The sequence below is a fragment of the Streptomyces sp. Ag109_O5-1 genome, from assembly GCF_003814875.1.
GTDB classification, from domain to species: domain Bacteria; phylum Actinomycetota; class Actinomycetes; order Streptomycetales; family Streptomycetaceae; genus Streptomyces; species Streptomyces sasae.
Genome location: NZ_RKQF01000001.1, coordinates 3,769,211 through 3,826,881 on the forward strand (window position 1 = coordinate 3,769,211; position 57,671 = coordinate 3,826,881).

Consider the following 57,671-nt stretch of genomic DNA (forward strand, 5'->3'; position numbering starts at 1 on the left):
CCGTGTTACCGGCCTGATGTCGGGGCGTGCGAAGTCGACCCGGTGACCCGGATCGCCAAAGGAAGTGTACGGGACCCGCGGGGTACCGGGTGACGCCACGGTCCACAACCAGGGAGTAATCCACAGGTACCGGCCATGATCCGCGTGGATGGGGGACGGTTCCGTCATGCGACGAGCGATGCGGTGGGTGTGGGCGGCGGCGGTGTTGCCGCTGGTCCTGGCGGCGACGGCGGCATGGGCGGACGATCCTCCGTCGCCACCGGTACCGGCGATCGGCCGTGCCTGGCCGGTGGGGGTACGGCCGGCGGTGCTGCGCGGCTGGGAACCGCCGGCGACGGTGTACGGCCCCGGGCACCGGGGAGTCGACGTGGCCGCGTCCGCGGGCGAGCCGGTGCGGGCGGTGGCGGCGGGCCGGGTCTCCTATGCGGGCCGGGTGGCGGGGCGGGGCGTGGTGTCAGTGGCACTGGCGGGCACGGATCTCCGTACGACGTACGAGCCGGTGACGGCGACGGTACGGAAGGGGGACGAGGTGGCGGCGGGGGAGGTGGTGGGGACGGTGGAGCCGGGGGGTGCGCATTGCGGTGGGCGGGCGTGTGTGCACTGGGGGCTGCTGCGAGGGGACGTGTATGTGAACCCGTTGCTGCTGTTGCCGCCGTGGTTGCTGAACGGGGGTCCGTCGAGACTGCTGCCGGTGCTGGGGGTGCCGCTGCCGGAGGAGTGATTACGGCCGTTCGCGCGGCTGCGGGCGGGGAAGCGAAACCCCCCGCCGACCTCAGCCCTGCACGCCCCGTAGGGCCATGGCCACGGCCGCGTCCGTGATCACCGTCGGGTCCTCCGCCGCGCCCAGTTCGATGCGGCGCACCGCCGCGTCCACGACGCCCTGCACCAGCATCGCCGCCAGCCGGGGCTGCGCATGCCCCAGCTCCCCGAGCGCTTCCACGATCATCGCGACCAGCCCGCCGTGCGCGGCCCGGATCTTCTCCCGGGCCCCCTGGTCCAGCTCGCTCGCCGAGATCGCGACCACCGCCCGGTGCCGCCGGTCCCCGACCAGGGACAGCTGCCGGCGCACATACGCCTCGACCTTGCCCTCGGCGGAATCCGCCCGCTCCATCGCCGCCTCGACCTCCGCCGCCCACACGGGGAAGTCGGCCTCGCACAGTTCCTCGACCACCGCGGCCCGGGAACGGAAGTACTCGTAGACGGACGACCTGGCCAGCCCCGTCCGCTCGGCGAGCGCCGGGAACGTCAGCGCCTCCGTCCCGCCCTCGGACAGAAGGGACCGCGCCGCGTCCAGCAGGGCGGCTCGCTGCATCGACCGGTGCTCGGCCACGGAGGCCGCTCGAATCCTTGGCACCCGTCCACTCTACGGACGTGCCGCGCCCGACGGGAGACAGCGCGACCGGGACGCGGCCCACTGCGGCCGGCCCCGGGTCCTCAGCGGCCGAAACTCGCCAGCTTCGCCCGCAGCTGCAGCACGGACTTGGTGTGGATCTGACTGACCCGGCTCTCGGTGACGCCGAGTACGTTCCCGATCTCGGCGAGGGTGAGTCCCTCGTAGTAGTAGAGGGTCACCACGGTCTTCTCCCGATCGGGCAGCGTGTTGATGGCCCGCGCGAGGAACCGCCGCAGCTCGCGGTCCTCGGCCACCTCCACGGGGTTGTCCGCGGCGGTGTCCTCCAGCGTGTCCATGACGCTGAGGCCGTCCCCGCCCTCGCCCCCGACGTGCAGCAGCTCCTCCAGCGCCACCACGTTGGCCAGCGACAACTGGCTGAACACGGCGTGGAGTTCATCGACCTCGATGCCCAGTTCGGTGGCCACCTCACCCTCGGAGGGCGTCCGCCGCAGCCGCGCCTCCAGCGTGGCGTACGCCCGCTCCACGTTGCGCGCCTTCTGCCGAACGGAGCGCGGGATCCAGTCCAGCGCCCTCAGCTCGTCGATCATCGCGCCCCGGATCCGGGTGATCGCGTACGTCTCGAACTTGATCTCCCGGTCGACGTCGAACTTCTCGATCGCGTCGATGAGCCCGAACACCCCGGAGGAGACGAAGTCGGCCTGCTCCACATTGGGCGGAAGGCCGACGCTGACCCGTCCCGCCACGTACTTGACCAGCGGTGAGTAGTGCAGGATCAGCTGTTCCCGCAGCCGGTCGTCCCCCGTCGCCTTGTACGACCGCCACAGCTCGTCGAGCGTCGAGGGAGCGGGCGGCCGCACGCTGCCACCGTCGCGGGCGGCTTGGGGGATCGCCGCCCGGTCGGACCCGGAGGTGTGCTGGGGCATTCGTCGCCTTGTGCCGTTCTGCCGTGAAGTGCCAGGAAGTGCCGTGATGTGCCGTGGAGCGAGGTGAGCGGGGCGGGGTGGGGTGGACTGGGTGAGGAGTGGGCGAAGGGAGCCGGATGGGCGAGGTGTCGGTCTGATGTCGGTTGGCGTGGTCTGCGTCGGGCTTTTGTGAGCGTAGCGTGACTACGGAGTCGCGGTGTGCGAACAACGAGGCTCCACCCCTGCGCGAACCCCCTGTACGGCGCGTCCGACCGCGCTCGGCGCGTCGCTCTGCGTGACCGGGGGGAGGTGTCAACTCCGGGAATTCCCAAGGGCGTCGGGGGTTCCCCCGGACGGCCGAACACGCTCGGTCAGCACCGACTCCGACCGTCCCGGACCGAGATCATCGCCTGGCGTGTCAACTTCCAGCCGTCGCCGTGTCGTTCGACGTAACCAAGTGCTCGGAGTTCGTACAGTCTGGCGATGGCCTCGTCCTCGGACGTCAGCGCGCCGCGCGCCACCTCTTCGGGCGAGGCCGGCCGGTTCCCGGGCAGGGCGGCCAGGACCCGCCGGGCGGCGGGCTCCAGCAGGTCCCGTGGGAGGACGGGGCCGCGTCTGGCCGGGGCCAGCTCGCCCATGTCGCCCACGAGCTCGACGACTTCCGCGGCGTCGGTGACCAGGACCGCCTCTCCGCGCAGCAGCTCGTGCACTCCGGTCGAGAGGCCGCTGGTGGCGGGGCCGGGGATGCCCATGGTGAACCGGCCGAGCCGCTGTGCCGCCCGCGCGGTGACCAGCGAGCCGCTGCGGAGGGCGGCCTCCACGACCACGGTGCCCCTGGTGAGCGCCGCGATGACGCGGTTGCGGAGCACGAACCTGCTCGGCGTCGGATGCTCCCCCGGCGGCAACTCCCCCACCACCAGGCCCTGTTCGGCGATCCTGTTGATCAACTCGGTGTGCCCGCGCGGGTAGGGCCGGTCGACCCCGCAGGCCAGCACGGCGACGGTGGCCCCGCCGGCGCCGAGCGCTCCGCGGTGGGCGGCGCCGTCAATGCCGTAGGCGCCGCCGGACACCACCACCCAGCCGTGTTCGGCGAGCCCGGCGGCGAGGGTGGCCGCCATGTGCGCCCCGTACTCCGTACAGGCCCGGGCCCCGACGACGGCGACGGCCTTGAGCGCCCACATCCGCAGACCGGGCCGCCCCCGCACCCAGAGCCCGAGGGGGCGGGCGTCGCCGAGGTCGTCGAGCTGGGCGGGCCACTCGACGGTGCCGGGAACGACGAACCGGGCCCCGGCCTCTCGCGCGATCGCGAGGTCCCGCTCGGGGTCGGCCTGCCGGGCCCTGGCCCGGAGGCCGGCCCAGCGGGTCTCACTGACTCCGGGCAGCGCGGCCACCCCGTCCTCGCTCAGCCGCCGTACCACCTCCGCGGTCCCGTACTCCCTCAGCCACCGCCCGCCCGTCTCGTCGCCGGGTTCGATGACCCTGGTGAGGAAGATCCGGGCGAGCAGGTCGCCGTCGCTCATGTCCGCATCCCTTCCAGGACGGCGCCGCGCCGGACGCCGGTGCGCAGCTCCAGGGCCAGGTTGACGTCGTTGGCGGAGGGCCGGTCGTGGCCCGCCAGGTCGGCGAGGGTCCAGGCGACCCGGAGCACCCGGTCGAGGCCACGGGCGGTGAGCAGTCCCCGGTCCAGATCCAGCTCGGCCTTGGCGAGCGCGCCGGGCCGGACGTGCCAGCGGGTGCGCAGTTCATGACCGGGCACTTCGCTGTTGGTGCGCCAGGGCAGCCCCTCGTAGCGGCGGGCGGTCCGCTCTCTGGCCGTGCGCACCCGGTCGGCCACGGCGGCGGAGGATTCGGCGCCGGTGTGGAGCCGCAGCAGTTCTTCCCTGGCGACCGGTTCGACGGCCACCCTGAGGTCCACGCGGTCCATCAGGGGGCCGGAGAGCCGGGCTCGGTACCGCTTGATCGAGGAGGGCTGGCACTCACAGATGTCACCGGGGGTGCCGTGCCGGCCGCAGGGGCAGGGGTTGGCGGCCAGGACCATGAGGAACTTCGCGGGCATCCGCAGTATCCCGGCGGCCCGGGCGACCACGACGTGCCCCGACTCCAGGGGCTGGCGCAGGGCGTCCAGGACGCTGCTGTGGAACTCGGCGGCCTCGTCCAGGAAGAGCACGCCGTGGTGGGACAGCGAGACCGCTCCGGGGCGTGGCAGGCCGGTTCCGCCGCCGACCAGGGACGCCATGGTGGCCGAGTGATGCGGGGCGCAGTAGGGCGGCCTGTCGACCAGGGGATGGCCGGGCGGCAGCATCCCGGCGACCGAGTGGACGGCGGTGACCTCCAGGGACTCCTGCCGGCTCAGTTCGGGCAGCAGCCCCGGCAGCCGTTCGGCCAGCATGGTCTTGCCGGCGCCGGGCGGGCCCTTGAAGAAGACGTGGTGCCGCCCGGCCGCCGCCACCTCCAGAGCGGCTCGGGCCACCTGTTGTCCCGCGACGTCGGCCAGGTCGGGTGCGTGCTCGCCGGTGACCATGCCGGTGCCGAGGCCCATGCCGGGCAGGGCCAGCCCCGCGATGAACGGGTCCGGGCGGATCTCGCCGGGCACGGCTTCCTCGTCGGGGACCGGTTCGTCGGTGAGGACCGCGATCAGCTGGCGCAGGCTCCGGACGCCCAGCACCGATACCCCCGGTACGAGGGAGGCCTCCGGCACCGCACTCTCCGGTACGACCACCTGCTCGTATCCGGCGTCGGCGGCGGCCAGCACCGCCGGCAGGATGCCCCGCACCGGCCGCACCCGCCCGTCCAGGCCCAGCTCGCCGATCATCACAATCTCGGCGAGCACCCGGGGGTCGATGCGCTCGGCCGCCCCGAGGACGGCCGCGGCGACAGCCAGGTCGAAGCCGCTGCCGCTCTTCGGCACCGACGCCGGACTGAGCCCCACCGTGAGCTTCTTCGACGGCCAGGCCGCCCCCGAGTTCACCACCGCCGCACGGACCCGGTCCTTGCTCTCCGTCAGGCTCTTGTCCGGCAGCCCGACCAGCGTGAACGCCGCCACCCCGGGCTCCAGGTCGGCCTGGACCTCCACCACCACGCCCTCGACGCCGACCAGCGCCACCGAGCACGTACGCGCGAAGCCCATCTCAGACCACCCCTCGCGCGTGCTCCACCACGGGTGCCCCGCGCTGCGGCAGGAGCACGCCGATCACGTCGATGCGGACGCCGCCCGGCGGTGCTCCCCCGTGTGCGTGGATCCAGTGTTCGGCGAGGCCCCGCAGGCGCTCCGCCTTCTCGGGGGTCACCCCGGCCATGGGGTGTTCGAAGGGCCCCGCCCTCCGGGTCTTGACCTCGCACACGACCAGGACGTCCCCGTCCCGCGCCACGATGTCGATCTCGCCCGACCTGCCGCAGCGCCAGTTGCGCTCCAGGATCGTCAGACCGGCCTCGGCCAGCCGCCGCGCGGCCAGCGTCTCGCCGTACCTGCCGAGTGCACTGCGTGCCCGATTGGTGTTCATGTCGGCACCACCTCCGGCGCCAACCGTCACGCACGCCCGGCCAATGAGTTGATCTTGGTGGGGTTACTCGGCGGTTGTGGACAACTCCGTCACCCGCACGAGCGACCGTCCCGAGAACCTCAGCCGCCCGGAAGCTCCAGGTCGCTCTTGTTCAACTCCTCGATGTTCACGTCCTTGAACGTGAGCACACGAACCTGCTTCACGAATCGAGCCGGTCGGTACATGTCCCAGACCCAGGCATCAGCCATGGACACCTCGAAGAACACCTCACCCTGGACCGAGTGCACCTGCATCTCGTAGTCGTTGGTGAGGTAGAAGCGCCGCTCGGTCTCGATCACGTATTTGAACAGACCGACGACATCGCGGTACTCCCGGTAGAGCTTCAGCTCCATCTCGGTCTCGTACTTTTCGAGGTCCTCGGCGCTCATGGCATGTTCCCCTTCAGCCGTGCGATCCCCACCATTGTGCGCCAGTCCCGCGCGCCCCTAGACGATTTCCGTGTCAAGGGTGACGGGCCTGACGGGGGGACCTTCGTCGAGCAGCCTACGGAACAACTCGGCGAGTCTGGTCGGATACACCGTCTCATGTGCCCGGGTCAGTTCCTGGCACGTCCACCAACGCGCTCCGGCCACACTGCGCCGCTCCAGCTCGGTCAGGCCTCTGGCCTCGGTGGACGTCTGCGTCGTACGCGCGAGGTAGTACCACTCGTCCTGGTCCCAGCGGCGGCCGGCGAACGGGAAGGAGCACATCCGCCGCCACAGCACCGGGCCGAGTTCGACGTCCGTGATGCCGGTTTCCTCCGCGAGTTCCCGCAGAGCGGCCTGCTCACGGGTCTCGTCGCCCTCCAGTCCGCCGCCGGGGGTGAACCACCAGTCGTCGGCCGGGTCGTCCGGTTCATGGCCATACAGGAGCAGGATGCGGTCGTCGGGGTCGAGCAGGACCACCCGGGCCACCTTGCGCGGCCCGCCCTCCGAGGGCGCCTCAGCGGGCACCGACGGGCTCCGCACGGCCGCCGGCGCGGGAGCGGCCCAGCAGCTTGGCGATCGGGCCGTACGCGCCGCCGGCGAGGACCAGCACACCGCCGGCCACGATCAGGGCGGTGATGATGGGCAGCGGCCCCGGCTGGGAGAGGGAGCCGAGGGTCTCGAAGCCGGTCGGGCGCTTGAGCATGCCGTTCATGGGCCAGATGACGGAGTCCACCCGGGCGATCACGGCGCTGCGTGCGACCGTGCCCTTCGCCGCGTCCGTGAGGTGGGCGGTGGAGTCCAGGGAGCCCTGGCGCTCGTCGCCGAGGAGGAAGAGCCGGCCCTTGGGGACGGTGACGGTCGGGAAGCCCTGGAGCTCGGCCTGGGTGCCCGCCGGCAGATACGGTTCGTCGATCTGCTTGCCGTTGACGGTCAGCTTGCCGTTCGTGCAGCAGGAGACCGTGTCCCCGCCGACCGCGACCACGCGCTTGACGACGTCCGAGTTGGTGACCCAGCTCTTGTCGGCGAAGACCACGACGTCACCGCGGCGCACCTCGCTGCCGTCGATGCGCTGCCCGAGGACCCGGTCCCCGACGGCGATCGTCGGTGACATCGAGCTGGTGGGCACGGTGTACGGCCGGTAGACCACCGCCGCCCAGGCGAACCCTCCGAGGAACAGCAGCAGGCCCAGCCCGACGGCCAGCCCCGACAGTATGCCTCCGAGGTCGGTGCCCGACTTCCCGTTGCCACGCTCAGCAGTTCCCACGTCCACTCCCGATCCCGAAGTCCGCGCAGGGCACCATACCGTGGCAGGAAAACGACTGGGGAGGTCTCCCCGGGATCTTCAATCCCGGGGAGACCTCCCCACAGTCACCGGTGTCCGTGCGTCCGGTCAGGCCGCGCCGCAGCTCCAGGAGCTCCAGGTGCCGGCTTCCTTGCTGGAGTACTCGCCCGAGCCCGCCCGCAGGCAGACGCCCGTGCCCTCGGCGTAGCTCTTGTCGACGGTCACCGGGGAGCCGTCGGCACCGTTGTGGTTCCAGATGACGAAGTCGTAGCCGCCACCGGACTGGTACGGAGCGACGTCGACCTCGACGACCGCGGACCAGCCGTCCGCGCACTCGTCGTACACGGTGAACGTCTCGCCGTAGGACGCGAAGTGCCCGGCGGAGGCGTGCGAACAGCCCGACTTCAGACTCGGTCCGTACGCGGTGATGTCCGTCCCTGCCAAGGCCGGCGAGTTGGCGAGCCCGACCAGCGCGACCGCGCCGACCATTGCCCCCGCGAGCCGGAACTTCTTCATGCTGCCCCCAAAATTCAACAAAACCTTTGCCGTTCGGACAAGATCGGAGAGTAGCAGTGATGATCTTGACTGGCGAACGAATATACGAATGTGATCGAGTCGTGATCGGAGACGCAAAGGGGCCCCATGAGCGGACCTTGCGGTCCGCTCATGGGGCCCCTGGGGCTGGTGTCCGGTCCGTTCAGCCGCGCTGGGAGTCGGCGGCCGCCGCGGTCCGGGCGAGCCTGCGGCGCCGCAGGACGGCGAGCGGTACGACGCTCGCGAAGGCCACCGTCTGCGGCGCGTAGGGCAGTGCCCCGGCGGCGGACGTCTGCTTGTCGAGCCCGCTCTGGTCGAAGGTGTCGGGAATCGGCAGCGTGCCCCAGCGGTTGATCGGCCAGGCCTTGACGATGGCACGGCCGACGACATCGCTGACCGGGACCATGCCGTGGTGCTCGTCGGACTGGTTGTAGCGCGAGTCACGGGAGTCCTGGCGGTGATCGCCCATGACCCAGATGTACCCCTTGGGCACCTTCACCGTGAACTGGCCGCCCTGGTCGTCGACGCTGCACGGGGTGTTGCCCTCGTACACATAAGGTTCGGTCAGCGCATGCCCGTTGACCATGAGCGGGCCGCTGCCCTTGCAGGAGACGGTGTCGCCGCCGACGCCGACGACCCGCTTGATGAGGTCCTTCTCCTCGGCGGACGGCATCAGGCCGATCCAGCTGAGGACTTCCTGCACGGCGTTGGGCTGGGGCGTCGGCTCGCCCTTCAGCCAGTCGCTCGGGTCGTGGAAGACGACGACCTCGCCGCGTTGCGGCTTGGACCCGAACCACGGGGTGAGCTTGTCGACCAGGACCCGGTCACCCACCTGGAGGGTGTTCTGCATCGATTCCGACGGGATCGAGAACGCCTGCACCAGAAACGTCTTGATCAGCAGCGCCAGCACCAGCGCGATACCGATCAGGATCGGCAGTTCCTTCCAGAAGGAGCGGGGCTTCTTCGGTGCGGACGCCGCCGAGTCGCCCCCGTCCCCGTCCGTGCCACCGCCGTGGGAGCCGGGACCGTCCACCGGGGTGTCGTCCCCGGCGGGCCCGGCGTCATTCGCGGGGGTGGAACCGCCGCCAGCGGTGGGGACATTCTCCACGGGGCGCCCGTTGTGCTCCTCGCCGTCGTGTCCCGACCGTGCGCCCACCGCTACATCCCCCACGCCAACTCCTCACTCCGTGCCGCCGCCCGCGCCATCCTCGGCGCAGGCCCACCACTCCCATAACGAGCGGGAGTTCCGCAGGGGTCGGGAGTTGGACGTATCCGTTCGGATCGTCGGAGGCAACCCTATGCGACAGCCGGGGAGCGGCGGTCGACCCCGACACAGAGTTAGAAACGCTTGCGAAGGTTTTAGGTTCATCGAGCTTGGTCCAGTGCCCGATGGGCCAGCCGATCATCATGGCCCGGCCCACCACCGAACTCACGGCCACCGTGCCGCCGTACGCGGTGTCCTGGTGGTAGCGCGAGTCGGCGGAGTTTCCCCGGTGGTCGCCCATCACCCACAGCCGGCCCTGCGGGACGGTGATGTCGAACTCCTGGGTGGAGGGAGCGTTCCCGGGATACAGGTAGTCGCCCTCGGTCAGTGCTACACCGTTGACGGTCACCCGGCCCTGCGCGTCACAGCACTTGACGTGGTCGCCGCCGACGCCGATGACCCGCTTGATGAGGTCCTTCTCGTTGGCGGAGGGCAGCAGACCGATGAAGGTGAGCCCTTCCTTGACCTGCTTGACGACGACGGGGTCGTTCGCCTTGGTGGTCTGCTCCCCGTTGAGCCAGCCGCCCGGGTCGTGGAAGACCACGACGTCCCCGCGGTGCGGCTTCCACCCGAACCACGGGGTGAACTTGTCGACCAGGACGCGGTCGCCGATCCGGATCGTCTGTTCCATGGAACCCGACGGGATCACGAAGGCCTGGACGAGGAACGTCTTCAGCACGAGGGCTATCAGGACGGCCACACCGACCAGCAGCGGTATCTCCCGCATCGCTCCGCGCCGGCGCTTGCGCTTGACCTTGCGCTGCAGCTTGCGCCGCTCCGCGCGGCTGCGGCCACCGCCCGGGCTGGAGGTGCGCCGGCCCCCGGTGGGCAGCAGGGCCGCGGCCGCGTCGGTGGCCACACCGCGCGGTTTGCCGCGGTTACCCATGGACCGCTCCCGCGGCCGGCACGCGCGCATAGGCGGCGGGACGAGTGAGGCGGGTCCAGTGTGCGTACGGCCAGACGATCCAGTCGGCCCGTCCGATCACGTCCTTGACGGGGATCATGCCGCCGCCGGGCGAGCCCAGGTGGTCCCGGGAGTCACTGGAGTCGCTGCGATGGTCCCCCAGGACGAAGAGCCTGCCGTCGGGCACGACGACGTCGAAGGGCACAGTAGAAGGGGTGTCCCCGGGATAGAGGAACGCGGTCTCGTCGACCGACCGGCCGTTCACTTCGATCCTCCCCTTCTTGTCGCAGCAGACCACATGGTCTCCTCCCACACCGACAACGCGTTTGATGTAGTCGGCGTCCCCGAAGTACCCGGTGCCGTCGAACACAACGACATCTCCCCGGCGCGGCTGGGCACCGAACCGGTACACCAACTTATTTACGAGAACCCGGTCTCCGATCCTCAATCCCTGTTCCATGGATCCGCTGGGAATCTGGAATGGCTGGGCCACGAAAGTGTTGAGGACGAGCAGAAACGCCAGGCAGGTGAAGAGGGCCAGCGTGATCCAGCCGCCCGGGAGCCAGTCGGTGATCCGCGACAGCAACGCGAAACGCGACCGACCCTCCACGGCCTCTGGTTCGGGGCGGGAGGAGCGGTCGCGCTCCGTCGGCTGTGCTTCGGTGTCCATCGGGGCCAGATGCTATCCGGCCCCGATAAGAATCCCGTCGCGCGAGATCAGCGCTCGCGCTTCTCCTTGATCTTCGCAGCCTTACCGCGCAGGTCGCGCAGGTAGTAGAGCTTGGCGCGACGCACGTCACCACGGGTGACGAGCTCGATCTTCTCGACGATCGGGGTGTGCACCGGGAAGGTGCGCTCGACGCCGACGGAGAAGGAGACCTTGCGGACCGTGAAGGTCTCGCGGACACCGCTGCCCTGGCGGCGGATCACAACGCCCTTGAACTGCTGCACACGGGAGCGGTTGCCCTCGATGACGCGGACGTGGACGTTGACGGTGTCACCCGGGCGGAAGGCCGGGACGTCGCTGCGCAGCGACGCGGAGTCGACGGTGTCGAGCAGGTGAGACATTTCGTCTGCTTTCTTCGCTGATGCCACAGGTCATCAACGGAAACTAGGTGTTCCATGAGGACTGCCGTGCGGGTCGGGGCGGGCGTCGTGTCCCCCTGCGGCAGGGGCGCACACCGGACGGGCGCACAGCAGCGGCCTATTCTTCCACGCCCTCTGGCCTGCGCCAAAATCGGCCGTGGGGCGCGCCCGCCGGGTCCGGGGCCCAGCCCAGGATGGAGAGCATCTCGCGGTCCTTCTTGTCGAACGCCTTGGGGTCGCATCGCTCGATCAGGTCGGGCCGGTGGGCGGCGGTCCGCCTCAGAGCTTCGTCGCGGCGCCAGCGGGCGATCTTGCCGTGGTGGCCGCTGAGCAGCACGTCGGGGATGTCCCGGCCGCGCCAGACGGGCGGCTTGGTGTAGACGGGGCCTTCCAGGAGGTTCGCCATCGCGCCGGGCGCGAAGGAGTCGTCCCGGTGCGACTCGGCGTTGCCGAGGACGCCGGGCAGCAGCCTGGCCACGGCCTCCGTGATCACCAGTACGGCGGCCTCGCCGCCCGCGAGCACATAGTCGCCGATGGACACCTCGTACACCGGCATCCGGGTGGCGTACTCGTCCATGACGCGCCGGTCGATGCCCTCGTAACGGGCCGGGGTGAAGATCAGCCAGGGCCGCTCGGAGAGTTCGACGGCGAGTTCCTGGGTGAAGGGGCGGCCGCTGGGGGTGGGGACGATCAGCGCGGGGGTGTGCGAGCCGGTCTCGTAGCCGTCGGCGAGCGCGGAGTCGAGGGCGTCGCCCCAGGGCTCGGTCTTCATCACCATGCCGGGCCCGCCGCCGTACGGGGTGTCGTCGACGGTGTTGTGACGGTCGTACGTCCACGCCCGCAGGTCGTGCACATGGACGTTCAGCTGTCCACGCGCGCGTGCCTTGCCGACGAGCGAGACGTTCAGCGGTTCCAGGTACTCGGGAAAGATCGTGACGACGTCGAGGCGCATTACGACTCGTCCCGGGAGGAGGCGATCTCCGCCTGGTCGTCGATCAGTCCCGGCGGGGGCGCGATGACCGCCTTCTGCTCCTCCAGGTCGATCTCGACGACGATCTCCTCGACGAAGGGGATCATCACCTCGCTGCCGTCGGGGCGCTCGACGATGAACAGGTCCTGGGACGGCAGATGCGAGATCTCGGTGATCCGGCCGACCTCGGTGCCGTCGACGGTGACCACGTCCAGGTCCATGAGCTGGTGGTCGTAGTACTCGTCCTCGCCCTCGGGCAGTTCCTCCGGGTCGATCTCGGCGATCAGGAGGGTGTTGCGGAGGGCCTCGGCGGCGGTGCGGTCCTTGACGCCCTCGAAGCGCAGGAGCAGGCGGCCGCTGTGCACGCGGCCCGTCTCGATGGTGAGCGGTCCCAGGCCGGCGGGATCGGTGGCGAGTACGGCGCCGGGCCCGAGCCTGAGCTCCGGTTCGTCGGTACGTACCTCCACGGTGACCTCGCCCTTGATGCCGTGGGCGCGGCCGATCCGTGCGACTACGAGCTGCACTGTGCTTGTTCTCCTGTCGTCTCCTGCTCATACGACTGCGGGCCGGGGACGGCCAGTGGCCCTCCCCGGCCCGAGCCGGTTGCGATAAGCGTCAGCGGACGTGGTCGACGTCGACGAGGTCGACGCGGACTCCCCTGCCGCCGATGGCACCCACGACGGTGCGCAGGGCACGCGCGGTGCGGCCGTTGCGGCCGATCACCTTGCCGAGGTCGTCGGGGTGCACCCGGACCTCCAGCACGCGCCCGCGGCGCAGGTTGCGCGAGGCGACCTGCACATCGTCGGGGTTGTCGACGATGCCCTTCACGAGGTGCTCAAGCGCCTCTTCGAGCATGCTGCTCAGGCCTCGGTCGACTCGGACTCAGCCGCGGCCTCGTCCTTCTTCTCAGCCTTCTTCTTCTGGGTGATCGCCTCACCCTTGCCCTCGTCGTCACCGCCGAGCGCCTCGAACGACGGACGCGTGGCCTTCGGCGCGGCCACGAGCAGCGGCGCCGGGGCGGGCTCGCCCTTGAACTTCTGCCAGTCGCCGGTCTTCTTCAGGATGGCGAGCACGGGCTCGGTCGGCTGGGCGCCGACGCCGAGCCAGTACGCGGCGCGCTCGGCGTCCACCTCGATGACCGACGGGTTGTAGGTCGGGTGGTACTTGCCGATCTCCTCGATCGCACGGCCGTCACGGCGGGTGCGGGAGTCGGCGACGACGATGCGGTAGTGAGGCGAACGGATCTTGCCCAGACGCTTCAGCTTGATCTTGACTGCCACGGGAGTGGATTCTCCTGGTTTTGACGTGGTTGGGCACGGCGAGACTGCCGCGTGGGGTTGCGGTACCCGAGTGCCCGATGGACGCGTCAGCCGGAGGAGAGAGGGGTCCTGTGCGGCTGTCGAGTACAGCTAGCCATTGTGCCACACCCTGCGGGTCGCTCTGTCCGGCGGTCGTGCGAGGGCACGCCGAAAGCGCACCCGGCGTGGAGGTGGTGTACGTCGGGTGCGCCGACCGGCATCACGGCGAGGCGATGGCCACGGCTGCCACGAGCAGCCGTGGGTCTACGCCGCGCCCACGATTTCCGGGATGCGGAACGGCTTGCCGCAGCCGCCGCACACGATGGGGGCCTGGGCCAGCACCGACGGGACGACCCGGACGTTGCGCCCGCAGTCGCACACCGCCTTGACGCGGACACCGCCGCCGGACGAGCCGTGGCGGGCGGCCGGGCCGCGGAAGGTGCGGGAGGTGTCGGCGGAGGTGGCCACCGTGTGTGCCTTGAGAGCGCGCTGCAGTCTCTCGATGGTCGGCCGGTAGCGGCGCTTGGCCTCGGGGTTGAGCGTGACCAGCGAGAAGCCGCTGCTGGGGTGCGGCTCGTCGGGGTGGTCCAGGCCCAGCTCCTCGGCGATCGCGAGGAATCTGCGGTTGTGGTAGCGGCCGGCCCGGGAGGTGTCGCGGACCCCTCGGGCGGCGGCGATGCCGTGGACTGCCTCATGGAGCAGCCGTTCGAAGGAGAGTTCGTGACCGCACGCGGACGACGACTCCCCGATCAGGGACTCTGGCGCGGCAAGGTCCGGCAGCTCGGGGTGGTACCGCTGAATGTCGGCCCACGCCTCTGCCAGCTCTGCGGCGAGAACAGGTGGTGTCTGTGTCGTGCTCACGTAATGACAACGAGCGGGAGTGCCGCTGTGTTCCTATTCCGGGCCATCCCAAATAATTTGCACGTACCCGTCAGTTGCCACTGATGCGTGGAGACGAGTACGGGTGCGCTGATCTGCGGAGAAGCGTCACAGCTCATACCAAGCCGGTGCGTAGTCTGACGTACGACCCGACGCGTAGCCCCGTCGCGGAGAGCGGGACGGCTGTGGTCGGCGGATGCGCAAGATACGTTTCGGTCGCTCTCGTGGCGCAGGACGCTACCCCGGTCAGCGTGCGCGACGCCCCCGACGTTACTCCGGAGCCCGTCGTCATCCGGCACCGGCCCGTCTGCGGCGGCCAGACACCGTACGGCCGCCGCGACGGCCGACCATGGCCAAAACCGCCGTTCCGTGGGTCCGATGGTAGAGCCCCAAGTTGCCGGGATGTGAAATCTCGCCACAGTCGCAGCGCACGCACAAGCCGGGACCCGCGACCCCTGGACGCCACCGCGAGCCCGGAGTTATGTGGCATAGGTGGGAAGTGCGAGCGCACGGCACGGGGGCCACGGAATCGGTCAGTGCGTATCTCTCGGCGGATTGGGGCGCTTACCTATGACACCTACGCTCGTGCGGCAGCACCGGTCCCACGCGGATTCCACCCCCCGCGTGAACCTGTGCGCACGCGCGCGTGACTGGTCCGAGATCCAGGAGCGGATGCTGGTCCCGCTCTACGAGACCGTCCACGAGCGACTCGAAGTGGGTCCCGCCACCCGGCTGCTCGGCCTGCACTGCGGCTCCGGATTAGCCCTGCTGATGGCGGCGGCCAGAGGAGCCGCGGTGACCGGCGTCGACTCCTCCCCCGAACGACTCGCCCTCGCCCGTGAGCGTCTGCTGCCCGACCCGGCCCTCGGGGCACGCGCGCGTGGCCGCGCCGCCCGGGTCGTGGAGGGCTCGCCCGGGGACGTGGCGGACGCGCAGGCACCGGCGTACAACCTGATCACCGCCTTCGACCCGATCGGCTGCCTGGCCGGCGACTCCGAAGGGCTCGCTGACCTGCTCACGGAGGCGACGCCGCTGGCGGAGCACGGGGCGGCCGTGGTGCTGGCCGGCTGGGGTCCGCCGGAGCGCTGCGCGACCTCGTCCGTGCTGCGGGTGGCCGCGAAATTGGCCGATCCTTTGCGCAGTACGGGCAGTTGGCGCCCGGCCTGTCGCGATGATCTGGAGGAGGTCGCGCAGCGGGCCGGTCTGCGGATCGACGGTTCCGGGCGGGTCTCCTGCCCGTTCGGGTACGCCGACGCAGACAGCGCGGTACGCGGGCTGCTGTCGACCGGGCTGTTCGACGCGGCGATCGCGGCGACCGACCAGGAGCAGGTCGGCAAGGAGCTGACCGAGGCGCTCCACCCGCACCAGCGCGCGGACGGCACGGTGTGGATGCCCAACGTCTTCCGCTACCTGATCGCCCGCGTGCCCTGAGGGACTCCTCCCCAGCTGTCGCTGGGGGTGCCCCCGCACAGGTGGGCTCAGCCCATGAACTTCTTGAACTCGTCCGGCAGCTCGAAGTCCTCGGTGCCCTGCTGGGGCACTCCGAAGGCGTTGCCGCCCTGAGCGGCGGCCTCGCGGCGCTGGGCGGCCTCCAGCTCCTGCTGCTTGCGCTTCATCGGGTTGCCGGAGCGCTGCTTGCCCTTGGCCTGCTTCTGCTGCTTCTTCTGCCGGCCGGGGCCGCCGCCCATCCCCGGGATCCCCGGCATGCCCGGCATACCGCCGCCCTGGGCCATGCGGGACATCATCTTGCGGGCCTCGAAGAACCGCTCGACGAGTCCCTTGACGGCGCTGACCTCGACACCGGAGCCCTTGGCGATACGGGCGCGGCGCGAGCCGTTGATGATCGTCGGGTCCTGGCGCTCGCCCGGCGTCATCGACTTGATGATCGCGGCGGTGCGGTCCACGTCCCGCTCGTCGAGGTTGTTGATCTGGTCCTTGATCTGGCCCATGCCGGGCAGCATCCCGAGGAGCTTCGAGATGGAGCCCATCTTCCTGACCTGCTCCATCTGGGACAGGAAGTCGTCCAGGGTGAAGTCCTGGCCCTTTTTCGACGCCAGCTTGGAGGCCATCTTCTGGGCCTCTTCCTGGCTGAACGTCTTCTCCGCCTGCTCGATCAGGGTGAGCAGGTCACCCATGTCGAGGATGCGGGAGGCCATCCGGTCCGGATGGAAGGCGTCGAAGTCGTCGAGCTTCTCGCCGTTCGACGCGAACATGATCGGCTTGCCGGTGACCTGGCGGATCGACAGAGCGGCGCCACCGCGGGCGTCACCGTCGAGCTTGGAGAGGACGACACCGTCGAAGCCGACGCCGTCCCGGAAGGCCTCGGCGGTGGTGACGGCGTCCTGGCCGATCATGGCGTCGACGACGAACAGGATCTCGTCGGGCGAGACGGCGTCGCGGATGTCCGCGGCCTGCTGCATCAGCTCCTGGTCGATACCGAGGCGGCCGGCGGTGTCCACGATCACGATGTCGTGGACCTTGGCCTTCGCGAACTCGATGGAGTCCTTGGCGACCTTGACCGGGTCGCCGACGCCGTTGCCCGGCTCGGGCGCGTAGACCGCGGCACCGGCGCGCTCGGCGACGACGCTGAGCTGGTTGACGGCGTTGGGGCGCTGGAGGTCGGCGGCGACAAGCAGCGGGGAGTGGCCCTGCTCCTTGAGCCAGTGGGCGAGCTTGCCCGCGAGGGTGGTCTTACCGGCACCCTGGAGACCGGCCAGCATGATCACGGTGGGCGGCTGCTTGGCGAACCGCAGCCGCCGCGTCTCGCCACCGAGGATGGTGACCAGCTCGTCGTTGACGATCTTCAGAACCTGCTGGGCCGGGTTCAGCGCCTTGGAGACCTCGGAGCCGAGCGCCCGTTCCTTGACGTTCTTGATGAACGTACGGACGACCGGAAGGGCCACGTCCGCCTCGAGGAGCGCGATACGGATCTCCCGCGCCGTGGCGTCGATGTCCGCTTCGCTCAGACGTCCCTTGCCGCGCAGATTCTTGAAGGTCGCTGAAAGGCGATCGGAGAGAGTGTCGAACACGGCGGCGTCGGTCCTCGGAGTCGGGGGCGGTGAGCGTCTTCCAGGGTATCCAACCGCGCAAGGAAGTCGTCCCCGCCTTGCACGACCAGGTGATCAGGCCCTCAGTGTCTCCTCCAGTTTGCGCGCCACGGAGGTCGCCTCCTCGGCGGGCAGCGGCGAGTGGTCGGTGGCGGTCACGTAGAAGGCGTCGACGGCGTTGGACCCGAGCGTGCTCACATGCGCGCTGCGCACCCGCACCTCGGCGTCCTCCAGCGCCCGCCCGATCCGGAACAGCAGCCCGGGTGCGTCCTGGGCCCGCACCTCGATCACCGTGGCGTGCCGGGAGGCCGCCGAGGCCACCGTCACGCGCGGTGGCGGGGCCACCCGGCCGCGCCGCCTCGGGTAGGCCGCGTCCCGTTCCGCCAGGCGTCCGGCGATGTCCAGGGAGCCGTCCAGGGCCCGGACCAGGTCCGCCCGCAGCCGGGCGGCCTGGGGCAGCGAGCCGTACTCGGCGGCCACCCGCCAGTTGAGGAGCAGGACCGTGCCGTCGTCGACGTCGTCGGGGAGCTCGACGGTGCGCAGTTCGGCGGTGCGGACGGTGAGGCGGTGCATGGCCAGGATTCCGGAGACGGCCGGGAGGACGCCCGGCTGGTCCGGTACGGCGATGAGCAGCTCCACGCCGAGCGGCTCGGGTTCGCCGGCCGGCTCGTCCTCGGTGGCCGTCGGCTCGGTCTGGGCGCGCAGGGCGAGGACCGGGCCGCCGGTACGGAAGGCCTCGATGGCCAGCCGCTCCTGTTCGGCCGTGGGGGCGGCGGGCTCGGGCTCGTCGGCGGTGTCTCCGGCGAGCACCGCGGAGACCCGCTTGACCAGGTCGGCGACGAGGGAGCCGCGCCAGGAGGACCAGGCCGCCGGGCCGGTGGCCAGCGCGTCGGCCTCGGTCAGAGCGTGCAGCAGCTCCAGGGTGCCCTGGGTGCCGACCGCCTCGGCGACCAGCCGGACCGTGGCGGGGTCCTCCAGGTCGCGCCGGGTGGCCGTCTCGATGAGGAGGAGGTGGTGTCGTACCAGGGTCGCCAGGACCGCCACGTCGGCGCGGTCGAAGCCGATCCTGGCCGCCACGTCCTTGGCGATGATCTCGCCGGCCACCGAGTGGTCGCCCGGCCAGCCCTTGCCGATGTCGTGCAGCAGGGCGGCGACCAGGAGCAGGTCGGGGCGGTGCACACGGCGGGCGAACTCGGAGGCGCGGACGGCGGTCTCGATGAGGTGGCGGTCGACGGTCCAGATGTGCACGGCGTTGCGCTGCGGCCGGCAGCGCACCCGCTCCCAGTCGGGAAGCAGCCGGGTGATCAGGCCCTCCGCCTCCAGCGCCTCCCAGACGTCGACCGTGGGGCGGCCGGAGCCGAGCAGCGTGACCAGTTGTTCGCGGGCCTCGGCGGGCCAGGGCGTGGCCAGGGGACGGGCGGTGGCGGCCATCCGCCGTACGGCGTGCAGGGAGAGCGGGAGGCCGGCCTGGGCGGCGGCGGCCGCGGCGCGCAGCGGGAGCACGGGGTCGCGTTCGGGGCGTGCGGTGCGGGCGAGCACCACCTCGCCGTCCTGCTCCACCACCCCTTCGGCCAGCGGGGAGCGCTCGGCGACCGGCTTGCCGCCGCCCAGCATGGCGCGCAGCCGCGGGCGGACGGCGCGTGAGCGCAGTACGCGGCCCACTTCGCGCCAGGTGACATCACTGGCGTACGAAATGACCCGCGCGGACTCGTAGACCTGGCGCAGCAGGGTGTCGGCGTCGAGGAGGTCCAGCTCGGCCGCGACCTGGTCCTGCTCCTGGAGCGCGAGGCGGTCGGTGGCGCGCCCTGTCGCCAGGTGCAGCGCGTCACGGACGTCGAGCAGGCGCCTGCGGGCGTCGGCGAGGCCCTCGCGCGGGGCGTCGGCCAGCCAGGAGGCGGCGACGGCGCGCAGGGCGGTGGCGTCGCGGAGGCCGCCGCGGGCCTCCTTCAGGTCGGGCTCCAGAAGGTACTGGAGCTCGCCCTGGCGCTCGGCGCGCTCGACGCACAGCTCCTGGAGCTCGGGGAGGCGTTTGGGCGCCTGGTTGCGCCAGTCGGCGAGGATCGCGGTGCGCAGTCCGGAGGTCAGGCCCAGGTCACCGGCGATATGGCGGGCGTCGAGGAGGCCGAGCTGGACCTTGAGGTCCTCACCGGCGGTCCTGCGGGCCTCGGCGGCCGTGCGCACGGAGTGGTCGAGGGCCAGGCCCAGGTCCCAGACCGGGTACCAGAGCCGGTCGGCGACGGCGGCCACCGCGCCGGAGTCGCCGCCGTCGTGCAGCAGCAGGAGGTCGAGGTCACTGCGAGGGGAGAGTTCGCCGCGGCCGTAGCCGCCTACGGCGACCAGGGAGATGCCGCCCCTGATGCCTTCGGTGGCGGCCGCGAACAGGCCGGTCAGCCATTCGTCCGTGAGTTCCGCGAGGGCGGTACGGCGCGGCGGCCCGGACCGCGCCTCCTCGGTGAGGAGGCGCAGCCGGGCCGCCGCGTAGCCGCTGGGTCCCGTGTCCTCTGTGTCGTTCCGAACATCCGTACCCGTCACCCAGCGACTCCTGCCTGTATTCAGGTGGTTCTGTTCTACAGCGCGTCCGGCCCACGCTCGCCGGTGCGGACCCGTACGGCGGTCTCGACCGGCAGCGACCAGACCTTGCCGTCACCGATCTTGCCGGTGCGGGCGGCCTTGACGATGACGTCGATCAGCTGCTCGGCGTCCTCGTCCTCGGCCAGTACCTCGATACGGATCTTGGGCACCAGGTCGACCGTGTACTCCGCACCACGGTAGACCTCGGTGTGGCCGCGCTGCCGACCGTAGCCGCTGGCCTCGGTGACCGTGAGGCCGTGGACGCCGAAGGCCTGCAGGGCCTCCTTGATCTCGTCGAGCCGGTGGGGCTTCACGACGGCGGTGATGAGCTTCATGCGTCCACCTTCTTGCTCGAACCGGCCAGGGACCCGCCGGAGACGGCGCTGACGACACCACCGCCCGCGCCGCTGAAGTCGTATGCAGTCTCGGCGTGCTCGGCCTGGTCGATGCCGGAGACCTCGTCGTCCTCGGAGACCCGCATACCGAGGGTCTTGTCGAGGAGGAAGGCGAGGACCGCCGAGACGACCAGCGAGTAGGCGAGGACGGCACCGACACCGGCGCACTGCTTCCACAGCTGGGTGAAGGAGTGGTCGCCGTAGAAGACGCCGGTCGCGGTGGACTGGCCCTTGCCGGTGGCGAAGAAGCCGATGAGCAGGGAGCCGATGATGCCGCCGACCATGTGGACGCCGACCACGTCGAGGGAGTCGTCGTAGCCGAACTTGAACTTCAGGCCGACGGCCGCGGCGCAGGCGACACCGGCGATGGCGCCGACGGCGATCGCGCCGAGCGGGGAGACCGCACCACCGGACGGGGTGATCGCGACCAGACCGGCGACCGCGCCGGAGGCGGCGCCCAGCGTGGTGAACGCGCCGTGCCGGATCTTCTCGTAGGCGAGCCAGGCGAGCATGGCGGCGGCGGTGGCGACCTGGGTGTTGACGAACATCAGCGCGCCGACGCCGTCGTCGTTGCCGAGCCACGAGCCGGCGTTGAAGCCGAACCAGCCGAACCACAGCAGACCGGCGCCGAGCATGACCAGCGGGAGGCTGTGCGGGCGCATCGGGTCCTTCTTGAAGCCGACGCGCTTGCCGATGACCAGGATGACGCCGAGGGCGCCGGCACCGGCGTTGATGTGGACCGCGGTACCACCCGCGAAGTCGATCACACCGAGCTTGTAGGCCCAGCCGTCGGCGCCCCAGACCCAGTGGGCGACCGGGACGTAGACGACCGTGAGCCACAGGGCGACGAAGAGCGCCCAGGCCGAGAACTTCACACGGTCCGCGATGGCGCCGCTTATCAGGGCCGGTGTGATGACCGCGAACATCATCTGGAAGACCATGAAGACGAACACCGGGATGGTGTAGCCGGGCCAGAGCTCCGTCAGCCCGACGTTGCTCATGCCCAGCCAGTGGGAGTCGAAGCCGATGAAGCCGTTCTTGGTGCCGAAGGCAAAGGAGAAGCCGTAGAGCACCCACAGGATGGTGACGATCCCGATGCTGATGAAGCTCATCATCAGCATGTTCAGGGTGCTCTTGACGCGGACCATGCCGCCGTAGAAGAAGGCGAGTCCCGGCGTCATGAGCAGCACCAGGGCGGAACAGATGAGCATGAAGCCCGTGTTCGCGGAGGACAGCTTGGGTGCCTCCGCTGCAAGCGTGATGGCGGCTGATGCCATCGGCGTCTCCTCGTCGGTTGGTACGGCCCCGTGCGGGTCGGAGCGTGTGAGCGGTCCGGTCAAGCGGGGGGTGGGCCGGTTATGCGCCATGAGATTGACGCAGCGCGGTTTCGGTCGTTGCCCCTCGTTGTTTCGCCGGAGTGACGAAGGCGCCCTGTGTGTTACGCGTAGATGAATTGCAAGATGTCCGACTGTGGGATCGTTATCGTGACGCAACCTTCCCGCGGGTGACTCACGGATGACTCGCGGACGAAAAAAGCCGGCCGCGGCGGCCTTCCGATGACCTGGCGTGGGGGAGCCGAGTCGGGCAGTTCGGAAGGGCCGGCCGCGGCCGGGGTCCTGGGGTTGCCGGGGTTCAGACCGCCTCGGCGGTCTCCGGCAGGTCGGCGGCGAGCTGTTCGGTGAGGTCGACGACCGCCGCGAGGCCGCCGTACTCGCGGACGGCCGAGTCGACCGTCTTTCGAATACGAGTGTTGACGCGCTCGGAGCGCACCTTCTTGGCGATGCCCATGGCCTCGGAGGCCAGAACCGTGCTCTGCTCGGGCTCGCCCCGCAGCAGGTGCACGGTGGCCATGCCGATGAGGTTGAGCGCATACGACCGCTGGTGCTCGGTGTCCTTGGCGAACAGCTCCACGGCCTTCTGCATCAGGGGCTCGGCCAGGGAGGCGTAGGCGGGGCTGCGGCCGGCGACATAGGCGAGGTCGCGGAAGGAGTGGCTGTTCTCGCCGTAGAGCTCGGCCTCGGAGAAGAAGCGGATCCAGTCCGGGTCCGGGTCGTCCCAGTCGTCGGCCTCGGCGAAGGTGTCCTCGGCCATCCGGACGGCCCGCTTGCACTTGCCGGGCTGGCCCATGTTGGCGTAGGCGCGGGCCTCCATCGCATACAGCATCGACTGGGTGCGCGGGCTGGCGCAGTCCCGGCTGCCGTACTGGGCGAGGTGGATGAGCTCCAGGGCGTCGTCGGGCCGGCCGAGGTGGATCATCTGGCGGCTCATGCTGGAGAGGACGTACGAGCCGAGCGGCTTGTCGCCGGCCTCCTTCGCCGCGTGCAGGGCCAGCACGAAGTACTTCTGGGCGGTGGGCTGGAGTCCGACGTCGTAGGACATCCAGCCGGCCAGCTCGGCCAGTTCGGCGGCGACCTTGAAGAGCTTGCGCTCGGTGGCCTCGGGCTGGGGTTCTTGGAGGAGGTCGGTGACCTCGTGCAGCTGGCCGACGACCGCCTTGCGGCGCAGGCCGCCGCCGCACTGGGCGTCCCACTGACGGAACATCACCGTCGTGGACTCCAGGAGGTCCAGCTCGGGCTTGGAGAGGCGGCCGGGCCGACGGGACTCGGCCGCCGGTTCCGGGGCCGCCTGTGGGGCGGTGGGCGAGGGCACGAGCCAGCGCTGCATGGGCTCGATGAGGGACGGGCCCGCCGACAGCACCAGCGAGGTTCCGAGGAAGCCGCGCCGCGCCAGCATCAGGTCGCTGCGCGAGAACTCGCTGAGCAGGGCCACTGCCTGCGGGCCCGTCCAGGGCAGGTCGACGCCGGTCGCCGAGGGTGACTGGCGGGCGGCCCGCAGACCGAGGTCCTCGACCGAGACGACACAGCCGAACCGCTCGGAGAACAGCTCGGAGAGGATCCTGGGGATCGGCTCGCGCGGGTTCTCCCCGTCCAGCCAGCGACGCACCCTGGACGTGTCCGTCGAGATGTGATTGGCGCCCAACTGGCGTGCCCTGCGGTTCACTTGCCGTGCCAGCTCGCCCTTCGACCAGCCGCTGCGCACGAACCACGAGTTGAGCAGCTCGTTGGGGCGCTTGTCAGCGTTCGTCCCGCTACCGCTGTTGCCGCCCACTGGAACGCCCCCATCCCTGAGACCACTTGATGCCGATGCGCCAAGCCCTATCAGAATGCCGGTAAATACGGCTGCCCGTCCGGTAGTTCTCACCCTTCGAACGGGATGCCGAGTTGCCTCCGGCATACCCACGAGTGCATGTGCCCCCAGGCCTCGTGCACTCAAAGTAATCCTACGATCACTGCTCCAGCCATTGCGATCCCGGAAACGCCACCATTCGCCACCCCTTCGAATGAACTCACGATGGCCTTGGCGCGATTCACTTGACATAGGACGGCCGGGAGTAGGCGGAACGATGCACTCGGGGGCGCATGCCCCCACATGCACCCCCCGGGGAGCTTCGGAGCGCCGCCTTGACCTTGCGGGCCGGAGGGAAGGCGGAGCCGTAGCGTCACGTTCCGTTTCCGTCCCGTTCCGCGTCGTAACCACCGGCGCGCCGGACCCGTTGGAGGGGGCATGGGCTTCACGATCGGCGGCATTCGCGAGATCCGCTCCGGCACACGCCGGCGCGGTCGTTCATCGGACTGCACCGCCGTCGCCGAGTTCACCGGCCTGTGGGGCTGGGACGTGGCGCCGGGTGCCCGGGCGGCGGCCGGTGCGTGTTCCTGCGGGCACGCCGACTGTCCCGCGCCGGGGGCGCATCCACTGGACTTCGCCCCGCAGGTGTCCGCCGGGGCCACGCTCGACGAGGTCACCAAGGCCTGGGGCGAGTTCCCGGGTGCGGCGGTGATGCTGCCCGTCGGCCGCGCCTTCGACGTCATCGAGGTCGCCGAGCCCGCCGGGCGGCGCGCCCTGGTCCGCCTGGAGCGCATGGGCCTCCCGCTCGGTCCGGTCACCGCCACCCCGGAGGGCCGCGCCCACTTCTTCGTCGCGCCCGGCGCCGCCGCCGAACTCCCCGAGCTGCTCTACCGCATGGGCTGGGACGACCCGACCTCGCTGGACCTGCGCGGCCTCGGCTCCGGTACGCACATCACCGCGCCACCGTCCGACCGGGGCGGTCTGGGCCCGGTGCGCTGGCTGCGGCCGCCGGCGCTGGACTCGGCGACGAGGCCGCCCGCGGCACGCCTGCTGCTGGGGACGCTGGCCTACGTGGCGCATCGGTCGCGGGTATAGGAGCCGTACACACCGAAGCGCCCGTCCCCGACTGCACCTCGGGAACGGGCGCTTCTCACGCCTGTGGGGAGTAAATTTACCCCTCTGCTACTCCCCGATAAGGGCGTCAACGAACGCCTCCGGCTCGAACGGCGCCAGGTCGTCCGCGCCCTCGCCGAGGCCGATGAGCTTGACCGGGACGCCCAGTTCACGCTGGACCGCGATCACGATGCCGCCCTTGGCGGTGCCGTCCAGCTTGGTGAGCACGATGCCGGTGATGTCCACGACCTCGGCGAAGACCCGGGCCTGGACCAGGCCGTTCTGCCCGGTGGTGGCGTCGAGGACGAGCAGCACCTCGTCCAGCGGGGCGTGCTTCTCGACGACCCGCTTGACCTTGCCGAGCTCGTCCATGAGGCCGGTCTTGGTGTGCAGGCGGCCCGCGGTGTCGATGAGGACGACGTCGACCCCCATCTCCTTGCCCTCCTTCACCGCGTCGAAGGCGACGGAGGCGGGGTCACCGGCCTCCGGCCCGCGCACGGTGTGGGCGCCGACCCGCTCGCCCCAGGTCTGGAGCTGGTCCGCGGCGGCGGCCCGGAAGGTGTCGGCGGCACCGAGGACGACGGTACGGCCGTCGGCGACGAGCACCCGGGCGAGCTTGCCGGTGGTGGTGGTCTTGCCGGTGCCGTTGACGCCGACGACCATCACGATGCCCGGCTTGCGGTCCTCGGGCTCGGTCTTCACGGTGCGGTCGGCTTCGGTGCCGACCAGCTTGAGCAGTTCCTCGCGCAGCAGGCCGCGCAGCTCCGCCGGGGTGCGGGTGCCGAGCACCTTGACGCGCTCGCGCAGCTGGTCGACCAGCTCGGTGGTGGGCTGCACACCGACGTCGGCGGTGAGCAGGATGTCCTCGATCTCCTCCCAGGTCTCGTCGTCGAGGTGCTCGCGCGAGAGCAGCGTGAGCAGCCCCTTGCCGAGGGCGTTCTGGGAGCGGGAGAGCCGGGCGCGCAGCCGGACCAGGCGGCCGGCGGTGGGCTCGGGGATCTCGATCTCGGGGGCGGCGGGCTCTTCTACGACGACGGGAGCCGAGCCGCCGGGAAGGTCGACCTCCTCTATCGTCCGGCGCGGTTCGTCGCGCGGCGTCTCGGCCTCGTCGCCGACGTGCGGCTCGGCCGGGGGCGCGGTGATGTCGGGCGCGGCGGGCGGCGGCGGAGGCAGCGACTTCTTGCGCCGGCTGCCGACGACCAGCCCGCCGAGCGCGCCGAGCACGACCACGGCGATGACTACAGCAAGGATGACGGTTTCCATAACGGGTCCAGTATCCATCCCTCTCTCGCGGCCGACTTTGTTCCCTCGCGAAGGAGTTTCCGGATGTTCCCCCAAATCCCGATGTCCCTTTTGGGGGGATTCATAGGACTAACGTACGATGATTGACCATGAGCACCACCGCCCACCACGATGGCCCGCTCGAACATCTCGAAGAGTCACTGGAGCGCCACGGCCTCGAAACCCGGGGCATCGAACCGGTCCCGGACTCCGAGCGCACCGCGACGACCCGCGGACTGCTCCCCACCTGGATCGCCGCCAACATCACCGTCCTGCTGGTGACCATGGGCGCGAGTCTGACGGTGTCGTTCGGGCTGAACTTCTGGCAGGCCCTGGTGGTCGCCGGCACGGCGCCGATCGTGGCGTACGGCCTGGTCGGGCTGATCGGCATCGCGGGCAAGCGCGGTGGCGCACCCGGTATGACCCTGTCCCGCGCGGTCTTCGGGCAGCGCGGCAACCTGCTTCCCGGCGCGCTGATCTGGGTCGCGCGCTGGGGCTGGGAGACGATCAACGCGGTGACCGGCGCCTATGCGCTGCTGACCGTCCTGTACATCCTCTTCGGCATCAGGCACAACACCGCGCTGACCATCGTGACCCTGCTGCTCTTCGTGATCGCCACGTTCGCGATCTCGGGCATGGGCATCAGGGCGGTACGGCGTTGCAGCCGCTGGGCGGCCTGGCTGTTCGGTGCCTTCTCCCTGCTGGTCCTCGGCCGGCTGATCATGAAGGCGGACTGGCACAGGGTGTTCGGGCAGGACGCCGGGCCCACTGCCGCGATGATCACCGGGGTCGGGCTGATCGCGGCGGGCGGGATGAGCTGGGCACCGGCCGCGCCGGACTTCACGCGGTATCTGCCGGGTACGGCGTCCTCGGCGGCGATCGTGCGCAACACGGTCGGCGGCGCGGGGGTCGTCGTACTTCCCATGGTCCTGATGGGCGCGGTGACGGCGTCGGCCATGCCCGACCTCGCCAGGGCGGCCGACCCGGTCTCCTTCCTGGGAGCGGTCCTCCCCCTCTGGCTCGCCGTGCCCTATCTCCTCATCGCCCTGGTCGGGATGCTGCTGATCAACGCGATGTCGATGTACTCGGCGGGCTTCACCGCGCAGACGCTCGGCTTCCGCATCCACCGCCACTGGGCGGTCTCGATCAACGCGGTGATCTCGCTGGCCCTCGGCGGCGTCCTGATGCTGGCCGCGGCCTCCTTCATGGGCTCCTTCATCGCCTTCCTGTCGCTGCTCGCGGTGGCGTTCTCGGCATGGGTGGGCGTCTTCGGCGTCGACATGCTCCGCCGCCGGGAGTACGACGCCCAGGCCCTCCTCGACACGACCGCGACCAGCGCCTACTGGTACCGGACGGGCTTCTCCCCCGCCGCCGTGGCGGCGTGGGCGCTCGGCCTGGCGGCCGGTCTTCTCTTCACCAGGTCCGACTGGTTCACCGGCCCGCTGGCGCAGAACACCCCGGTCGGCCGGTACGGCCTCGGCTGGCTCGCGACGATCGTCGTCTCGGGCGCGCTGTACGCGGCGCTGCCGAAGCCGGCGGTAGTGCCGACGCCGGCCGAGCGGTCCTCGGCCCTGGCTGTCTGACGCATCGTCAGCTACTGTCCCCGCACACCCGCCCGGCGAAGGTGAAGGGGAACTCCCATGCCCGTCTCGGTCGTCCGCTTCAACCTCGTCGAGCCCGGGGCCGACCCGGTCTCCCTGAGTGCCCGCTACCGGGCGGCCGTGGAGATGGCCGCGTACGCCGACGAGCACGCGATCACCACGGTCCAGACCGAGGAACACCACGGCGTCGACAACAACTGGCTGCCGTCGCCGTTCGCCTTCGCGGGCGCGGTGTTCGGGGCGACCCGGAACATCGCGGTGACCGTGTCGGCGGTGATCGGTCCGCTGCACGACCCGCTGCGGCTGGCCGAGGACATCGCGGTCCTCGACCTGCTCAGCGGGGGGCGGCTGGTGACGGTCGCCGGGATCGGCTACCGGCCGGAGGAGTACGCGCTGTTCGACGTGGAGTGGAAGCGGCGCGGGCGACTGCAGGACGAGGTGCTGGAGACGCTGCTGAAGGCGTGGACCGGGGAGGAGTTCGAGTACCGGGGCCGTACGGTACGGGTCACGCCTCGCCCCTTCACCGACCCGCATCCCCTGCTCCTGGTGGGCGGCTCCTCCAAAGCCGCCGCCCGCCGTGCCGCCCGTCTCGGTCTCCCCTTCTTCCCGAGCGCGCATCTGCCGGAACTGGAGGCGTTCTACAAGGAGAGGCTCACCGAGTACGGCACGGAGGGCTGGACGATGATGCCCACCGCGGAGACTCCGCTGCTGCACATCGCGGAGGACCCGGACCGGGCGTGGGCGCAGTACGGGCCGCACTTCCTGCACGAGGCCCGGACGTACGCGTCCTGGCAGTCCGGGGACATCCGCTCGGCGGTGCGCTCGGCGGCCACGACGGTGGAGGAGCTCCGCGCGGAGGGCGTCTACCGGATCCTCACACCCCAGGAGTGCGTGTCGGCGGGGCTGGACAACCTGGTGCTGCATCCCCTGGCCGGCGGGATGCCGGTGGCGGAGGGGTGGCGGAGTCTGCGGCTGTTCGGGGAGGCGGTGCTTCCGGCGCTGCCGGCGTAGCGGGGCGCGGTGTGCCGGCGGGTGGGTGCGGGAGGGTTCGGCACCGCCGGGTGACGCCGTCGTGGCTGATCACCGTTGCGGCGGAGTTCAGGACCGCGAGTTCTGCGGCTGGTCGAGCAGCGGGTTCTACGCCGGCAGGGACGGAACGAGGGGCGACGCGGCGCACACGAACCGCCGCCCCCGCCCGGGCAGTGACCGGGCGGGGGCGGCGGGGGTTACGAGGAGAGGGGCAGCGGGGATGTGGCCCTTCTCCTCGAGTTCGGGGACCTGCGAGGTCAGCCCATCTCCTCCAGGGCCTTGCCCTTCGTCTCCTTGACGAACTTGAGGACGAACGGGATGGAGAGGGCCGCGAAGACCGTGTAGATCACGTAGGTCGCGGAGAGGTTCCAGTCGGCCAGCGACGGGAAGCTCGCGGTGATGGCCCAGTTGGCGATCCACTGTGCGGCGGCGGCCACGCCCAGCGCGGCGGCGCGGATCTTGTTCGGGAACATCTCGCCGAGGAAGACCCAGACGACCACACCCCAGGACAGGGCGAAGAAGAGGACGAAGATGTGCGCGGCGATCAGGGCGGTCCAGCCCTGCGCGGCCGGGAGCTTGCCGTCGACCAGGTGGGAGGAGAAGGCCCAGGCCTCGAGGCCGAGGCCGATCACCATGCCGACGGAGCCGATCAGGGCCAGCGGCTTGCGGCCGATGCGGTCCACGAAGATCATCGCGATCACGGTGCCGATGATGTTGATGATCGACGTCGTGAAGGAGTAGAAGAACGAGTCCGTCGGGTCGACGCCCACCGACTGCCAGAGGGTGGAGGAGTAGTAGAACGCGACGTTGATGCCGACGAACTGCTGGAAGACCGAGAGGCCGATGCCGACCCAGACGATCGGCTTGAAGAAGAAGGAGCCGCCGAGCAGGTCCTTGAACGTGGACTTGTGCTCGCTCTTCATCGCGAGCTCGATCTCGGTGACGCGGGCGTCGAGGTCGGCGCTCTTGCCCTCGACCTCTTCGAGGATCTCGCGGGCGCGGTCGTGCTTGCCGACGGAGATCAGGAAGCGCGGGGACTCGGGGATCGCGAAGGAGAGCAGACCGTAGAGGACGGCCGGGACGACCATGACGCCGAGCATGACCTGCCAGGCCTCCAGGCCCATCAGGTGACCGCGCTGGTTGCCGCCGGCAGCGTTGAGCAGGCCCCAGTTGACCAGCTGCGAGATGGCGATGCCGATGACGATCGCGGCCTGCTGGAAGGAGCCGAGCCGGCCGCGGTAGGCCGGTGGGGCGACCTCGGCGATGTAGGCGGGGCCGATGACGGAGGCCATGCCGATGGCGAAGCCGCCGATGATCCGCCAGAGGGCGAAGTCCCAGAGGGAGAAGGGCAGTGCCGAGCCGACGGCGCTGACCGTGAACAGCAGGGCGGCGATCTGCATGACGCGGATGCGGCCGATCCGGTCGGCTATCCGGCCGGCGGTCGCGGCGCCGATGGCGCAGCCGATCAGGGCGATGGCGATGACCTGTGCGAGGGCCGCGGACCCGATGTCGTAACGGCTCCGGATCGCCTCGACGGCGCCGTTGATGACAGAGCTGTCGTAGCCGAAGAGGAACCCGCCCATCGCGGCCGCCGCCGCGATGAAGATGACATGCCCGAGATGATCGGGGTGAGCCGTCCCGGCTCCTGACTGGGGTGCCTGCGCAGTGCTGGTCACAAGAAACTCCTCGGGCCACCGGCAACGCCGCCGGGGGTGGGGGGGTGAGCCCTCTCAGGTCAAGTGGCGCACACCTTCACGCCGCTCACACCTGAAGGTAAAAGCAACGTTGCAGAGACTATGCCTTCAAGTTTCGAAGTCAATAGCGCGAGTGGTGTGACGTTGAAGGCACGGTGAGGAGGTTTGCGTTCAATAGTTGAATAGTTGAAAGGGATACGCAGGTCAGGACGCGGATCGGCTGTGAAGGACCGGTGTAGAGCGCACGCAAACTTAACGGAGCCGCTGGCTGATGACCTTCGACACACCGTCGCCCTGCATGGACACGCCGTACAGCGCGTCGGCCACCTCCATCGTGCGCTTCTGGTGCGTGATCACGATGAGCTGCGAGGACTCCTGGAGCTCCTGCATGATGCGGATCAGCCGCTGCAGGTTGGTGTCGTCCAGGGCCGCCTCGACCTCGTCCATGACGTAGAACGGGCTGGGGCGCGCCTTGAAGATCGACACCAGCATCGCGACGGCCGTCAGCGAGCGTTCGCCGCCGGACAGCAGGGAGAGCCGCTTGACCTTCTTGCCGGGCGGACGGGCCTCGACGTCCACGCCCGTGGTGAGCATGTTGTCGGGGTCGGTCAGGATCAGCCGTCCCTCACCGCCGGGGAAGAGGCGGCTGAAGACGCCCTCGAACTCCCTGGCCGTGTCCCGGAACGCCTCCGTGAAGACCTGCTCGACCCGCTCGTCGACCTCCTTCACCACCTGAAGCAGGTCGGCGCGGGTCTTCTTCAGGTCCTCCAGCTGCTCGCTGAGGAACTTGTGCCGCTCCTCGAGGGCCGCGAACTCCTCCAGCGCCAGCGGGTTGACCTTGCCCAGCTGCTGGTAGGCCCGCTCGGCCGCCTTGAGCCGGCGCTCCTGCTCGGCCCGGTGGAAGGGCTTCGGCTGGTTGCGCGGGTGCTCGGGGTCGTCCGGCAGCACCTCCCCCTCGGCGGGGAGCGAGGGCGGCACGAGCTGTTGGGGGCCGTACTCGTCGACGAGCCCCGCCGGTTCGACACCGAGCTCCTCCAGCGCCTTCGTCTCCAGCTGCTCTATGCGCAGCCGCTTCTCGGCGCCGAGTACCTCGCCCCGGTGAACTGAATCCGTGAGTTTGTCGAGTTCCGCCTTGAGGTCGCGGCCGGTGGTGCGGGCCGCGGTCAGCTCCCGCTCGCGCAGCGCCTTCGCGGCCTCCGCGGCGGCCCGCTCCTGCTCGGCGCGGCCGACGGAGACCTCGACGTGCGCGAGCAGCTGCCGCGCGCCGGAGGCGACGGCCTCGGCGACGGCGGCCTCGTGGCGCAGCCGGGCCCGCCGTTGTTCGGCACGCGCGCGTGCGTCGCGCTCCGCGCGGGCGGCGCGGTCGAGGGAGTCGGCGCGTCCGGCGAGGCCCTTGACCCGCTCCTCGTGGGTACGGACCTGGAGGCGGGCCTCCATCTCGGTCTGGCGGGCGTTGGCGCCGTCGGCGGCGAGCCGGTCCCGGGCGGAGGTGTCCGGTTCCTCCTCGACGGGCATCTCCTCGGCCACGGCCAGCCGCTCGGCGAGGATCTCGACCTCTTCCAGGGCCTTGTCGAGGGCGTCCTGTGCGCGGGCGGCGGCCGCCGTGGAACGCTCCGCCTCGCCTGCCGCGCCGCGGGCCTGCCCGGCGAGCCGGCCGAGCTGCTGCGCCACCGCCGACTTCTCCCGGTCGGCGGCCCGGCGCCGCTCCCCCAGTTCCTCGACGAGCGCGGCGCACTCCTTGCGCCGTGCCTGGGCGGTCTGCTGTTCCTCGGCCAGTTCCTCGCAGCGGACGGCCAGCTCCTCCAGTTCGGCGGCGGCTTCGTCGACCGAGGCCTGGACTTCGAGGAGGCTGGGCGCGCCGGCGGAGCCGCCGTGGGCGAAGTGGGCACCGAGGAGGTCGCCCTCGGCGGTCACCACGGTGAGGTCGGGGCGGCGGTAGACGAGGTCCTCGGCGTCTTCGAGGGTCTCGGCCACGACGATGTTCCTGAGCAGTCGTCGCACGGCGGGGATGAGATCGGCGGGGCCGCGGACCAGGTCGGCGGCGAAGGGGTGCCCGTCGGGTGCGGGTCGGTGGGGGCCGGTCGCGCCGTTCCCCGCGCCCCCATGGGGCACCGATCCGTTCCCGGCGCTGTCCACTGCCGTCGCCGGTCGTCCGTCTGCTGCGGCGCCGTCGTGGCTGGGCGCGCCGTTCCCCGCGCCCCTTTGGGGCGCTTCAGGCTGGGGCGTCTCGGTGTGCAGCGTCGGGTCGTCCGGGGCTCCGGCCAGGAGGAGGGCCGCTCGGCCTCCGTCCTGCTTGCGCAGTAGGCGGATCGCGTCTGCTGCCGCGGACGGGGTCGTCACCGCGATGGCGTCCGCCGCCGCGCCGAAGGCTGCCGCCAGGGCCACTTCGTGGCCTGGGGTCACCGTGAGCAGTTCCGCCGCCGGGCCCAGGAGGCCGGCGAGGCGGTCGCGGGCGCCCAGCAGTATGCCCGTGCCGTCCTTGCGGCGCAGGCCCAGCGCCAGCGCCTCGTGGCGGGCCTGGGTCGCGGCGCGCCTGCGTTCCGCCGCCGTGACCGCCTCGCGGGCCGCGGTCAGGGCCGTCTCCGCCTCGGCCAGCTGACGTCTGGCCTGCTCGTGCTGTTCGGCGAGTTCCTCGTCACCGGCGTCGAGGCCGTCGACCTCGGCCTTGAGCGCCTCGTACTCCTCCTGTGCGGCGACCGCCCGCTCCTGGGCCTCGTCGCGGGCGGCGGCCAGCCGGTCGATCTCTGCCTGGGCGGACGCTGCGCGCGAACGGGCCGCGTTGACCTGGCCGTTCAGCCGGGCCAGGCTCTCCCGGCGGTCGGCGATGGAGCGGGCCACGTCCTTCAGCCGCCGTTCCTCGACGGCCAGCTCGCGCTCCAGTTCGGCGCGGTGCGCGACGGTGTCGTCGAGGGCGCGCTCGGCCGCTTCCAGGGCGGCCTCCAGTTCGGCCTCCTGCTCCCGGATGCGGGCGGCCTCGCGCTCCATGTCCTCGGGGTCGCGGCCGCGCCGCTCCTCGGGGGGTACGGAGGTGGCGCTCTTCACCCGGGCGTCGGCCAGCGAGATCGTGCCGCGGACGCGTTCGGCGAGCTGGGAGAGCTCGTGCCAGGTCTGCTGGGCGCGCTGCAGGCGCGGGGTGAGCCGCCGTACCTCGTCCTCCAGGAGCGCCTCCCGCTGGAGGGCCTTCTTCAGCTCCTGCTCGGCGGCTTCCTTGCGTTCCTTGAGGGCGGCCTCGTCGGCGATCTCGGACTGGAGCGCCTGACGGAGTCGTACGAGGTCGTCGGCCAGCAGCCTCAGACGCGCATCGCGCAGGTCCGCCTGGATGACGGCGGCTCTGCGGGCGACCGCCGCCTGGCGGCCCAGGGGCTTGAGCTGGCGGCGGAGTTCGTCGGTCAGGTCCTGTACGCGGGCCAGGTTCGCCTGCATCGCGTCCAGTTTGCGGAGGGCCTTCTCCTTGCGCTTGCGGTGCTTCAGCACGCCCGCGGCCTCTTCGATGAAGGCGCGGCGGCCCATCGGGTCGGCGTGCAGGACGGAGTCGAGCTGGCCCTGGCCGACGATGACGTGCATCTCGCGGCCGATGCCGGAGTCGGAGAGCAGGTCCTGGATGTCGAGGAGGCGGCAGGTGTCGCCGTTGATCTGGTACTCGCTGCCGCCGTTGCGGAACATGATCCGCGTGATGGTGACCTCGGCGTACTCGATGGGCAGGGCGCCGTCGGAGTTGTCGATGGTCAGGGACACCTCGGCGCGGCCCAGTGGGGGACGGCCGGTGGTGCCGGCGAAGATGACGTCCTCCATCTTGCCGCCGCGCAGCGACTTGGCGCTGTGCTCGCCCATGACCCAGGTGAGCGCGTCGACGACATTGGACTTGCCCGAGCCGTTCGGACCGACGACACACGTGATCCCCGGCTCGAACCGGAGCGTGGTCGCCGAGGCGAACGACTTGAACCCGCGGAGGGTCAGGGCCTTGAGGTGCACGCCGTCGGACTCTACCTGGCGCCGCTACCCCACTCCACGAAGCCTCGCAACCCCGCGGTTTCACGCATGAACATGCAGGGCACACCAGACGTTAAAGAGGGTGAAAGGATGCGCGGGGCTACAAGCGGATCGGGGCACGGGGACAGCGGGGCTCGGGGCGAGGAAGCAAGGAAGCAAGAAAGAAGGGACGCCGGGGCGTCCCTTGCAAATCTTGACAACTTAAGCGGTTGAAAGGGCTGCCCAACCGCCGCATGTGCTGTTGTGGAGCGATGCAGCGATCAGGTGAGCGCAGGCTCCGCCTGGTTTGCGTCGATGCTCTCCATGATCCTGTCGGGAGAAGCGGCAGCCGTCAGCGCGTCGTTCTCGGCCTGAATCCGCACGAGCTCGGATTCGAGGTCCTGGACACGCTGCTGGAGCCGTCGCATCTCGGCGAGGAGTCGCGGGTCGGAGCCGCCGACGTAACCGAGAAGCGCCTTTGCCATGATGGATGGTCCTCCACACTGAGTGACCGACCGAAGCGGTGTGGGTCGTGAGGGATTCGCACCCGCGGTGCTTGACACATCCGAGTGTTGCTCCATGCCAAACAGCTAAGGTGCGCGGGGCTTTCAGCGTCTCACCAAAAAGTTTGACGGTCAACACGATCACGCCCTGTATTGGCGGGCGAACCCTGGCGCGGGCGGCCCTGGACGGGCGGCGCTGCGACTCCTGCGGGGCCCCCAGGGCGTGGCGATCATCTCTACCTGCGGAGCCTGCCACGACGAGCGGTCCTTGGCAACCACCAGGTCATTTCTGCTCGGGGCACATGCCGGTGGCAGATCACTCCGCTTCCACCTGCGCGGCTTTACAGAGCGGAGTCAGCGGATCACGAAGCCGTCGTAGCCGCCGCGGGGTGTGTCCCAGATCTCGGTGACACCCTCCACACACCCGGGCGTGTCATCGCCCTGGAGCCAGCCGAGCAGCCCTTCGCAGCCCTCCCGGGAGCCCTCCGCCACCACCTGGACGCGGCCATCGCCCAGATTGAGAGCAAAACCACTCAGCCCGCCGATCTCCAGCGCCTTGGCCCGCGTGAACCAGCGAAAACCCACACCTTGCACGTAGCCGCGGACCCAGGCGACCAGTCGCACATCCTCGCTCATGAGTGCAACCTAACCGCCCAATGTCACTCGGGGCACCTCCCCCCTCCGCGCTATGGGGTACCGTCCCCACCCAACGAATCTCATATGAAACTCACTCGATCGGGTGAGTCAGGTTGACCAGAAGGAGTCATTGGCCACATCGGCCCCTGGTCGACCGCGACCGCGAGGACGAGGGAAGAAGGCAAGGACATGGGACGCCACCGACGCTCCGCCGCCGGCCGCGCCGCCACGAGCCGCGCCACGGGGGTCACGGAGAACGACGGCTCGTACACGAACGGCCATGACCCGCAGGACTCGTACGCAGGCCTCCCCTACGGCACGGGCACGGCGGCCTACCTGCGCCAGGAGGAGTACGCCGACACCAACGCGCGCAGCTCGGCCTACCTGTTCGCGACCGAGGACGACTACGCCCGCTTCATGGACACCGCCGCCTTCCCCTCCGAGGAGTTCGCCCCGGCCGGCGACTCCCCCGCGGACGGCGGGCGCCGGCGCCGGAAGAAGGGCGGGCGGCCGATGGCCACGGGGCTGCTCGGGGTCTCGGCGGCCGTCGCCATCGGCACGGTCGCGGTGGCCACCGGTCTGGTGCCGGGCCTGGAGAACTACAAACTCGGCGGCACCACGGGCACCACGGGCGGCGAGACGGTGCAGGCCGACGGCACGCCCGGCAACACGGCCGCCGAGCAGGGCGGCACCTCCGGCAGCGCCGAGAGCCGGGACACCTCCGGTACCTCGACCAGCCGGGACTCCCATCGCGCCGGTTCGCCGACGGCGTCCGCGCCCGCCTCCGCGTCCACCTCCGCGTCGCCCGCCCCGACGAAGACGGCGACCGAGAAGCCGACGCCCAGCGCCACGCCGTCCACGAAGACGCCGACGGCCTCGCCCTCCAAGGCGGCCACCAAGGCGCCGGTGAAGACCGCCGCCCCGGCCGCCGTGTCCGAGGCGGCCGCGGCCGAGGCCGAGGTGCTGAAGCTGGTGAACGAGGAGCGGGCCAAGGTCGGCTGCAGCGCGCTGTCGGCGAACTCCTCGCTGACCGACCTGGCCGAAGGGTTCAGCGCGGACATGGCCGCTCGGAACTTCTTCGACCACACCGACCCGGACGGCAAGACGCCGTGGGACCGGGCCGCGGCCGCCGGCATATCCAACCTCGGCGGCGAGAACATAGCCCGCGGCCAGGCCACCGCCGCCGCCGTCATGGACGCCTGGATGAACAGCGAGGGCCACCGCGCCAACATCCTGAACTGCGACTTCAAGACCCTCGGGGTCGGGGTGCACTTCGGGTCGGGCGGGCCGTGGTGGACGCAGGACTTCGGGTACTGACCAAAGAGGCTGCGCTAACCGGCAGTTAGCGCACCCTGTCGGTTAGCGCCGTGCTCCCGTAGGCTTGACGCATGACCATCACCCAGGACCGCGCGGAGGAGCTGCCCCCTCCGTACGACGCCTTCGCCCGGGCCTGTCCCTCGCGCACCACCCTCGAACATGTCATGGGCCGCTGGGGCGGACTCACCCTGAGCGCGCTGCACGAGGGGTCGTTCCGGTTCAACGAGCTGCGCCGGCGTGTGGACGGCGTCAGCGAGAAGATGCTCTCCCAGACCCTCCAGGCGCTGGAGCGCGACGGCCTGGTGCACCGTGAGGCACAGCCGACCAACCCGCCCCGCGTCGACTACGAGCTCACCCCGCTCGGCCGCGAGGTCGCCGACCGCCTGCTGTCCGTCGTGCACTTCGTGGAGAGCCGGATGGACGAGGTGCTGGCCGCCCGCGAGCGTTACGACGAGACCCGCGGCGCCCGCTGACACTTCGGGCAGAAGTAGCTGGACCGGTTCATCCAGGGCCGCCTGCGCATCGGCGTACCGCACCGCCGGCAGGGCAGCCCCTCCCTCCCGTACGCGTCCAGCGAGCGGTCGAAGTACCCCGACTCGCCGTTGACGTTGACGTACAGGCTGTCGAAGCTGGTGCCGCCGACGGCCAGGGCCGCGTTCATCACGTCCCTGACATGGCCGAGGAGTTCGGCGGTGCGCGGGCGGGTGAAGCCGGAGGTCGGACGTTCGTAGTGGAGGCGGGCGCGCCAAAGGGCCTCGTCCGCGTAGATGTTGCCGACTCCGCTGATCAGCGACTGGTCCAGCAGCGCCCTCTTGATGGTGGACCGCTTCCGGCGCAGCGCCTGGTGGAAGGCCTCGTCGTCGAACAGCGGGTCGAGGGGGTCACGGGCGATGTGCGCGATGACGTCCGGCAGTCCGTCGGGGGTGTTGTCGTGCAGCGACAGTCCGCCAAAGGTGCGCTGGTCGACGAAGCGCAGTTCGGTGTCGACCTCGTCCGCGAATCTGACGCGGATCCGCAGGTGCTTCTCGTCCGGTGCCGCGGGCGGCTGCACCAGCAGCTGACCGCTCATGCCGAGGTGGGCGAGGATCGACTGGTCGGTGTCCTCCAGCGGTAGCCACAGGTACTTGCCGCGCCGGCTCGGGGTGCCGATGCGGTGGCCCTTGAGGCGGTGCGCGAAGTCGTCGGCGCCGGCCACGTGCCGTCGTACCGCACGCGGGTGCAGGACCTCGGCCTCGGCCACGACGCGATGGGCGACCCACCGCTCCAGGCCGCGTCGTACGACCTCTACCTCGGGCAATTCAGGCATCGGGGCTCCCGTGCAGGACCGTGGAAGGTCCGAGCGCCCGCCTCCGTGGAACGGTGGCGGGCGCTCGGGCTGCGCTGTTCGTCAGGCGGAGGCGGCGGACGACGGACCGTCGTCCTCCTCGGCCTCGGCCTCGGCCGCCTGCTCGGCTGCCGCTGCCTTGGCACGCTCGTCCGCCGCGGCGCGGATGGCGCGCCATGCGGACTCGGCGGCTTGCTGTTCCGCCTCCTTCTTGCTGCGGCCGGTGCCGGTGCCGTACGAGACGCCTCCGACGCGGGCGGCAGCAGTGAAGGTCTTCTCGTGGTCGGGGCCGGTCTCCGTGACCAGGTACTCGGGCACGCCGAGGCCCTCCGTCGCGGTGAGCTCCTGGAGACTGGTCTTCCAGTCCAGGCCGGCTCCGAGGTTCGAGGACTTCTCGATCAGCGGGTCGAAGAGCCGGTGCACCAGCTCGGACGCCGAATCGAGGCCCTGGTCGAGATAGACCGCGCCGATCACCGCTTCCAGGGTGTCGGCGAGGATGGACGCCTTGTCCCGGCCGCCCGTGCCCTCTTCACCGCGGCCGAGCCGGATGAAGGAGCCCAGGTCGAGACCGCGACCCACTTCCGCGAGCGCACGCGAGTTCACCACCGCCGCACGGAGCTTGGCCAGCTGGCCCTCCGGCAGGTCGGGGTGGGTGTTGTACAGCGTGTCCGTGACGACGAGGCCGAGGACGGAGTCACCGAGGAACTCCAGCCGCTCGTTCGTCGGCAGACCGCCGTTCTCGTACGCGTAGGAACGGTGGGTCAGTGCACGCACCAGAAGGGCGGACTCGAGCTTGTAGCCGAGCCGCCCTTCCAGAAGCGTGTGGGACGAGGCCGTGCTGTCCGCCTTCTTCTTGGCGGACGGGTCCGTCTTGGGCTCTTCGCCCTTCTTTGGACTGGACACAGTGCCTCTCACCTGGCCGCTCAGACTTCGAGGACCTGGCGCTTGTTGTAGGTGCCGCAAGACGGGCACGCGATGTGCTGCTGCTTGGGCTCGTGGCAGCGCTCGCACGCAACCAGGGTGGGGACCGCAGCCTTCCACTGCGACCGGCGGTGGCGCGTGTTGCTGCGCGACATCTTCCGCTTCGGAACAGCCACGGCTACTTCTCCTGCTTCTCGTCGACGCCCGCTTGCGCGTCAGCGCCGCTCATCTCGTCCTTCTCGCCGTCCTTCGTGGAACCGGCGAGTCCCTGCAAAGCCGCCCAACGGATGTCGACGGCGTCGTGGTGGTGGTCCGGGTCGTCCGCGAGACGGACTCCGCACTCGGAGCACAGTCCCGCACAGTCGTCCTGGCACACCGGCTGCATCGGCAGTGCGAGCACCACCGCATCACGCAGCACGGGTTCGAGGTCGAACAAGCCGTCCTCGATGAAGTACCTGTCCTCGTCGTCCTCGGCGTCGTCGCCCGGTTCCGCGATCACGCGGCCCCGGTCGTCGGCGTCAGGGTACGAGAACAGTTCCTGGAAGTCCGCTTCGAGCTCCTGCTCGACCGGCTCCAGACACCTTACGCACTCCCCCTCGGCCTGTGCACGGGCGGTGCCTGTGACAAGCACACCCTCCATGACCGACTCCAGGCGGAGCTCCAGCTCCACCGGGGCGCCCTGCGGCACTCCGATGACTCCCGCGATACCGAGGTCCGCGGGAGCGTCGACCGTGCGGGTCAGGCGCTGCAGCGCACCGGGACGCCGCCCCAGCTCGTGTGTGTCGAACACGAACGGGTTGCGGTGGTCGAGGCGCGCGTGAGGAGCCATTCCTGCTTTCGATCTTCGAGCTCAGAGGGACACGGTCCGGAGAAGTCTCCGGGCAGCGTTGATCGCGAACGTGGACGCGACCGAAGAGCCAGGATACTGGACCTTTCGCTGTCGGCCCAATCCGGTGGTCGGCTACAGGCCCCGGCCCTGCTCGTACGCCCTCAGCTGCTCCGGGGTGATCATGCTGGTGTCGAAGAGGCTGGTCTCGTCGAGGTCGTACGACTGGTGCGCCTGGTGCTGGGCCGCCGGCTGCTGCTGGGGGTCGTAGACGGGCTGCTGGCCGGTGTCGTAGCCCTGGTAGGCGTAGGGGTCGGCCTGCTGGTAGCCGTAGGGGTCCTGCTGCTGGTAGCCGTACGCGTCCTGCTGGGCGTAGGCGGGCTGCTGCTGCGGATAGCCGTACGGATCCTGCTGCACCGGCTGCTGGTCGTACTGCGGCTGCTGCGGGATCTGGATGGCGGGCTGCTCGGCCTGGGCCGCCTGCGCCGCCCGGTCGTCCTGGTCGGCGAGGGCCGCGAGGTCGGCGAGGTAGTCGGCGTCGCTGGAGTGCTGGAAGGTCGTGTTGTCGTCGGCCAGGGCGCCCAGGTCGTCGGTGGCGATCCGGCCGTGCAGCTTGGCGCGGCCCTTGCCGACCGCCTCCAGGGTCTTGGCGAGGACCGCCTCGAAGGCACCCAGCTTGGTGTCCACGTAGGCGTCGGCGTCCCGGCGCAGGGTCTCGGGATCGTGGCTGCGCTCGGGGGCGTCCTCGTCCTCGTAGCCCTGCTCGTCGAGGCCCGGGCCGGTGCCGAGCAGCTTCTCGCGGCCGCGGCCGACCGAGCCGAGCGTCTTGGTGAGGACGACCTCGAAGTTGGCGAGCTTGGAGTCGACGTAGTCGTCGGCCTCGGCGCGGACCTCCTCGGCCTCCCTGCGGGCCTCGCCGAGGATCCGGTCGGCCTCCGCCTGGGAACGACGGGCCACCTCGGTGTCCGAGATCAGCGACCCACGCTCGGCGTGCGCGGTCTCGATGATCCGCTCGGCCTCCATCCGGGCCTGCTCGACCATCTGATCGCGGTCGCCGATCAGCTCCTGGGCCTGCGCGAGGGAGCCGGGCAGCGCCTGGCGCAGCTCTTCGAGCATCGCGAGCAGGTCGGCGCGGTTGACCACGCACGACGCCGACATGGGCATGGCCCGGGCGCCGGACACCGTGGCCACGATGTCGTCGAGCTTCTTCTGTACGTCCACCCTGCGCTCGCCACTCTCTACAGCCGTGTTGGAGACGGACGGGACGACTGTAGCCCCATCAGTCCCTGTGAAGACGCTTGTTGAGGGCCTCCAGGACAGGGGCCGGAACCAGGTGCGAGATGTCGCCGCCCCACTGCGCGACCTCCTTGACCAGGGAGGAGGAGAGGAAGCTGTAGGTGGGGTTGGTCGGCACGAACAGCGTCTCGACGCCCGTCAGGCCGTTGTTCATCTGCGCCATCTGCAGCTCGTAGTCGAAGTCGCTGACGGCCCGCAGGCCCTTCACGATGGCCGGGATCTCGCGCTGCTTGCAGAAGTCGACAAGGAGGCCGTGGAACGCCTCGACGCGGACGTTGGCGTAGTCGGCGGTGACCGTGCGGATCAGGTCGATCCGCTCGTCGATCTCGAACAGGCCCTTCTTGGACTTGTTGATCATCACCGCGACGTAGACCTCGTCGTAAAGACGGGACGCACGGGCAATGATGTCGAGGTGTCCGTTGGTGATCGGGTCGAACGACCCGGGACAGACGGCGCGGCGCACTTGTGATCCCTCGCTCTCCGGTCCGGTCATCGTGCGTCTTCGCACGTAGAGGCGGCGCGACCGTACCAAAACGTTCCCTCGCCGTAACGACGGGACCGGAGGGCCTCGAAGCCGTCCGGCCAGCCGAAAGTGCCGCCTCTGGTGCTGCGCTCCACGGTGACGAGGGCGTCGGGCGCGAGCCAGCCCCCGGAGTGGAGTGTGAGGAGAATCTCCCGAAGATCGTCGTCCGAGACGGCGTACGGGGGGTCGAGGAAGACGATGTCGTACGGCTCCGCCGGCGCCGGTGACTGGATGATCTGTTCCGCTTTGCCCGCCCTGACCTCGGCGCCGGGCAGGCCCAGATTCTTTACGTTTTCACGTACGACGCGGGCGGCTCTCGCGTCGGCCTCGACGAGAAGGGTGTGTCCCGCGCCCCGGGAGAGGGCCTCCAGGCCCACGGCGCCGGAGCCGGCGTAGAGGTCGAGGACGCGTTCGCCGTCCAGGGGGCCGCCGAGGAGGGACTGCCAGGTGGAGAAGAGGCCTTCGCGTGCGCGGTCGGACGTGGGCCGGGTTCCTGTGCCGGGCGGCACTGAGAGGCGCCGTCCGCCTGCCTGGCCGGCGATCACGCGGGTCATCTGGGGTCCTTCTTCGGGGGCGGCTTCACGGGTTCAGTTTGGCAGGCCCACGGGGGTGGGTGCCTGGCCTGTGACGGCGACTGCGGGTCCGATGTGGCTGGTCGCGCCCGCGCGGCGGTAGCCGCACATCGATACGGCCCCGCGCCCCTGACGGGGCGCTTCGGCTCAGCCCTTTTCCAAGTACTGCTCCCTCTCCTCGTCCAGGAGGGCGTCCAGGGCCGTTCGCAGGCCCGGGAGGTCGGTCAGTTCGGGGTCTCGGGCCACCAGCCCCGTCGCCTCCTCCCTCGCCTCCGCGATGATCTCCTCGTCCTCGATCACCGCCAGGACGCGGAGGCTGGAGCGGGCGCCCGACTGGGCCTGGCCGAGCACGTCGCCCTCTCTGCGCTGCTCCAGGTCGATCCTCGAAAGCTCGAACCCGTCCAGGGTCGAGGCGACGGCCGTCAGGCGCTGACGGGCCGCGCTGGCCTCCGGCATCTCCGTGACCAGGAGACAGAGGCCGGGCGCCGAGCCTCGGCCCACCCGGCCGCGCAGCTGGTGGAGCTGGGAGACGCCGAAGCGGTCGGCGTCCATGATCACCATGGCGGTGGCGTTGGGGACGTTGACGCCGACCTCGATGACCGTGGTGGCGACCAGGACGTCCGTGTCGCCCGCGGCGAAGCGGCGCATGACCGCGTCCTTGTCGTCGGGATGCATCCTGCCGTGCAGGACCTCCACCCGGAGGCCGCTGAGCGGGCCCTTGGCCAGGTGGTCGGCCACGTCCAGGACGGCCAGCGGCGGGCGCTTCTCCGCCTCGTCCTCGGCCGACTTCTTCGCCTTCTTGGGGTCGTCCTCCTCGTCACCGATGCGGGGGCAGACGACGTACGCCTGATGGCCGTTGCCCACCTCTTCCCTGACCCGCTCCCAGGCGCGGGCCAGGAAGTGGGGCTTGTCGGCGGCGGGGACGACGTGCGTGGCGATCGGGGAGCGGCCCGCCGGGAGCTGGTCCAGGACCGAGGTCTCCAGGTCGCCGAAGACCGTCATCGCGACCGTGCGCGGGATGGGGGTCGCCGTCATGACGAGGAGGTGGGGCGGCTGCTTGCCCTTGCCGCGCAGGGCATCCCGCTGTTCCACGCCGAACCGGTGCTGTTCGTCGACCACGACCAGACCCAGGTCGTGGAACTGGACCTTGTCCTCGATCAGTGCGTGGGTGCCGATCACGATGCCCGCATCGCCCGTGACCAGGTCCAGCATCGCCTGGCGGCGGGCCGCCGTGCCCATCGAGCCGGTGAGGAGGACGACCTTGGTCGCGTGGTCCGCGCCGCCGAGCATGCCGCCTTCGGCCAGCTCGCCCATCATCTCGGTGATCGAGCGGTGGTGCTGCTGGGCCAGGACCTCGGTGGGGGCGAGCATGGCCGCCTGACCGCCCGCGTCGACCACGGCGAGCATCGCGCGGAGGGCCACCATCGTCTTACCGGAACCGACTTCCCCCTGCAGCAGCCGGTGCATCGGGTGTTCCGTCGCCAGGTCGTCGAAGATCTCCTTCGAGACCTTCTGCTGGCCGTCCGTGAGGGTGAAGGGGAGGCGGTCGTCGAAGGCCGTGAGGAGGCCGTCGGGGGATGGTTTGCGGGACACCGCCGGGAGTTGGGCGTCGGCGTGGCGCCGGCGGGCCAGGGCGACCTGGAGGACGAAGGCCTCGTCCCACTTGAGGCGGTCGCGGGCCGCCGCGATGTCCGCCTTGGTGTGCGGGCGGTGGATCTTGAGGAGGGCCTCGGGGAGCGGCAGGAGTCCGCGGCCGTCGCGGAGCGTCGGCGGGAGGGGGTCCAGGGCCTCCTGGGCGCTGGGCAGGACCGTCTGGACCGCCTTGCCGATCTTCCAGGACTCCAGCTTGGCGGTGGCCGGGTAGAGGGGGATCAGGGCTCCGGCCCAGCTCTCGACGGATTCGGCGGGGTCGTCGCCGCGGAGCAACTCGTACGCCGGGTGTGCCAGTTGGAGGCGGCGGTTGAAGACCGAGACCTTGCCGGCGAACATCGCGCGGGTGCCCGGCAGGAGTTCCTTGTGGGGTTTGTGCACGCCGTTGCCGAAGAAGACCAGTTGGAGCCGGCCGCTGCCGTCGGTGATCGTGACCTCCAGGCGCTGGCCCTTGCCGCGGGGCGCCTTGGAGGAGGCGAACGTGTGCAGGCGGGCGTCGGCGACCATGGCGACCACCGTGACGTGCTCGTCCATGGGCAGGTCGGCGAGGTGGGTGAGCTGGCCGCGCTCCTCGTATCTGCGGGGGTAGTGGTGCAGGAGGTCGCCGACGGAGTGCAGGCCGAGGTGCTCGGCCATCACCTTCGCGGTGGCTGGGCCGAGCACTGACTTCAGTGGTTCTTCCAGTGCGGGCACGAGATCCATTGCACACCACGCCACTGACAATCCCGGATACGGTTCGGGAAACACCTGGTCAGACGGTCGTTTTGAGTCATAGGATGGCGCGCTCCGGCCATCCTTCCGCGGTCACCGCCCCACCAGGGACCGCCCGACCCCGCGCCGACCACGTCTTCCCCCCTCCGGCGTAGCGACGATGGACTCCCAGACCTCACAGTCATCACAGGCATCACAGCCACCGCATACGTTCCAGGTCGACCTGCGTGGTCTGGTGGACCTGCTCTCCCATCACCTGTACTCCAGTCCCAAGGTCTATCTGCGCGAGCTGCTGCAGAACGCCGTGGACGCGATCACCGCGAGACAGGCCGAGCAGCCCGACGCCCCGGCGCGGGTGCGGCTGTACGCGGACGGCAGTTCGCTCCGGGTGGAGGACAGCGGCGTCGGGCTCACCGAGTCGGACGTGCACAGTCTGCTCGCGACCATCGGGCGGAGTTCCAAACGCGGGGACGGGCTGCAGGAGGCCCGCTCCGACTTCCTGGGCCAGTTCGGCATCGGGCTGCTGGCCTGTTTCGTGGTCGCCGAGCGGATCCGGGTGGTCAGCCGCAGCGCCCGGACGCCGGACGCACCGCCCGTGGAGTGGACGGCGCGCGACGACGGGTCGTACACCGTGCGGACGTTGCCGCCCGACGCCCGTCCCGAGCCCGGTACCACCGTGTATCTGGTGGCACGCGCGGGCGCGGCGGAGTGGCTGGACGAGCGGCGGGTGCTGGCGCTGGCCCGGGACTTCGGTTCGCTGCTGCCGTACGACGTCCGGGTGGGCGACGAGGCTGTCACCGATCTGCCGGCGCCCTGGGACCGCTCGTACCCCTCCCCCAGCACCCGGCGGGTGGCGCTGGCCCGGCACTGTCACGAGCTGTTCGGGTTCACGCCGTTGGACTCGATCGCGCTGGACGTGCCGCTGGCCGGGATCCGGGGGGTGGCGTATGTGCTGCCGTCGGCGGTGAGTCCTGCCCAGCGGGCCTCGCATCGCGTGCACCTCAAGGGCATGTTGCTGACCGAGCGGGCCGAACAGCTGCTGCCGGACTGGGCGTTCTTCGTGCGCTGTGTGCTGGACACGGACAGTCTGCGGCCGACGGCCTCGCGCGAGTCGCTGTACGAGGACGAGACGCTGGCCGCCGTACGGGAGGCGCTCGGCGAAAGGATTCGGTCCTGGCTGACCGGGCTCGCGGCCGGTGATCCGGAACGGCTCTCCGCCTTCCTTTCGGTGCACCACCTGGGCGTGAAGTCGCTGGCGCGGCACGACGCGGAGATGCTGCGGACGATGCTGCCGTGGCTGCCCTTCGAGACCACCGACGGGCAGCTCTCGCTGGAGGAGTTCGCGCAGCGGCACCCGGTGGTGCACTTCACCCGGTCGGTCGAGGAGTACCGGCAGGTGGCGCCGATCGCCTCCGCGCAGGGCGTCGGGGTGATCAACGGCGGTTACACGTACGACAGTGAGCTGGTCGAGGCGCTGCCGTCGGTGCGGCCCGGGACGGTGGTCGCGGAGCTGGACGCGGACACCGTGACCGCGCATCTGGACTCGGTGGACCCTGCGGAGGAGCTGGCGCTGGCGGGGTTCCTGGCGGTGGCGCGGGCCAAGCTCGACCCACTGCAATGTGACATAGTGCTGCGCGCCTTCCACCCCCTCTCGGTCCCCGCCCTCCACCTGGACGACCGCGCCGCCCGTCATGAACAGGCCCGTGCGGAGGCCGAGGAGCAGGCCGACGACCTGTGGGCGGGCATCCTGGGCTCGCTGCGCGGCAGCGCGCCCCGCGCGCGGCTGGTGCTCAACCACCTCAATCCGCTGATCCGGCGGATCAGTTCGCTCAAGGACCCGGAGCTGATCGGCACCGCGACCGAATCGCTCTACGGGCAGGCGCTGCTGATGGCGCAGCGTCCGCTGCGGCCGGCCGACTCGGCGTTGATCAACCGCTCGTTCATCGGCCTCCTGGAATGGGCCACTCTTGGGGAGGGTGATCGCTGATGACCGGAATCGACGGGATCACCGACTTCGACTCGCTGCGCCGGGCGATGGCGGAGAACTCCGAGGAGCCGGAGGGCCCGGCCCGCAACGCGCGCGCTGAGCAGCTGCTGGTGGCGGCCGAGAAGCTGAACATCCCGCTCGCCGTGATCGAGGCGCTCGGGCACCAGCTGAAGGTCTACAACTACAGCTCCGAGAAGGACCGGATGTTCGTCCCGTTCGCGCGGCTGCTGCGCATGTGGGACGAGCGGCCCGAGGACTTCGACGAGTACGAGACGCATTCGCTGCACTGGGTCTTCAAGTGGATGTCGGCCGGCATGCTGGACCAGCCGCACATCCCGCTCGCCTCGATCGAGAAGTGGCTGGGCGAGATGGAGCACCGCTACCGGCTCGCAGGGCACTCGGAACGGGCGGTGCGCAGTGCCGAGTTCAGTGTCGCCGGGCACATCGGTGACTTCCCGCGCGCGGAGCAGGCGTATGCGGCCTGGCTGGCGGCGGACCGGGACCGGATGGCCGACTGCCACGCGTGCGAGCTGCACGGGCAGGGCGGCTGGCAGCTGAGGAACGGGCGGGACGCCGAGGCCCTGGAGCTGTGGCGGCCGGTCCTGGAGGGCGAGTACAGCTGTGCCCACGAGCCGCACACGGTCCTCGCCTCCTCGCTGGCCCCGCTGCTGCGGCTGGGCCGGGTCGACGAGGCGCGCGCCCATCACCTGCGTGGTTTCCGGCTGGTCCGCCCCATGGAGAGCATGCGGGGCGCCTACGCCGACCATGTGGAGTTCTGCGCGCTGACCGGCAACGAGGCGCGTGGTCTGGAGCTGCTGGCGGAGCGTCCCGCCTACTTCACGGACACCGGGCAGCCGCGCAGCCGACTGGACTTCATGGCGGTGGTGACACTGCTGATGGAGCGGCTGACCGAGCTGGGTTTCGGGGAGCAGCGGGTGCCGGGACCCGCCGGGCGGGTATGGACGGCCGAGGAGCTCGCCGTCCACGCGCGCGTGGAGACCGAGGAGCTGGCGGCGCGGTTCGACGCCCGCAACGGCACCTCCTATGTCGGTGACCAGGTGCGCGAGCGGATGGCCCAGCGGCCGCTGGTGGACCGGCTGCCGCTGGGCGTGCGGGCGGCGCGGACGGCGCCCGCGGCACCGGTGGCGCAGGTGGCGCAGGTGGCACAGGTGCCGGTGCCGGAGCAGTCCGCGCAGCCGGAGCTGCCCGCGCTGCTCGCCGAGGCCCGGCGGCTGTCGGACACGCTGCAGCCGCATGCCCTGGAGGCGTGGGCGGCGGTCGCACGGGCCGCCGAGGACGCCGAGGTGGACACGTACGTCCGTGCGGAGATCGCCGACCACACGGCGATGGGGCGCGGCCCCGAGGGCGTCGAGCTGTTCGAGCGGGCGGCGGAGCTGTACGCGGAGTCGGGCGACGAGGGCGAGGCGATCGCGGCACGCGCGCGTGCGGCGTACGTACGGGCGCTGTCCGGGGAGCTGGACGAGGCGCTGGCCTCGGTCGACGAGCCGTACGACCGGATCCTCGCGCTGTACGCCGAGGACGCCACCGGGGTGCGGCAGACGGCGGCCGTGCTGATGAGCCGGGCGCGGATCCTGATGCGGCGGGTGCACGAGCGGTCGGCGGGCGCCGCCGACGCCGAGCAGGCCGTACGGGAGCTGCTGGCGCTCGTCGGCGGGCGCGGTGGGTCCGATGTCCGGCTGGTGTCCCGGGCGGCCGAGGGGCGGGCGATGCTCGCCGAACTGGCCGAGCTGGCCGGGGACGGGGAGCGGGCGGGCGAGCTCTTCCGGCAGGCGACGGCACAGTTCGTGGGCGCCGAGCTGCCGTGGTTCGCGGTGGAGTACGAGGTGCGGGTGGCCGCGCTCGCCCATGCGCAGGGTGACATGGCCGAGGCGGAACGGGCGCTGCGCGCGGCTCTGGAGCACGGCGGGCCGTATGTGGAGCCGGTCGGGCGGGCCCAGCTGCATCTCCAGCTCGCCGAGGTCCTCGGCGGCCGGGGCGCTGCCGAGGAGGCCGCCGAGCATGCCCTGGAGGCGGCGCACTGGGCCGACGAGGCCGGGGAGAGCTCCACCCTGGGCGCCTGGGCGCGGCATCAGCTGGGCGGCTTCCTGCTGCGGCAGGGGCGGTTCGCGGAGGCCGCCGAGGTGCTGGAGTCGGCCCTGTCCGACCTGAGTGCCGAGACGCACGGGGACGGCGCGGTCGTCCAGACCCAGTGGTGGCTCGGGGACTGTCTGAGCGAGCTCGGCGAGCATCATGCGGCGGCCGAACGGCGGCTGCAGGCGGCCGAGATCGCCCGGCACTGGCCCGAGCAGCACGACCACGCCACCCTGGCCCACCTCGCGGCCGAGTCGCTGAGCAACGCGGGCCTGCCCGTGGAGGCGGACCGGGCGTACACGCGCGCGGGCCAGTTGTGGCGGGCGATGGGCAATGTGCACTTCCTGGTGCGTTCGCTGCGCGCCCGCGCCTGGCTGGCGCTGCGCACGGAGGAGGGGCTGGAGGGCGCGCGGAAGCTGATGGCGGACGCGGTCCGCGAGTGCGAGTCGGCGCTGGAGGTCGTCGACGACCCGGCCGGGGCGGAGCGGCTCGCCGGTGAACTCGGGCACACGCGCCGGCAGTTCGGTGATCTGCTGGCCCGTTCAGTGCCCGAGGAGGCCGAGGACGCGGCGATCCGGGAGGCGTTCGAGGCGGCTCTCGCGGAGATGGCGGCGGCGATCTCGGTGTTCGCCACGCTGGGCGAGGAGGGGCTGCACAGCCGTACCGGCGCCGAACTGGCCGCCGGCTGGCTGGAGGCGGACCTGAGCCGTCCGGCGGACGCGGCGGCACGCGCGCGTGCGGTGCTGGACGCCTACGAGGGCGCCGACCCGGCCGACGAGACGGTCCGGTCCCGGCGGACGGAGGCCCGGCAGCTGCTGGAACCTACGGAGGAATGAGAAGAGGGGGCTCGTCCTGCGCCTGGACGAGATCTACTCGACGCCTATGAGGAGCGGAGCCCCCTGCCGTCCGCCCCGGTGGACCACGGTGTCGACGGCGAGGTACGCCTCGCGCACGCGTACCTCCAGGCGGTCGGCGACGCCTTCGGGTGCCTCGTCGCCGAGGACGAGGGTGACCAGCTCGCCGCCGGCCTGGAGCATGCGGTCCAGGACGGTCTCGGCGGTGGCGGTGACGTCCGAGCCGATCACCGCCACGTCGCCGTCGATCAGGCCCAGGACGTCCCCGGCCTGGCAGATGCCGGCCATGGTCCAGGACTGCCGTTCCGCGATCACGACCTCGGCGTAGCGGGTGGCGCCCGCCGCCGAGGTCATCTGGACGACGTCCTCGTCGAAGCGGCGGTCCGGCTGGTGCACCGCGAGCGCGGCGATGCCCTGGACCGCCGAGCGGGTCGGGATGAGGGCGACCCGGATGCCCTCCGCGCGGGCCTGCTCGGCCGCCGCGGCCGCCGTGTGCCGCAGGTCGGCGTCGTTGGGCAGCAGCACCACCTCGCGCGCGTGGGCGCGCCGTACGGCGTCCACCAGCTCCCCGCTGGCGGGCGGCTCCCCGGGGCGGGCGAGCACCGTGGTCGCGCCGGCCTCGCCGTACAGCCCGGCCAGCCCCTCCCCCGGTACGACGGCCACCACGGCCCGCTGCACCCGCTCGCGCGGCGGGCGTTCCCCGCCGCTGTGCACGTCCCCCGCGCCGAAGTGCGTGATCCTGATCCGGTACGGCCGCCCGGCCTCGACGCCTGCCTCCACGGCGGCGCCGGCGTCGTCGACGTGCACATGGACGTTCCACAGTCCGTCGCCGCCGACCACGACCAGGGAGTCCCCGAGGGCGTCCAGCCGGGCCTGCAGCCGGTCCACGGCGCTGTCCTCGGCCTCCAGGAGGTAGATGACCTCGAAGGCGGGCCCGGCGGAGGCCCCGGCGCGAGCGTCGGAAACGGCGTCCACGCGCCCGTGGACGACCGGGCCCGTCCCGGACGCGTGCGCGTGCGCGTCGAAAGCCGCCGGGGTCTCCCCGGTGAACGCCTCCACCAGCGCCCCGAGCACCACGACCAGACCCCGCCCGCCGGCGTCGACCACTCCGGCCCGCTCCAGGGCGGCCAGCTGGCCCGGGGTCGCCGCGAGCGCCTTGCAGGCCCCCTCGTAGGCGGCCCGCGCGACCGTCCCGCAGTCGCTCCCGGCCGCGTCAGCTGCGTCGGCCGCCGCCGACGCGACGGACAGCACCGTGCCCTCGACGGGGTGGGCCACGGCCCGGCGCGCGGAATCCGCCGCGTACCGCAGCGCGAGCCGCAGCCCCTCGCCGTCCATGTGAGTCGCCTCACCCTCGGTGAGGACATGGGCCATGCCGCGCAGCAGCTGCGCCAGGATCGTGCCGGAGTTGCCGCGCGCGCCTATGAGGGCCCCGTGGGCCATCGCGCCGACGGCGTCGGCCAGTGTGGGTACCTCCTCGCCCAGCTCGTAGCCCGCGAAGACGGCCTCCACGGCCCCCGTGGCCGACTCCACCGTCAGATACAGGTTGGTGCCCGTGTCGCCGTCGGCCACCGGGTAGACGTTGATCGCGTCGATCTCCTCGCGCGCCCGTCCGAGCGCCCCGAGCGCGAGACCGCACCAGGTGCGTACCGCGAGAGCATCGAAGAATGTCTGCGGCACCTGCGCCACCTGCGCCTCCTTGAGCTGGCTGGACGTGGACGCAGCGTAGACCTCACAGGGGTGTCCACCGGAAGTGGGCCGGGGGCGGGCCCCTGAGCTGCCATGCTAGTTTCGTCTAACCGTCGCAGCCGTTGTATGCTGCTCCGGTTGCCCGATCTGATCGGGCCATTCCCCTGGCAACGCCAATCAAGATCACCAGATCCATACGATCTCGATCCCGGCGCGCCGGGATTCAACCGTAAGTGCATCTGAAGTCTTTGGAGTGACCCGTGGCTGCCAACTGCGACGTCTGCGGCAAGGGGCCGGGCTTCGGCAACAACATCTCGCACTCGCACCGCCGTACGTCCCGTCGCTGGAACCCGAACATCCAGCGTGTGCGTACCGTGGTCGGCGGGACGCCGAAGCGCGTCAATGCCTGCACCTCGTGCATCAAGGCCGGCAAGGTCTCGCGCTGACGCACTGTCGCTGAGCGCGCGGCCACCGCTGGTTCGCTGCACAGAGCCGGTCCACCTCAGGGTGGGCCGGCTTTTTGCCGTGCCGGAAATTCCGGGCCCCATGCGGCCGGGCCCTGACAGGCTGTACGGATGCGCTTCGGCATCCTGGGCCCTCTGGACGTACGCACCAACGACAGCACCCCCGTCGACCCCGGCGGCCCCCGCCCCCGCGCCCTCCTGACCCTGCTGCTCCTCGACGCGGGCCGCGCGGTCTCCACGCGGCGCCTCGTGGACGGCGTGTACGGGGCCGAGCCGCCGCCGGGGCCGCCAACGCACTCCAGTCCCAGATCTCCCGGCTGCGCAGGCGACTGGCCCCGCACGCGGAGATCGAGGCCACACCCACCGGCTATCGCCTCGCCGTCGCCCCCGACACCGTTGACGTACACCAGTTCGAAAAGCTGTCCGCGGCCGGACGCACCGCTCTCGCCGCCGGTGACCCTGCGCAGGCGGCCTCCCTGCTGCGGGAGGCGCTCGCCCTGTGGCGCGGTCCCGCGCTGCCCGACCTCCCGGACGCGGACGCCGAGGCCACGCGGCTGGAAGAGCTGCGGCCGGCCGTCGTACAGGACCGCATCGAGGCGGATCTGTCGCTCGGCGGCGGCTCCGAGCTCGTACCGGAGCTACGGGCGCTGCTGTCCGCCCACCCGCTGGGCGAGCGGCTGTACGGGCAGCTGATGCGGGCCCTGCACGCGGGCGGGCGGCCCGCCGAGGCGCTGACCGTGTACGAGGAGGCCCGCCGCGCCCTCGCGGACGAGCTGGCGCCGATCCCTCGCCCGAGCTGTCCGCGCTGCACCTGGAGCTGCTGCGGGGCGCACAGCCCGTGCGGCCCCGGCTGCCGGTCCAGCTCACCCGGTTCGTCGGCCGCGAACCCGAACTCACCCGGATCTCCGCCCTCCTCGCCGACTCCCGGCTGGTCACCCTCACCGGCCCCGGCGGGGCGGGCAAGACGCGGCTGGCGATCGAGGCGGCCCAGCACCGTCCCGGTGCCGCCTTCGTCGAACTCGCGCCCCTCACCGACGGCTCCCGGATCCCGTACGCCGTCCTGGCCGCCCTGGATGTCCGCGAGGGCTTCCGCAGCCCCGCCGCCGACACCACGGACCGGCTGCTGGCCGCCCTGGAGGACCGTGAGCTGCTGCTCGTCCTCGACAACTGCGAGCACCTGGTCGAGGAGGCCGCCAGGGTCGCCGCCCTGCTCCTCTCCGCCTGCCCGGGTGTGCGGATCCTGGCCACCAGCCGGGAGTCCCTGGCCATCACCGGCGAGATCCTGGTCCCGGTGCCCCCGCTGCCACCGGAACCCGCGGTGCGGCTGTTCCTGGACCGGGCCCGTGCCGTACGCCCCGGTTTCGACGGCCACGCGCGCGTGGCCGGCATCTGCACCGCCCTCGACGGGCTGCCCCTGGCCATCGAGCTGGCGGCGGCCCGGCTGCGCACCCTCACCCCGGACGAACTCGCCGACCGCCTGGACGACCGGTTCCGGCTGCTCTCCCGCGGCGACCGTTCAAAGGCGCCCCGGCACCGCACCCTGCGCGCGGTCGTGGAGTGGAGCTGGGGCCTGCTGGACGAGGAGGAGCGCGAGCTGGCGCGGCGCCTGACGGTGTTCTCCGGGGGTGCGACGTCGGCGGCGGTCGAGGCGGTGTGCGGGCTGCCGTATCCGGAGGACGTGCTGGCCTCGCTGGTGGAGAAGTCGTTCCTGGAGGTGTCCGAGGGGCGCTACCGGATGCTGGAGACGATCCGGGCCTTCGCCGCCGAGGAGCGGGAGGAGGATCTCGCGGACGCCCACGCCGACTACTTCCTGCGGCTGGCCGAGGAGGCCGAGCCGCGGCTGCGCGGCGGCGGCCAGCTCCCCTGGCTGGCCCGGCTCGCCGCCGAGCAGGGCAATCTGGACGCGGCACTGCGCCACCTGGTGCGCCACGACACGGACCGGGCCCTGCGCCTCATGGGACCCCTCTCCTGGTTCTGGCGGCTGCGCGGAGTGCACGGCGAACGGATGAGGACGGCACGGGAACTGCTGGCCGCCGTCGGAGACACGCCCCCGCCCGGTCTGGAGGAGGAGTACGTCCTGTGCGCGATCAACGCGCTCTCCGGTGCCGGCGAGGAACCGGAGCTCATCGCGCGCGTGGACACCGTTCTGGAGGCGTACCGGGGACCGCTGCGGCTGCCGTACATCCTCGTGCTGTGGGCGGTGGCGGCCGGTCCGCGGCCCGCCGCCGACGAGAAGGCCCTCGCCCTGGCCGGCGCGTCCCCCTGGGCACACGCCCTGCTGGGCGTGGGGCTGGGCTTCCAAGCGCAGTTCTCCGGTCGCCCCGGGGAGTCCGAGGAGTACTTCTCCCGGGCGCTGGCGGGCTACCGGGCCACCGGTGACCGCTGGGGCATGGCCAACTGCCTCGACCCGCTCGGCCTGCTCGCCCACACCCGCGGCGACTCCGGGCGCGCCCTGGAGCTGCTCGACGAGGGGCTGGCGCACGTACGAGAGCTGGCCGCCCCCGAGGAGACCGCCGACCTGCTGCGCAGCCGCGGCACCGTGCTGCTGCACCGGGGCGACACGGCCGCCGCCGGTGGCCATTTCGAGCAGGCGCTGACGCTCGCCCGTGGCGCCGGCCTCCCCGACAAGGTGGCGGCCGCCCGGCGCGGTCTCGGTGACGCGGCCCGGCTGGCCGGGGACCCGGCACGCGCGCGCGTGCACTACGAGAACGCCCTCCAGGAGTGCGCCGCCAACTGGTTCAGCGTCGGAGAGACGGTCCGCATCCTGATCGGGCTCGGGCGGACGGCCGCCGCCGAGAGGCACACCGAGGAGGCCCGCGACTGGTTCCGGCAGGCCGCCGAACTGGCCGTCGAGGGACCGGGCGACCTGGAACTCGCCGACGCGGCGGAGGCGCTGGCGTCCGTGGCCGACTCGGCCGAGCGGGCCGCGGTGCTGCTGGGCGCGGGGACGGGCTTGCGGGGCGTCCGCAGCGGAGGCGACCCGGACGTCGTACGCGTCGAGGAGGAAGTCCGGGCGAAGCTGTCGCCCGAGGCCTACGAAGAGGCCTTTCAGCAGGGCCTGCGGCAAGGGTCAGCGGCGGTCAGCGAACGGTAGGGGGACGGTCAGCGCCCCCGCCGAAGCTCCTCGTATGACGAAGCAGACGCGGCAGACACCGCAGACACCGCAGCAGAAGAACCTGTCCCACCTCAGCGTCCTGATCTCCGGCGCCAGTGTCGCCGGGCCCGCCCTCGCCCTCGACCTCGCCCGGCTCGGCGCCCGGGTCACCGTCGTCGAGAAGGCCCCGGACCTGCGCGGCGGCGGCTTCGCCGTCGACTTCCGCGGCCATGTCCACCGCACCGTGCTGACCTCCATGGGCATCTGGGACGAGATCCACCGCCGCCAGACCCACATGGGCCGACAGACGGTCGTCGACGCCGACGGAAACCCCCGCGTGGACCTGCCCGCCGAGCTGATGAGCGGCGATGTGGAGATCTTCCGCGGCGAACTCGCGCGGATCATGTACGAGCGCACCAAGGACGAGGTCGAGTACGTCTTCGGCGACTCGATCGCCACGCTCGGCGAGGACGCCGACGGTGTCGACGTCACCTTCGAGAAGGGCGCGCCCCGCCGCTTCGCCCTGGTCGTCGGCGCCGACGGACTGCACTCCAACACCCGTCGGCTGGTCTTCGGCGACGAGTCCCGCTACCTGCGCTTCTTCGACCTTCTCTTGGGGTTCCGTGGGTGTGGTGTGACGTTGCTGGAAGGTGCCTCGTTAGGCGCTGGACGGTGAATCTCCGGGGGTGTGGCTCTGTGGTGTGCCGTTGCAGGTGGCTATGGAGTTGAGGACGTGAGCTGTGCGGAGTTTTCCGGTGTGTTTGCCGTCGGGGGCCCGGTACTGGACGGTGCTGGATGCGGAGTTGGAGGTGTTTCCCGCTGCTGATCAGTGGCTGAGGCACGTTCGGTTCGGCCAGCATCGTGCCGAGCTGACGACGAAGTCGTATGCGGGTGCCGTCGTTCTGTATCTGCACTGGTGTGAGCGGACGGGGCGGGACTGGCGCGAAGCCGCGAGCGAGGTGGGCCTGTTCATGGTCTGGCTCAAGTACGCCCCAGGGGATCCGCAGGAACCGGTGTCGGCAGGTCCGGGCAGCGCGCCGGTGCGTGGCGAGCGCCGCATCAACGGTGTTCTCACGGGCGTGCGGGGATTGCTGTCGCATGCTGTCACCACGGGTGAGGTGGAGCGTTGGGTGCTCGGCCAGCTCTACGAGGTGGTCAGCAGCCGGGACTTGCCCACCGAGGCGCTTGGTGAGGCGCCTGGGATGGTTTCGCGTTTGAAGGCGCGCCACCGGCTGCAGGAGCCGGAGTCGGACGTGGACCGCGCTAGTGATGAAGAAGCGGTGGCGCTGTTTCGGGCGTGCCATAACGCACGCGACCGCCTCATCGTGCTGTTGCTGGCGCGTGTCGGGCTGCGTCCCGGTCAGGTGGCGGGGCTACGCCGCAGCGACTGTCACCTCCTGATGGATTCCCGGGCCCTGGGGTGCGACGTGGAAGGTCCGCATCTGCACATCATCCGGCGGGCGAATGAGAACGGTGCTTGGTCGAAGTCGCGGAAGAAGTGGGTGCTGCCGGTCGACTTCCTGGTCGTCCAGGCGATGGACCAGTACGCCGCTGAGCGTCACCGCATGGTCGGCGCCGGGGGCAGCGACTTCCTGCTGGTGAATCTCTTCCGCGCGCCGCTGGGGTCGCCGGTGACGACGGATGCGATCGGCGAGCTGATTGCCGCGCTCGTACGCCGGGCTGGCCTGGGGCGCAGGGTCGTTGCGCGCATGCTGCGCCATGCCTTTGCCAGTAACGTCGCCGACGCCGGCGGGGTTCTGGACGAGGTGCAGGCGTTGCTGGGGCAGAGCCATCCTGGCTCGCCTCGGCCCTATCTGCACCCCGCGGCGGGACGGCTGCGCGAGGCGATCGAGCGGGTGCCCTCCCCGCGCATGATGAGCGCGGAGGCCGAATCGTGAGCATCCATGCGGCATCTGCACGCGTGTCTGCGGACCGGGCGGAAGAGCTCCTGGCTGCCGTCGATCCCGAGTTCTTGGACCTGCTCGATCGCAGCGTCCTGACCTTCCCCATCGGACATCCGCTCCTCGGGATGCCACTGTGCCGGGTGGTGGAGTGCGGTTGCGTCGCGTACTCCACGAGCGGGCTGTGCCGCAACTGCGAGAAACGGTGGAAAAGCGCAGATGAGGACTTTGAGGTCTTCGTCGCAGCGCCCCGGCCCATCCGTCGACGCAACGGGGTGGAGGACTGTACCGTTGTCGGCTGCTCACGGCCATGGGTGACGCGGACGCAGCAGCTGTGCAGTGCCCACCAATACCAGCGGGTCAAGATGGATCTCGACCTTCCAGAATTCTTGCGTCACCCGGCCGTGCGCCCCCTGCCATCGTTTGGGACGTGCGAGGTTGCGGCCTGTGACCGGCAGCGGTCAGGGAAGGTCTCTGCCTACTGCCTGCAGCACACACAGCGCCGCACCCGCATGATCAGGGAAGGGACATTCCCCGGTGACGAGGTGTTCCGGCGCGCGATGCGGGCGGTGAACAAGTTCGTCGACGTCAATCTGCGCGGTCTGGCACCGCTGGTGGTCGCCGAGGTGATCTACGGCCTGCAGGAACGCATCCGGGGCGGTACCAAGACGCCGCCGTGGCATCTGCGTCCGGTGTGCGAACTTGCCCGTACCCGGCAGGTACCGACCCTGGACGAGCTCGACCCAGCATCGCTGTGCCGACGCCGTCAGGCGCTTCTCAATGCGCTCACCACTGCGTCACGCCGGCTCGGCATGACGCCCGAGAGCGAGCGGCACAAGGATGTATGGGATGCGGCGGCATTCGGCCGGTCCGGAAACCTCAATTTCACTGGGGTACGCCAGCCCTGGCTGCGAGAAGCCGTCAAAGCCGCCGTGTGCGACGAGTTGCCTCGGCGCCGCGGGGTTCAGGCTCGCGGACAGATGCAGACCCACATCAACGCTTTCGTCAAACTCTCCGACAGCCTGCACCTGCAACGCGACGACCACGGC

The 57,671-nt window shown here is 70.9% G+C and carries 49 protein-coding genes and 2 pseudogenes (1 of these 51 cut by a window edge); 14 read left to right on the forward strand and 37 right to left on the reverse strand.

All coding sequences use genetic code 11. The annotated features are described in order from the left end of the window. The first annotated feature begins 166 nt into the window (after positions 1-166). Positions 167-721, forward strand: a complete 555-nt coding sequence (locus EDD90_RS17015; protein ID WP_123973837.1) for a murein hydrolase activator EnvC — start codon at positions 167-169, stop codon at positions 719-721. 51 nt (positions 722-772) lie between these two features. Here the strand turns inward: EDD90_RS17015 and EDD90_RS17020 are convergent, their stop codons facing one another. From EDD90_RS17020 to EDD90_RS17105, 18 genes are all read right to left on the reverse strand, one after another. Then, complete coding sequence (locus EDD90_RS17020) at positions 773-1,330, reverse strand: TetR/AcrR family transcriptional regulator (RefSeq protein WP_123981326.1); 558 nt, start codon at positions 1,328-1,330, stop codon at positions 773-775. Positions 1,331-1,434: 104 nt separating this feature from the next. Then, positions 1,435-2,277 (reverse strand): RNA polymerase sigma factor WhiG, encoded by an 843-nt coding sequence (gene whiG / locus EDD90_RS17025; protein WP_123973838.1) that lies wholly within the window; start codon positions 2,275-2,277, stop codon positions 1,435-1,437. Between the two features lie 350 nt (positions 2,278-2,627). Beyond that, positions 2,628-3,776, reverse strand: a complete 1,149-nt coding sequence (gene dprA, locus EDD90_RS17030; protein WP_123973839.1) for a DNA-processing protein DprA — start codon at positions 3,774-3,776, stop codon at positions 2,628-2,630. Further along, positions 3,773-5,383 (reverse strand): YifB family Mg chelatase-like AAA ATPase, encoded by a 1,611-nt coding sequence (locus EDD90_RS17035; RefSeq protein ID WP_123973840.1) that lies wholly within the window; start codon positions 5,381-5,383, stop codon positions 3,773-3,775. The genes dprA and EDD90_RS17035 overlap by 4 nt, the downstream gene beginning before the upstream one ends. Before the next feature lies 1 nt (position 5,384). Then, a complete protein-coding gene (locus tag EDD90_RS17040) occupies positions 5,385-5,756 on the reverse strand; it encodes a YraN family protein (RefSeq protein ID WP_185149125.1) in 372 nt (123 codons plus the stop codon). 119 nt (positions 5,757-5,875) lie between these two features. Beyond that, positions 5,876-6,184: a DUF2469 domain-containing protein gene (locus tag EDD90_RS17045; protein WP_003965949.1), complete on the reverse strand. Its 309-nt coding sequence runs from the start codon at positions 6,182-6,184 to the stop codon at positions 5,876-5,878. A 57-nt stretch (positions 6,185-6,241) separates the two neighbouring features. Then, positions 6,242-6,748: an NUDIX hydrolase gene (locus EDD90_RS17050; protein ID WP_123973842.1), complete on the reverse strand. Its 507-nt coding sequence runs from the start codon at positions 6,746-6,748 to the stop codon at positions 6,242-6,244. After that, positions 6,738-7,487, reverse strand: coding sequence for a signal peptidase I (lepB, locus tag EDD90_RS17055; protein ID WP_123973843.1), 750 nt, complete (start codon positions 7,485-7,487; stop codon positions 6,738-6,740). Before lepB (EDD90_RS17055) ends, EDD90_RS17050 begins: the two co-directional genes overlap by 11 nt. 126 nt (positions 7,488-7,613) lie before the next feature. Next, a complete protein-coding gene (locus tag EDD90_RS17060) occupies positions 7,614-8,021 on the reverse strand; it encodes a hypothetical protein (protein WP_123973844.1) in 408 nt (135 codons plus the stop codon). A gap of 181 nt (positions 8,022-8,202) precedes the next feature. Next, entirely contained in the window at positions 8,203-9,210 is a 1,008-nt protein-coding gene (gene lepB / locus EDD90_RS17065; protein ID WP_123973845.1) for a signal peptidase I, read from the reverse strand. After that, the gene (gene lepB / locus EDD90_RS17070) at positions 9,101-10,189 is read right to left on the reverse strand and encodes a signal peptidase I (RefSeq protein WP_123973846.1); all 1,089 of its coding nucleotides are present in this window, start codon (positions 10,187-10,189) and stop codon (positions 9,101-9,103) included. Before lepB (EDD90_RS17070) ends, lepB (EDD90_RS17065) begins: the two co-directional genes overlap by 110 nt. After that, positions 10,182-10,877 carry a signal peptidase I gene (lepB, locus tag EDD90_RS17075; RefSeq protein WP_123973847.1) on the reverse strand — a complete coding sequence of 232 codons (696 nt, stop codon included), beginning with the start codon at positions 10,875-10,877 and terminating at the stop codon, positions 10,182-10,184. The genes lepB (EDD90_RS17070) and lepB (EDD90_RS17075) overlap by 8 nt, the downstream gene beginning before the upstream one ends. Before the next feature lie 47 nt (positions 10,878-10,924). Next, a complete protein-coding gene (gene rplS, locus EDD90_RS17080; RefSeq protein WP_123973848.1) occupies positions 10,925-11,275 on the reverse strand; it encodes a 50S ribosomal protein L19 in 351 nt (116 codons plus the stop codon). Positions 11,276-11,411: 136 nt separating this feature from the next. Next, positions 11,412-12,245 carry a tRNA (guanosine(37)-N1)-methyltransferase TrmD gene (gene trmD / locus EDD90_RS17085; protein WP_123973849.1) on the reverse strand — a complete coding sequence of 278 codons (834 nt, stop codon included), beginning with the start codon at positions 12,243-12,245 and terminating at the stop codon, positions 11,412-11,414. After that, positions 12,245-12,787: a ribosome maturation factor RimM gene (gene rimM, locus EDD90_RS17090; RefSeq protein WP_123973850.1), complete on the reverse strand. Its 543-nt coding sequence runs from the start codon at positions 12,785-12,787 to the stop codon at positions 12,245-12,247. The genes trmD and rimM overlap by 1 nt, the downstream gene beginning before the upstream one ends. A 91-nt stretch (positions 12,788-12,878) precedes the next feature. Next, positions 12,879-13,118: an RNA-binding protein gene (locus EDD90_RS17095; protein ID WP_003973401.1), complete on the reverse strand. Its 240-nt coding sequence runs from the start codon at positions 13,116-13,118 to the stop codon at positions 12,879-12,881. 5 nt (positions 13,119-13,123) lie between these two features. Then, positions 13,124-13,543, reverse strand: a complete 420-nt coding sequence (gene rpsP, locus EDD90_RS17100) for a 30S ribosomal protein S16 (RefSeq protein WP_123973851.1) — start codon at positions 13,541-13,543, stop codon at positions 13,124-13,126. Positions 13,544-13,825: 282 nt separating this feature from the next. Next, the gene (locus EDD90_RS17105; RefSeq protein ID WP_123973852.1) at positions 13,826-14,422 is read right to left on the reverse strand and encodes a hypothetical protein; all 597 of its coding nucleotides are present in this window, start codon (positions 14,420-14,422) and stop codon (positions 13,826-13,828) included. A 588-nt stretch (positions 14,423-15,010) separates the two neighbouring features. Here EDD90_RS17105 and EDD90_RS17110 point away from each other — a divergent pair. Further along, positions 15,011-15,871, forward strand: coding sequence for an SAM-dependent methyltransferase (locus EDD90_RS17110; protein WP_123973853.1), 861 nt, complete (start codon positions 15,011-15,013; stop codon positions 15,869-15,871). A 47-nt stretch (positions 15,872-15,918) separates the two neighbouring features. Here the strand turns inward: EDD90_RS17110 and ffh are convergent, their stop codons facing one another. The 5 genes from ffh to EDD90_RS17135 all read right to left on the reverse strand — a co-directional run bounded on the left by ffh (position 15,919) and on the right by EDD90_RS17135 (position 23,561). Continuing rightward, positions 15,919-17,469: a signal recognition particle protein gene (ffh, locus tag EDD90_RS17115; protein WP_123973854.1), complete on the reverse strand. Its 1,551-nt coding sequence runs from the start codon at positions 17,467-17,469 to the stop codon at positions 15,919-15,921. A gap of 93 nt (positions 17,470-17,562) precedes the next feature. Continuing rightward, positions 17,563-20,019 carry a [protein-PII] uridylyltransferase gene (locus EDD90_RS17120; protein ID WP_123973855.1) on the reverse strand — a complete coding sequence of 819 codons (2,457 nt, stop codon included), beginning with the start codon at positions 20,017-20,019 and terminating at the stop codon, positions 17,563-17,565. A gap of 35 nt (positions 20,020-20,054) precedes the next feature. Continuing rightward, entirely contained in the window at positions 20,055-20,393 is a 339-nt protein-coding gene (locus EDD90_RS17125; protein WP_093498850.1) for a P-II family nitrogen regulator, read from the reverse strand. Beyond that, entirely contained in the window at positions 20,390-21,730 is a 1,341-nt protein-coding gene (locus EDD90_RS17130) for an ammonium transporter (protein WP_123973856.1), read from the reverse strand. Before EDD90_RS17130 ends, EDD90_RS17125 begins: the two co-directional genes overlap by 4 nt. A gap of 355 nt (positions 21,731-22,085) precedes the next feature. After that, positions 22,086-23,561, reverse strand: a complete 1,476-nt coding sequence (locus EDD90_RS17135; RefSeq protein ID WP_123973857.1) for a hypothetical protein — start codon at positions 23,559-23,561, stop codon at positions 22,086-22,088. A 456-nt stretch (positions 23,562-24,017) separates the two neighbouring features. Between EDD90_RS17135 and EDD90_RS17140 the strand changes: the two genes are divergently transcribed. Further along, complete coding sequence (locus EDD90_RS17140; RefSeq protein ID WP_123973858.1) at positions 24,018-24,674, forward strand: bifunctional DNA primase/polymerase; 657 nt, start codon at positions 24,018-24,020, stop codon at positions 24,672-24,674. An 87-nt stretch (positions 24,675-24,761) separates the two neighbouring features. Here EDD90_RS17140 and ftsY read toward each other — a convergent pair whose 3' ends face one another. Further along, the gene (gene ftsY, locus EDD90_RS17145) at positions 24,762-25,955 is read right to left on the reverse strand and encodes a signal recognition particle-docking protein FtsY (protein ID WP_123973859.1); all 1,194 of its coding nucleotides are present in this window, start codon (positions 25,953-25,955) and stop codon (positions 24,762-24,764) included. A gap of 128 nt (positions 25,956-26,083) precedes the next feature. On the opposite strand from ftsY, the gene EDD90_RS17150 reads away from it, so the two are divergent. Together EDD90_RS17150 and EDD90_RS17155 are read left to right on the forward strand one after the other, a co-directional pair. Further along, positions 26,084-27,556: a cytosine permease gene (locus tag EDD90_RS17150; RefSeq protein ID WP_123973860.1), complete on the forward strand. Its 1,473-nt coding sequence runs from the start codon at positions 26,084-26,086 to the stop codon at positions 27,554-27,556. A 57-nt stretch (positions 27,557-27,613) separates the two neighbouring features. Beyond that, the gene (locus EDD90_RS17155; protein ID WP_123973861.1) at positions 27,614-28,585 is read left to right on the forward strand and encodes an LLM class flavin-dependent oxidoreductase; all 972 of its coding nucleotides are present in this window, start codon (positions 27,614-27,616) and stop codon (positions 28,583-28,585) included. 275 nt (positions 28,586-28,860) lie between these two features. On the opposite strand, the gene EDD90_RS17160 is transcribed toward EDD90_RS17155, so the two are convergent. From EDD90_RS17160 to EDD90_RS17180, 4 genes are all read right to left on the reverse strand, one after another. After that, complete coding sequence (locus EDD90_RS17160; RefSeq protein ID WP_123973862.1) at positions 28,861-30,279, reverse strand: sugar porter family MFS transporter; 1,419 nt, start codon at positions 30,277-30,279, stop codon at positions 28,861-28,863. Positions 30,280-30,549: 270 nt separating this feature from the next. Further along, on the reverse strand, positions 30,550-34,269 hold the full coding sequence (locus EDD90_RS17165) for an AAA family ATPase (protein ID WP_123973863.1): 3,720 nt from the start codon (positions 34,267-34,269) through the stop codon (positions 30,550-30,552). 278 nt (positions 34,270-34,547) lie between these two features. After that, entirely contained in the window at positions 34,548-34,751 is a 204-nt protein-coding gene (locus tag EDD90_RS17175; RefSeq protein WP_093498859.1) for a hypothetical protein, read from the reverse strand. 372 nt (positions 34,752-35,123) lie between these two features. Continuing rightward, positions 35,124-35,405 carry an acylphosphatase gene (locus EDD90_RS17180; protein ID WP_123973865.1) on the reverse strand — a complete coding sequence of 94 codons (282 nt, stop codon included), beginning with the start codon at positions 35,403-35,405 and terminating at the stop codon, positions 35,124-35,126. 189 nt (positions 35,406-35,594) lie between these two features. Here EDD90_RS17180 and EDD90_RS17185 point away from each other — a divergent pair, with 189 nt between their 5' ends. Further along, positions 35,595-36,722, forward strand: a complete 1,128-nt coding sequence (locus EDD90_RS17185; protein ID WP_123973866.1) for a CAP domain-containing protein — start codon at positions 35,595-35,597, stop codon at positions 36,720-36,722. Between the two features lie 71 nt (positions 36,723-36,793). After that, positions 36,794-37,195: a helix-turn-helix domain-containing protein gene (locus EDD90_RS17190; protein WP_123973867.1), complete on the forward strand. Its 402-nt coding sequence runs from the start codon at positions 36,794-36,796 to the stop codon at positions 37,193-37,195. Here EDD90_RS17190 and mutM read toward each other — a convergent pair. The 8 genes from mutM to recG all read right to left on the reverse strand — a co-directional run bounded on the left by mutM (position 37,168) and on the right by recG (position 44,536). Then, positions 37,168-38,028, reverse strand: coding sequence for a bifunctional DNA-formamidopyrimidine glycosylase/DNA-(apurinic or apyrimidinic site) lyase (gene mutM / locus EDD90_RS17195; protein WP_123973868.1), 861 nt, complete (start codon positions 38,026-38,028; stop codon positions 37,168-37,170). The two genes, EDD90_RS17190 and mutM, sit on opposite strands and share 28 nt — an antisense overlap. Positions 38,029-38,109: 81 nt before the next feature. Continuing rightward, positions 38,110-38,961, reverse strand: coding sequence for a ribonuclease III (gene rnc, locus EDD90_RS17200; protein WP_185149126.1), 852 nt, complete (start codon positions 38,959-38,961; stop codon positions 38,110-38,112). Between the two features lie 8 nt (positions 38,962-38,969). After that, positions 38,970-39,143: a 50S ribosomal protein L32 gene (gene rpmF, locus EDD90_RS17205; protein WP_003951102.1), complete on the reverse strand. Its 174-nt coding sequence runs from the start codon at positions 39,141-39,143 to the stop codon at positions 38,970-38,972. A gap of 2 nt (positions 39,144-39,145) precedes the next feature. Continuing rightward, positions 39,146-39,796: a DUF177 domain-containing protein gene (locus EDD90_RS17210; RefSeq protein WP_123973870.1), complete on the reverse strand. Its 651-nt coding sequence runs from the start codon at positions 39,794-39,796 to the stop codon at positions 39,146-39,148. Positions 39,797-39,928: 132 nt separating this feature from the next. Further along, positions 39,929-41,014 carry an ATP synthase F0 subunit B gene (locus EDD90_RS17215; RefSeq protein WP_123973871.1) on the reverse strand — a complete coding sequence of 362 codons (1,086 nt, stop codon included), beginning with the start codon at positions 41,012-41,014 and terminating at the stop codon, positions 39,929-39,931. Positions 41,015-41,072: 58 nt separating this feature from the next. After that, on the reverse strand, positions 41,073-41,552 hold the full coding sequence (coaD, locus tag EDD90_RS17220; RefSeq protein WP_123973872.1) for a pantetheine-phosphate adenylyltransferase: 480 nt from the start codon (positions 41,550-41,552) through the stop codon (positions 41,073-41,075). A gap of 26 nt (positions 41,553-41,578) precedes the next feature. Next, positions 41,579-42,166, reverse strand: coding sequence for a 16S rRNA (guanine(966)-N(2))-methyltransferase RsmD (rsmD, locus tag EDD90_RS17225; protein ID WP_123973873.1), 588 nt, complete (start codon positions 42,164-42,166; stop codon positions 41,579-41,581). Positions 42,167-42,331: 165 nt separating this feature from the next. Then, positions 42,332-44,536, reverse strand: a complete 2,205-nt coding sequence (gene recG, locus EDD90_RS17230) for an ATP-dependent DNA helicase RecG (protein WP_123973874.1) — start codon at positions 44,534-44,536, stop codon at positions 42,332-42,334. Between the two features lie 169 nt (positions 44,537-44,705). On the opposite strand from recG, the gene EDD90_RS17235 reads away from it, so the two are divergent. Together EDD90_RS17235 and EDD90_RS17240 are read left to right on the forward strand one after the other, a co-directional pair. Next, positions 44,706-46,532 (forward strand): HSP90 family protein, encoded by a 1,827-nt coding sequence (locus EDD90_RS17235; RefSeq protein WP_123973875.1) that lies wholly within the window; start codon positions 44,706-44,708, stop codon positions 46,530-46,532. Further along, positions 46,532-49,459 carry a tetratricopeptide repeat protein gene (locus tag EDD90_RS17240; RefSeq protein ID WP_148098570.1) on the forward strand — a complete coding sequence of 976 codons (2,928 nt, stop codon included), beginning with the start codon at positions 46,532-46,534 and terminating at the stop codon, positions 49,457-49,459. The genes EDD90_RS17235 and EDD90_RS17240 overlap by 1 nt, the downstream gene beginning before the upstream one ends. A 33-nt stretch (positions 49,460-49,492) precedes the next feature. On the opposite strand, the gene EDD90_RS17245 is transcribed toward EDD90_RS17240, so the two are convergent. Continuing rightward, positions 49,493-51,163 (reverse strand): DAK2 domain-containing protein, encoded by a 1,671-nt coding sequence (locus tag EDD90_RS17245; RefSeq protein WP_123973876.1) that lies wholly within the window; start codon positions 51,161-51,163, stop codon positions 49,493-49,495. Between the two features lie 260 nt (positions 51,164-51,423). Here EDD90_RS17245 and rpmB point away from each other — a divergent pair, with 260 nt between their 5' ends. The 5 genes and pseudogenes from rpmB to EDD90_RS56375 form a co-directional block, all read left to right on the forward strand. Beyond that, positions 51,424-51,609, forward strand: coding sequence for a 50S ribosomal protein L28 (gene rpmB, locus EDD90_RS17250; protein WP_003993230.1), 186 nt, complete (start codon positions 51,424-51,426; stop codon positions 51,607-51,609). A gap of 129 nt (positions 51,610-51,738) precedes the next feature. Next, positions 51,739-54,721, forward strand: a pseudogene (locus EDD90_RS17255) (BTAD domain-containing putative transcriptional regulator). 34 nt (positions 54,722-54,755) lie between these two features. Then, positions 54,756-55,328: pseudogene (locus EDD90_RS17260) on the forward strand (FAD-dependent monooxygenase); the annotation flags it as partial. A gap of 181 nt (positions 55,329-55,509) precedes the next feature. After that, the gene (locus tag EDD90_RS17265; RefSeq protein WP_260327903.1) at positions 55,510-56,619 is read left to right on the forward strand and encodes a tyrosine-type recombinase/integrase; all 1,110 of its coding nucleotides are present in this window, start codon (positions 55,510-55,512) and stop codon (positions 56,617-56,619) included. Continuing rightward, positions 56,616-57,671 carry the start of a site-specific integrase gene (locus EDD90_RS56375; RefSeq protein ID WP_221305110.1) on the forward strand. Its footprint extends 1,254 nt past the window's final position, so the window shows 1,056 of its 2,310 coding nt (coding positions 1-1,056); its start codon is at positions 56,616-56,618; its stop codon lies beyond the right edge, outside the window. The genes EDD90_RS17265 and EDD90_RS56375 overlap by 4 nt, the downstream gene beginning before the upstream one ends.

Bases quoted from the DNA above. Each gene is read 5' to 3' on its own strand.
- EDD90_RS17175 (WP_093498859.1), bottom strand. From the start codon at position 34,751: ATGGCAAAGGCGCTTCTCGGTTACGTCGGCGGCTCCGACCCGCGACTC.
- EDD90_RS17180 (WP_123973865.1), bottom strand. From the start codon at position 35,405: ATGAGCGAGGATGTGCGACTGGTCGCCTGGGTCCGCGGCTACGTGCAA.
- lepB (WP_123973847.1), bottom strand. From the start codon at position 10,877: ATGGACACCGAAGCACAGCCGACGGAGCGCGACCGCTCCTCCCGCCCC.
- EDD90_RS17110 (WP_123973853.1), top strand. From the start codon at position 15,011: ATGACACCTACGCTCGTGCGGCAGCACCGGTCCCACGCGGATTCCACC.
- lepB (WP_123973846.1), bottom strand. From the start codon at position 10,189: ATGGGTAACCGCGGCAAACCGCGCGGTGTGGCCACCGACGCGGCCGCG.
- dprA (WP_123973839.1), bottom strand. From the start codon at position 3,776: ATGAGCGACGGCGACCTGCTCGCCCGGATCTTCCTCACCAGGGTCATC.
- EDD90_RS17235 (WP_123973875.1), top strand. From the start codon at position 44,706: ATGGACTCCCAGACCTCACAGTCATCACAGGCATCACAGCCACCGCAT.
- EDD90_RS17130 (WP_123973856.1), bottom strand. From the start codon at position 21,730: ATGGCATCAGCCGCCATCACGCTTGCAGCGGAGGCACCCAAGCTGTCC.
- EDD90_RS17240 (WP_148098570.1), top strand. From the start codon at position 46,532: ATGACCGGAATCGACGGGATCACCGACTTCGACTCGCTGCGCCGGGCG.
- EDD90_RS17045 (WP_003965949.1), bottom strand. From the start codon at position 6,184: ATGAGCGCCGAGGACCTCGAAAAGTACGAGACCGAGATGGAGCTGAAG.
- rplS (WP_123973848.1), bottom strand. From the start codon at position 11,275: ATGTCTCACCTGCTCGACACCGTCGACTCCGCGTCGCTGCGCAGCGAC.
- EDD90_RS17060 (WP_123973844.1), bottom strand. From the start codon at position 8,021: ATGAAGAAGTTCCGGCTCGCGGGGGCAATGGTCGGCGCGGTCGCGCTG.
- EDD90_RS17190 (WP_123973867.1), top strand. From the start codon at position 36,794: ATGACCATCACCCAGGACCGCGCGGAGGAGCTGCCCCCTCCGTACGAC.
- rsmD (WP_123973873.1), bottom strand. From the start codon at position 42,166: ATGACCCGCGTGATCGCCGGCCAGGCAGGCGGACGGCGCCTCTCAGTG.
- EDD90_RS17185 (WP_123973866.1), top strand. From the start codon at position 35,595: ATGGGACGCCACCGACGCTCCGCCGCCGGCCGCGCCGCCACGAGCCGC.
- EDD90_RS17040 (WP_185149125.1), bottom strand. From the start codon at position 5,756: ATGAACACCAATCGGGCACGCAGTGCACTCGGCAGGTACGGCGAGACG.
- EDD90_RS17150 (WP_123973860.1), top strand. From the start codon at position 26,084: ATGAGCACCACCGCCCACCACGATGGCCCGCTCGAACATCTCGAAGAG.
- EDD90_RS17140 (WP_123973858.1), top strand. From the start codon at position 24,018: ATGGGCTTCACGATCGGCGGCATTCGCGAGATCCGCTCCGGCACACGC.
- whiG (WP_123973838.1), bottom strand. From the start codon at position 2,277: ATGCCCCAGCACACCTCCGGGTCCGACCGGGCGGCGATCCCCCAAGCC.
- recG (WP_123973874.1), bottom strand. From the start codon at position 44,536: ATGGATCTCGTGCCCGCACTGGAAGAACCACTGAAGTCAGTGCTCGGC.
- EDD90_RS17155 (WP_123973861.1), top strand. From the start codon at position 27,614: ATGCCCGTCTCGGTCGTCCGCTTCAACCTCGTCGAGCCCGGGGCCGAC.
- EDD90_RS17095 (WP_003973401.1), bottom strand. From the start codon at position 13,118: ATGCTCGAAGAGGCGCTTGAGCACCTCGTGAAGGGCATCGTCGACAAC.
- EDD90_RS17125 (WP_093498850.1), bottom strand. From the start codon at position 20,393: ATGAAGCTCATCACCGCCGTCGTGAAGCCCCACCGGCTCGACGAGATC.
- EDD90_RS17035 (WP_123973840.1), bottom strand. From the start codon at position 5,383: ATGGGCTTCGCGCGTACGTGCTCGGTGGCGCTGGTCGGCGTCGAGGGC.
- ftsY (WP_123973859.1), bottom strand. From the start codon at position 25,955: ATGGAAACCGTCATCCTTGCTGTAGTCATCGCCGTGGTCGTGCTCGGC.
- mutM (WP_123973868.1), bottom strand. From the start codon at position 38,028: ATGCCTGAATTGCCCGAGGTAGAGGTCGTACGACGCGGCCTGGAGCGG.
- trmD (WP_123973849.1), bottom strand. From the start codon at position 12,245: ATGCGCCTCGACGTCGTCACGATCTTTCCCGAGTACCTGGAACCGCTG.
- EDD90_RS17210 (WP_123973870.1), bottom strand. From the start codon at position 39,796: ATGGCTCCTCACGCGCGCCTCGACCACCGCAACCCGTTCGTGTTCGAC.
- EDD90_RS17015 (WP_123973837.1), top strand. From the start codon at position 167: ATGCGACGAGCGATGCGGTGGGTGTGGGCGGCGGCGGTGTTGCCGCTG.